Raw genomic sequence first — 57671 nt, 5'->3', positions numbered from 1 at the left:
GGAACCCGGCGACGTCGCGAGCAGGCTGGGAACCGGGGCCGGCGCGCCCGACCTGTGGATCCCCGAAGGGGGATGGTGGGCGCGACGGGCCCAGGACAACGCTGCCGGTTCGGTGCGAACGATCTCGTTTCCGCTCGCGACGTCGCCGCTGGTTCTCGCGGGTGCCCCGGACGCCGTGCCGGTAGCCCCCAACTGGCGGTCGGCACTCGGTCTCGCCGGCCTCGACCTCGGTAACCCCCTGCGCACGGGTACGGCAGCAGCCGTGATCCGGGCTGCCCTCGCCGAAACCGCCGACAACCCGGTCGCCGTGGGGACCGTGCGCTCGGCGCTCGCCGTGCACGCTCAGCGTGAGGGTGCACGCCGAGAGGAACCGCCGACCGGTCAGGCGGCACTCGAGCGCATCGAGGGCGAGGACGTCATCGTGACCACCGAGCAGCAGGTGCAGGTGCACCGCCGGACCCGTGAGCGGGACCTCGACGTGTGGATACCGGAGAACGGCACCGTGATGGTCGACTATCCGATCGTGGTGACCGCACCCGACCCGGACCGCAACGCACGTGCGGCGCGCACCGGCGCGGCGCTCGCCGACGCGCTGCACGCGGCGGATGCGCGCGCGATCCTGTCGCGCGAAGGCTTCCGTGACGGAGTAGGACACGCACTGCCCGATATCCGCGGACTGGGAACCGTCCCGGTGCTCGAGCTTCAGGACGACGCGATCATGAGCGAGGCGATGCGAACCTGGACTCTGCTCGCGCTGCCGGTGCGCACCCTGATCGTGGTGGACGTCTCGGAGTCGATGCGGCGGCCGGTGGACGGCACCACCCCGCTCGAACTCGTGGCGCAGGCCGCGCAGGCCGCCGACGACGTGTTCCCTGACAGCGTGTCTGCCGGACTGTGGATGTTCGCCAGCGACATCGGCGTCCCGGGACGCGACTACGTGGAGATCGCGCCCGTTCGCCGCTTCGACACGATGATCGGAAGCGAGACCCAGCGCGAGATCGTGACCTCGCTCGACAAGTGGGTTCCCGACTCCACCGGCACCGGTACGGCGCTCTACGACACCGTGCTCGAGGCCTTCCGTACGGCTCAGGCCGGATACGACCCGAGAGCCGTCAACAGCGTGATCGTGGTGACGGACGGAGGGAACGATGATCCGGGCGGGATCGGGAAGGACGAACTTCTCGCCGCTCTGGGCCGACTCCGCGACCCCGCCCGGCCCGTACCGGTGCTGACCGTCGGAGTGACCGACACCGCCGACGGAGACGTTCTCGCCGAGATCGCGACGGCAACCGGGGGCTCGAGCTACCTGGCGGGCGACCCCAGCGAACTGGCCCAGATCCTCGTCAGTGCCTTGGCAGACCGAAGTCGTCGCTGACCCGTGCGTCCTGCCTGCGATGCCACAGGAAACCGAGTGCGGTGATGAACAGGAACAGGACGAACGTCGACGCGAGCTGAACGCGAGCGTTGCTGTCGGACAGCATCAGGGCGATGAAGCCGATCAACATCGCCAGGGTGAACCAGCTCAGGTAGGGGAAGGCCCACATGCGGAGCCGCAGCGTTCCCTCTTCCTCGAACCGTCGCCGCAACCGCAGGTGCGCGACCACGATGAAGATCCAGATGGCCAGCAGCGCCGACCCGACCGCGTTGAGCAGGATCTCCAGCAGGGTGTCGGGCAGCAACCAGTTGAGCAGCACGCTCACGAAGCCGAAGAACACCGAAAGCAGAACAGCGTTGCGCGGAACACCACGGTGGGTGAGCTTGCCGAGGAATGCCGGTCCGTCGCCGCCACGGGCCAGCGAGTACGCCATCCGCGAGGTGCCGTACACGTTGGCGTTGAACGCCGAGAGCAGTGCGACCACCACGACGAGTTCCATGAGCCCGGATGCGTAGGGCAGGCCCGCGACGTCCAGCACCGCGATGAACGGAGACGTTTCGCCGCTCGCCGTGGTCCAGGGCAGGACCAGCACCATGATGGAGATCGCGCCGAGGTAGAACAGCGTGATCCGCCAGACCACCGTGCGCACGGCCACCGCGATGGACCGCTCGGGATCCTTGGACTCGGCCGCGGCGATGGTCACGATCTCGATGCCACCGAACGCGAAGGCGACCGCGAGCAGGCCGGCCGCGATTCCCGCCATGCCGTTGGGTGCGAATCCGTCGCCGTCGCCCAGCAGATGCTCGGTCCCCACCGGTTCGGTCCCCGGGAGCAGCCCGAACACCAGCAGGACGCCGATGATCAGGAAGCCGATGATGACAGCGACCTTGAGCGCGGCGAACCAGAATTCGAATTCACCGAAATTCGCGACCTGGGCGAGGTTGATGACCGCGAAGAAGCTCACGAACACCAGCGCGACCGTCCATTGCGGCACCCCCGGCAACCAGGACTGCACGATCGCCGACGCACCGGTGATCTCCACGCCGAGCACCATGATCAGCATGAACCAGTAGAGCCAGCCCATCGAGAAGCCGGCCCAGCGGCCGATACCGATGCGGGCGTAGTGGGAGAACGATCCGCTGACGGGCAGAGCAGCGCCCATCTCGCCGAGCATCCGCATCACGAAGATGACCATGATGCCGGCGAGAATGTAGGAGACGAGCACGGCCGGGCCGGCCGCCTGGATACCGACGCCGGACCCGAGGAACAGTCCGGCACCGATCGCTGAGCCGAGTCCCATCATCGTCAGATGCCGGACTTTCAGTCCGCTCCCGAGGTCCTCGGGATCGTCCGTTTGTGGAACTTGGCTCACTATCTTCCTCAGTCGTTGGCGTGCAGTGCGGCGTTCAGTTCGACGCCGGTGCCCTTGTTGGGCACGACCTCGACGGCACCGCTCACAGAGTTGCGGCGGAGCAGCAGGTTCGACGCTCCGCTCAGGTCCTTGGCCTTGACGACCGTGCCGTCCGGGCCCGTCACCTTGGTGCCGGCGGTGACGTACAGGCCGGCCTCGACGATGCAGTCGTCGCCGAGCGAGATGCCCACACCGGCATTCGCGCCGAGCAGGCAACGCTTGCCGACGGAGATGACTTCCTTGCCGCCACCGGACAGCGTGCCCATGATCGACGCGCCGCCACCGACATCGGAACCGTCGTCGACGACGACTCCCGCGGAGATCCGGCCCTCGACCATCGAGTTTCCGAGAGTGCCGGCGTTGAAGTTCACGAAGCCCTCGTGCATCACGGTGGTGCCGGAGGCGAGATGGGCGCCCAGTCGCACGCGGTCGGCGTCGGCGATGCGGACTCCCGTCGGCACGACGTAGTCGACCATGCGCGGGAACTTGTCGACACCGAAGACGGTGACGGGTCCGCGGATGCGCAGACGCGATCGGACGGTCTCGAAGTTCTCGACCGCGCACGGGCCGTAGTTGGTCCACACGACGTTGGCGAGCAACCCGAAGATGCCGTCCAGGCTCTGTCCGTGCGGCTTGACCAGGCGGTGGGAGAGCAGGTGCAGACGCAGGTACACGTCGTGCGTGTCGACCGGCGGCGCGGACAGATCTGCGATCGTGGTGGGGCCCCCCCCCAGGGTAACCGCCCCCGCCGCGGCGGCGCCCGGCCCCCGCGCCCAGGCGGACGGGATGTCGGTGCCCTCGAGCCGCACCGTTCCCGTTTCGGCGTATTCGCCCAGCGTGGGCGCCGGATACCAGGTGTCGAGAACGGTCCCGTCGGCCGCAATGTTCGCGATGCCTACTGCTGCTGCTCCGTGTGCACTCACGGTCGAGAATCGTACTTGAGCCCAGGATCGGGCCGATCAGGCCCTGGGAAACCCGACGCGGCCCGCGCGGGAGACACCGTGCTCCGTATCGTTCACGTATGGCCGTACCGCACCTGGACCTGCATGCCGATCCGATCGAACTGACCGCCGCCCTCGTCGATATTCCGAGCGTGTCGCAGGACGAGACGCTCATCGCCGATGCGGTCGAGAAGGCGCTGCGCGAGCAGACCGACGGGTTCGAGGTCGTGCGCAGCGGCAACTGCGTGCTCGCCCGTACCCACCGCGGGCTCGGGAGCCGGGTGATGCTGGCCGGGCACCTCGACACCGTGCCCATCGCCGACAACGTGCCCTCCCGCCTCGACGGTGGCGTGTTGTGGGGCTGCGGCACCTCGGACATGAAGGCCGGCGACGCGGTGTTCTTGCATCTGGCGGCCACGATCGCCGACCCGGCGCACGACCTGACCCTGGTCATGTACGACTGCGAGGAGATCGCGGCGACCTACAACGGTCTCGGACGGATCGAGCGTGACCTGCGCGACTGGCTGGACGCGGACGTCGCGATTCTCGGCGAACCGACGGGCGGCGAGATCGAAGCCGGGTGCCAGGGCACGTTGCGGGTGCGGATCACGGCCGACGGTGTCCGCGCGCATTCCGCGAGGTCGTGGCTGGGGGAGAACGCGATCCACAAGCTCGCTCCGGTGCTCGAGCGGCTTGCACGCTACGAGGCGCGCTCGGTCGATATCGACGGGTGCGTGTACCGCGAGGGACTGTCGGCCGTGCGTATCGGCGGTGGCGTTGCGGGCAACGTGGTTCCCGACGCGGCCGAACTCGATGTGAACTTCCGATTCGCGCCCGACCGCAGTCCCGACGATGCGCTCGCCCACGTCGAGGAGGTCTTCGCCGGCCTCCCGATCACGATGGAAACGACCGACATGTCGCCCGGCGCGCTTCCGGGCCTGTCCCACCCGGCTGCGGCGGCCCTCGTCGACGCTGCCGGTGGCAAGTTCCGGGCGAAGTACGGCTGGACGGATGTGGCGCGCTTCGCGGCGCTGGGGATACCGGCGGTCAACTACGGTCCGGGCGACCCGAATCTCGCCCACAAGCGCGACGAGCACGTCGAGGTTCAGCGCATCACCGACGTCACCACCGTTCTGCGCGACTACCTGACGCGATAGCGTTGCCGTCATGCCCGGAGACAACAATTCTTCCTCCGATCGGGCCGGCTCGCGCGACGATGTCGTGCAGCGTGGCCCCGTTCAGTTGCGCGGCGAGCGCGCCCGCGACACCACGACCCGCGATCAGCGGTTGCTGGACCGGCGGGGCCCGTCCGATTGGGTGCATACCGACCCGTGGCGGGTGCTGCGCATCCAGAGCGAGTTCATCGAAGGTTTCGGAGCACTGGCCGAGGTGCCGCGCGCGGTGGCGGTGTTCGGTTCGGCCCGCACTCCCGTCGACCATCCCGACTACGAGGTCGGGCGGCGGCTCGGTGAAGCGCTCGTCGAGGCGGGGTACGCCGTGGTCACCGGCGGTGGCCCCGGGGTCATGGAGGCCGCGAACCGCGGCGCATGCGAAGCCGGGGGCTTTTCGATCGGGCTCGGCATCGAGCTCCCCTTCGAGCAGCGTCTCAACGACTGGGTCGATCTCGGCCTGAACTTCCGGTACTTCTTCGCGCGGAAGACGATGTTCGTCAAGTACGCACAGGCTTTCGTGTGCCTGCCGGGCGGCTTCGGCACCATGGACGAGCTGTTCGAGGCGCTCACACTCGTCCAGACCGGCAAGATCACCCGTTTCCCGATCGTGCTGTTCGGCACCGAGTACTGGTCGGGGCTGGTCGACTGGCTGCGGGCGACGATGGTGCGGGAGGGGAAGGTCTTCGAGTCGGATCTCGATCTGCTGTCGGTGACCGACAGCGTCGACGAGGCGGTCCGGATCATCCGCGAGGCACATCGCGGCAACGAGGAGACCCTGCTGTTCGGAGAGGAGACGTCGTGGTGAGCGAACCGCGGCGGGTATCGGTGTGCGTGTACTGCGCGTCGGGACCGGTCGACCGCAAGTACCTCGAGCTCGCCTCGGCACTGGGAACGGAGATCGGCCGGCGCGGGTGGCAGCTGGTATCCGGCGGCGGCAACGTGTCGATGATGGGCGCTGTCGCCGAGGCGGCCCGTGAAGCGGGTGCTCACACGGTCGGCGTGATCCCCAAGGCGCTGGTGCACCGGGAAGTGGCGGACGTCGACGCCGACGAACTGATCGTCACGGAGACGATGCGGGAGCGCAAACGCATCATGGAGGATCGCGCCGACGCGTTCGTGACGCTGCCCGGCGGCATCGGCACGCTCGAGGAACTGTTCGAGACGTGGACCGCCGGGTACCTGGGTATGCACGACAAACCGGTCGTGATGCTCGACCCGCTCGGGCATTTCGACGGACTCCTCACGTGGCTCGAGTCGATGGTCGACACGGGCTTCGTGGCGCGACGCGCGCTCGACGGGCTTCACGTCACGTCCGATCTGGAGGACGCTCTGGACCGATGTGCGGAGTCGAGCGGGGAGCACTGAGGGACCGAATCGACCATTCGTTCCCTACTCTCCGGTAAGTTCGGGAGGCGTTGCCGCCGTAGTCCCGACAGACCCGACGTCGCAGTGAGGATCCGCCAGTGAAAACCGCCCCCGCCGAGAGCACATCGACCATCTCCCTTCCCGGTCTTGTGGCCGCGCTGCCCGGGATGCTCCCCGACCTGCCGAGTCTGTTGCGCGGCGCCGTTGGGATGACCCGGAAGCCGAGTGCGCGGGAGACCATCGGATCGGTGTTCCAGAAGCAGGCCGCCCGCCGGCCCGACAGCCCGTTCCTGCGGTTCGAGGGCGACACCCTGAGCTACGGCGAAGCCAACGCGCAGGTGAACCGCTACGCCAACGTCCTGACGGCGCAAGGTGTGCGCACCGGAGACGTCGTGGGCATTCTCATGGAGAACAAGCCCGAGGCGCTGCTGCTCGCGCTCGCCACCGTCAAACTCGGTGCCGCGGCAGGCATGCTCAACAACAACCAGCGCGGCGAGGTGCTCGAGCACAGCCTGTCGCTGCTCGACTCCCGCGTTCTCGTCGTCGACGAAGAATGCGCAGAGGCCCTCGAGACTCTCGACTCCGAACCGCAGGCCGGCTCGGTGATGCGTCTCGCCGAACTCGACGCACTCGCCGCGGACGCCGACTCGGCGAACCCGGCAGTGACGGAGACGCTCTCGGCGTCCGAGATCGCGTACTACATCTTCACCTCCGGAACCACCGGCTTGCCCAAGGCGAGCCGGATGTCCCATTTCCGCTGGCTCAAGTCCATGTCGGGACTGGGCAGTCTCGGGGTCCGGTTGCGCCGCAACGACACCCTCTACTGCTGCCTGCCGCTCTACCACAACAACGCGCTGACGGTCGCGCTGTCGTCGGTGCTCGGTGCGGGTGCGACCTTCGCTCTCGGCAAGAAGTTCTCGGCGTCGAAGTTCTGGGAGGACGCAGAGCGCAACGGGGCGACGGCCTTCATCTACATCGGTGAGTTCTGCCGTTACCTGCTCGGGCAGCCCGAGCGCCCCGGCGATCGCGACCACGGCATCCGGCTGATGGTCGGCAACGGCCTCCGAGCCGAGATCTGGGACGAATTCACCGAGCGCTTCGGCATCGACCGGGTCGCCGAGTTCTACGGCGCGAGCGAATGCAACATCGCCTTCATCAACGCGCTCAACCAGCCGCGCACCGCGGGCGTATGCCCCTTGCCGTACGCGGTCGTCGAGTACGACCCGGAGACCGGTTCGGCCCGGCGAGACGCGAACGGACGACTGGTTCGCGTGGGGCGCGGCGAGGTCGGGCTACTGCTCGCGAAGATCACCGACCGTGCACCGTTCGATGGGTACACCGACCCCGACGCCACCGAATCCAAGCTCGTCCGTGACGGGTTCGGGGACGGTGACGTGTGGTTCGACACCGGCGACCTCGTCCGGAGCCAGGGCTACATGCACGTCGCCTTCGTCGACCGGCTCGGTGACACGTTCCGCTGGAAGGGTGAGAACGTCGCGACCACGCAGGTGGAGGGTGCGATCTCGTCGCACGACTCGGTTTCGGGTGTCGTCGTCTACGGCGTCGAGGTGCCGGGCACGGACGGACGCGCGGGCATGGCAGCAGTGACATTGAAGGAAGGCGCGGAACTGGACGGTGCCGCGCTCGCGGAGTCCCTGCATCGTTCCCTGCCGGGATACGCGGTCCCGCTGTTCGTCCGGGTCGTCGAGGAACTCGAGTACACGTCGACGTTCAAGAGCCGCAAGGTGGACCTGCGCGAGCAGGGGTACACCGACATCGGGTCGGACGAGCTGTTCGTCCTCGCGAGCCGCAGCGAAGGCTTTGCGCCGATCTTCGAGGGGTACGTCGACGGGGTGGCACGAGGGGATCTGCCGAAGCCCTGAACGGGCCGGACACCGGGAGGGCCCGAATCGGTGCTCGTGTCAGGATGAAGGCATGAGCGGCTCCGCTGTCGATGTTCCCGAGCATCCGCCCGTCACACCCGGCGACGACGTCCCGACCCCTCCGGGACCTCTACCGCCGACGCTGTGCGGGCGTCCTGTCGCGACCGATCGCGCACTCGTCATGGCGATCGTCAACCGCACACCGGACTCGTTCTACGACCGCGGCGCCACCTTCAGCGACGACGCGGCGCTCGCGGCCGTCGACCGGGCAGTCTCCGAGGGTGCCGACCTGGTCGACATCGGCGGGGTCAAGGCCGGCCCCGGTGACGTGGTCGACACGGCGGAGGAAATCCGCCGCGTCGTCCCGTTCGTGGCTGCGATCCGCGAGCGGTACCCGGACGTGCTCATCAGCGTCGATACGTGGCGCAGCGAGGTGGCGCGTCGCGCGGTCGCCGAGGGCGCCGACCTCATCAACGACACATGGGCCGGGGCCGACCCGCAGCTCGTCGAGGTCGCGGCCGAACTCGGCGCCGGCATCGTGTGCTCGCACACCGGGGGCGCGATCCCGCGTACCCGGCCGCACCGGGTCCGGTACGAAGACATCGTCGCGCAGGTGACCGGCGAGGTCGTCGCGGCGGCCGAGAGCGCGGCGCGAGCGGGTGTCGCGACCGATTCGATCCTCATCGATCCCACCCATGATTTCGGGAAAAACACCTATCACGGGCTCGCTCTGTTGCGGGGCGTGGAAGTTCTTGTAAACAGCGGGTGGCCTGTGCTTATGGCGCTGAGCAATAAGGACTTCGTAGGCGAGACTCTGGGTGTCGAACTCGAAGACCGGTTGGAGGGCACCTTGGCAGCGACAGCATTGGCCGCAGCAGCAGGAGCGAGAATGTTCCGGGTACACGAGGTCGCGGCCACCCGCCGGGTGGTCGATATGGTGGCGGCCATCGCGGGCACTCGTCCGCCGGCCCGCACAGTGAGGGGGCTGGCATGAGCGCACCGACTCGCATCTGGACAGAGGCGAACAGCTGGGACCAGCCGACATGGACCGTCGCCGAACTCGAACGGGCCAAGGCGGGACGCACCGTGACCGTGGTGCTGCCCGCGCTCGACGAGCAGGAAACCGTCGCGGGGGTGATCGACACCATCCACCCGCTGCTCGGCGGACTCGTCGACGAGCTCGTGGTGCTCGATTCCGGATCGACCGACGAGACCGCGGCCCGCGCGCGTGCCGCGGGAGCGCGCGTCGTCTCCCGCGAGGAAGCAGTACCCGGACTCGCCCCGGCACCGGGCAAGGGAGAAGTGCTGTGGCGATCGCTCGCCGGCACATCCGGCGACCTCATCGCGTTCGTCGACTCCGACCTGATCAACCCCGATCCGGCGTTCGTACCGAAACTGCTCGGACCGCTCCTGCTCGGCGACGGCATCCATCTGGTGAAGGGCTACTACCGCCGTCCCCTCCGGGTCGCCGGGGGAGAGGACTCGAACGGGGGAGGACGCGTCACCGAACTCGTCGCCCGGCCGCTCCTCGCGGCGCTGCGACCCGAGCTGACCTGCGTGCTCCAGCCACTCGGGGGTGAATACGCCGGCACTCGGGAACTGCTCGAGGCGGTGCCGTTCGCGCCCGGGTACGGCGTGGAGATCGGGCTGCTGCTCGACACCTACGACCGCCTCGGACTGAACGCGATCGCGCAGGTCAACCTCGGTGTGCGTAAGCACCGCAACCGGCCGCTGTCCGAGCTGGGCGCAATGAGCCGGCAGATCGTCGGCACGATGCTCGGCCGGTGCGGAATCCCCGACTCGGGGGCACCGCTGACCCAGTTCCTCGTCGAGGGTGAGTCGTTCGTGTCGTTCGACACCGATGTGAACCTCGAGGACCGTCCGCCGATGAAGACCATCACCGGCTGATCTTCTTCGCACGGCCCGCCGACCTCGAAGCCGCCGGCGGGTCGTGCCAAGATCGGTACATGGTGACGGTTCTGGTGTACGTGGTCGTCATGGTGGTTGTCGGCGCCGTGCTGTTCTTCATCGCTTCCGCTGTGTTCGGCCGAAGCGAGGTTCTCGCGCCGATCCCGCCCGGCACGACGACGACGGTGCTCCCGGCAGCCGACGTCACCGGCACGGACGTGCGCGACCTGCGTTTCCAGCAGACGTGGCGGGGCTACAAGATGAGCGAGGTCGACTGGGCCCTCGACCGGCTCGCCCGCGAAATCGACGATCTGCGTGCCGAACTCGCACGGACCGCCGGAGAGCCGCTGCCCGGGGAAGACTCCGCGCCCGAGCTGCACGCGGCGCCCGAGAACGCCGCCGACATCGAGGACACCGCCGACACCGAGGACGACGGCGCCGGGGACGCGTCCGGCGACGAAGCGGTCACGGAGGAAGTCCGCGTCGTCGACCACCCGGAGAAGCCGTGAACGACGACGGACTCGTGCGGTGCCCGTGGGCTGTCGACCGCCCGGGGAGCACGATTTACCGCGACTATCACGACGAGGAGTGGGGGCGCGAACTCCACGGCCGCGACGCGCTGTTCGAGCGACTCGCCCTCGAGGCATTCCAGTCGGGCCTGTCGTGGCTGACGATCCTGCGGAAGCGAGCGGCGTTCCGTGAAGCTTTTGCCGGCTTCGACGTCGATGTCGTCGCCCGCTTCACCGAAACGGATGTCGACCGGTTGCTCGCGAACGCGGACATCATCCGCAATCGCCGCAAGATCGAAGCGACGATCGCGAACGCACGAGCGATCCTCGAACTGCCCACCGATCTCGACACTCTGCTGTGGTCGTTCGCGCCCGCACCCGCGCGGCGCGCGCGACGTCCGAAAAGTGTCGAATCGATTCCGGCGGTCACGGAGGAGTCCACCGCAATGGCCCGTGAACTGAAGCGACTCGGACTACGTTTTGTGGGCCCCACCACTGCATATGCGTTGATGCAGGCCACCGGAATGGTCGATGATCACCTCGCCGGGTGCTGGGTGTCGCAGGCCCGAGAAGGGGCACGACCGGCCCTTACGGCGGAGTCAGCTACCCGACGCACACCGCAATAGGGAAGAATGGGATAGCGCGCATCATCGAGGTCGGTGGTGCAACCACACGGTAACCCACGCGCCCGGCGGTCGGGTGCAGATTTGGAGGGAGCAGAGGATGGCGGCCATGAAGCCCCGGACCGGGGACGGTCCCCTCGAAGCAACCAAAGAGGGACGAGGAATCGTCATGAGGGTTCCACTCGAGGGCGGCGGACGTCTGGTCGTCGAGCTCACGCCGGAAGAGGCTGCGGCCCTCGGCGACGAACTCAAGAGTGTCACCAGCTGATCGGCCCCTCTTCGGGCAACCCGGGCCCCCCCCCCGGCCCGGGCGCGGGGGGGCGGCGGGGGCCCGGAGCTGTCCGTACCGGGAACGGGTGAGGAGTCCGCGTGCTCGATGCCGTCATAGACCTTCTCGCGTGCCCGCACTGCGACGGTTCGATGGATCTCGACGATGCCGCGGTGCTGTGCGAACGCGGCCACAGCTTCGACGTGGCGCGCCAGGGTTACGTCTCTCTGCTCACCGGATCCGCCACGCCGTTCACCGGCGACACCGCCGACATGATCGCGGCGCGCGGCGACTTTCTCGACACGGGGTATTACGACCCCGTCCGCACTGCCGTGGCGTCCGCGTGCACGAGTGCCGCCGGCGACGACTCCCGCATTCTCGAGGTCGGCGCCGGAACGGGCCAGTACCTCGCAACCGTCCTCGACGCCCTGCCCGCCGCGCGGGGCATCGGACTGGACGTATCCAAACCCGCCGTCCGGCGTATCGCGCGCGCTCACCCACGCGCGGGTTCGGTGCTCGCGGACGTGTGGCGGCAGCTACCCGTGCGGTCGGGGTCGCTCACCCACGTGCTGTCGATTTTCGCGCCGCGGAACGCTGCCGAGAGTCATCGGGTACTCGCGCCCGGCGGTGTCCTCGTCGTGGCGACGCCCACGACGGAACACCTGCGCGAACTCGTGTCGCTGCCGGGGATGGTCAGCGTCGACGAGCACAAGACCGAACGGTTGTCGGCGGCGCTGTCGGGGTTGTTCGAGCGCACCGCGCGGATTCCCGTGCAGTTCTCCGCGGCGTTGCCGCGTCGAGCACTCGCGGACCTGGCGGGAATGGGCCCCTCGGCCCATCACCTGTCCGCCCCGGAGCGCACGGACCTGCTGGCAGCGCTCCCGGACCCGTTCGAGGTCACCGTGTCCGTCACGGTGTCGACATGGACCCGGCGGGACGACGTGACGGTGCCCGGCGGGCACGGCGAAACGGCTGTCAGGGGCGGTTGATCACACCCTGGTAGACCGTGAGGGTCTGCCGGGCGATCTGCGCCCACGAGAACTCGGAGATGGCGCGGTCGCGACCTGCCCGGCCGTACTCGGCGGCACGGGCCGCGTCGCCGGCAACCTCGTTGAGGGCTGCGGCGAGCGCCCGCTCGTACGCCTGCGGCTCGTACGAGTCGTAGTGCACCAGGACGCCCGTGACGCCGTCCTGCACGACCTCCGGGATACCGCCCACGTCCGACGCCACCACGGCGGTCTCACATGCCATCGCCTCGAGGTTGACGATGCCGAGCGGTTCGTAGACGGACGGACACACGAACACGCGCGCGGCGGAGAGGATTTCCCGCACCGACTCGACGGGAAGCATTTCCTGTACCCAGAAGACGTTCCCGCGTGCCGCCTGGAGTTCGGCGACGGCACGTGCGGTCTCGGCGGCGATCTCGGGAGTGTCGGGGGCGCCCGCACACAGCACCAACTGGATGTCGGGGTCGAGGTGATGCGCCGCGGCGATCAGGTGCCCGACGCCCTTCTGCCGCGTGATACGCCCGACGAAGGCGACGATCGGACGATCGGGATCGACCCCGATGCGCTCCAGCGCCGACTCGGTCCCCGGTTCGGCCGGGCCGGGATGCCACGTCGTCGTGTCGATCCCGTTGCGCACGACGTGCACGCGAGCGGGGTCGACGAACGGATAGGCGTCGAGGACGTCGAGCCTCATGCCTTCGCTCACCGCGATGATCGCGTCGGCGTACTGCACGGCGTTGCGTTCCGACCACGAGGAGATCCGGTAACCGCCGCCGAGTTGCTCGGCCTTCCACGGCCGGCGCGGTTCGAGCGAGTGCGCGGTCAGTACGTGCGGCACGTCGTAGAGTTCGGCTGCCAGATGCCCGGCGAGACCGGTGTACCAGGTGTGCGAGTGAACGACGTCGACGCCCGCGGCCGCGTGAACCATTCGCAGCTCTGCCGACAGCGTCGTCAGAGCGGGATTCGCCCCTGCCAACGCGGGGTCGGGCGCGTGCACGGTCGCGGTGTCGCGGGGTGCGCCCATGCAATGCACGTCCACAGTGCACAGTCTCCGGAGCTGCGCGACGAGCTCGGTGACGTGAACACCCGCACCGCCGTACACTTCCGGCGGATATTCCCGCGTCATCATCGCCACCTGCATCGCCTCAAACTATCGGGCCGTTCGAGTTACAGCCAATCGATCCCCGGCGCAGGCGCGAATGCGGTTCAGGACTTCACGAGGCGCGCGATCGCGGCCGATGCTTCCGCCAGTTTCGCCTCGCCTTCCTCGCCTCCGAGTTTCGCGGCGTCCACGACGCAATGCCGCAGGTGATCGTCGATCAGGTTGAGTGCGAGGCCTTCCAGGGCGCTGGTCAACGCAGCGATCTGGGTGAGGATGTCGATGCAGTACTGCTCCTCGTCCACCATGCGGTGGATGCCCCGGGCCTGCCCTTCGATCCGCTTGACGCGCGCGAGATATTTCTTCTTGTCGCCGATGTAGCCGTGGGTGTGGCAGGAGCCGCCGTCCTCGGTGGTCTCGGTCACCGGGATAAGTGAGTCGTTCATAACACCCATTCTATACCCCAGAGGGGTATATACCCTGGCTGGACGTTGTGCGCTCGTGTCCGGAACCTCTCGCCGGGCGGGACGGAGATCACGCTTCGCTGGCGGCAGTGTTGGGCGACCGATAGGTTGGGCGTGTGAGGAGCCAGCCACATGTGCTTGGAATCGTGCTTGCCGGCGGCGAGGGTAAGCGTCTTTACCCTCTGACCGCAGACCGTGCGAAGCCGGCAGTGCCCTTCGGGGGCGCATATCGCCTGATCGACTTCGTGCTCAGCAACTTGGTGAACGCCGGTTACCTGCGCATCTGCGTACTCACGCAGTACAAGTCGCATTCCCTCGACCGCCACATCTCTCAGACGTGGCGTCTGTCGGGCTTCACCGGGGAGTACATCACCCCGGTGCCGGCCCAGCAGCGACTCGGACCGCGCTGGTACACCGGTAGCGCCGACGCGATCCTGCAGTCGCTCAACCTGGTCTACGACGAGGACCCCGAGTACATCGTGGTGTTCGGCGCCGACCACGTGTACCGGATGGATCCCGAGCAAATGGTGCGTCAGCACATCGAGTCCGGAGCCGGTGTCACGGTGGCGGGTATCCGGGTGCCGCGCAACGAAGCCTTCGCGTTCGGATGCATCGACAGCGACGAGCAGGGCCGCATCACCCAGTTCCTCGAGAAGCCTGCGCACCCACCGGGGACGCCCGACGACCCCAATGTCACCTTCGCCTCCATGGGCAACTACGTGTTCTCGACGAAGGTTCTGGTCGAAGCGCTGCGTGCCGACTCCGAGAACCCCGATTCCGATCACGACATGGGCGGCGACATCATTCCGGCACTCGTCGCCGACGGCGTCGCACACGTCTACGACTTCAACGACAACGTCGTTCCCGGCGCGACCGAACGCGACCGGGCCTACTGGCGCGATGTCGGGACGCTCGATGCCTTCTATGACGCGCACATGGACCTGGTGTCGGTCCACCCGATCTTCAACCTCTACAACCGGCGCTGGCCAATCCGCGGCGCCGCGGAGAACCTGCCGCCCGCGAAGTTCGTCCAGGGCGGTCTCGCCCAGGAATCGATCGTGGGTGCTGGGAGCATCCTGTCCGCCGCCACTGTCCGCAATTCGGTGCTCAGCTCCAACGTCATGGTCGAGGACGGCGCCACCGTCGAGGGCAGCGTGCTGATGCCGGGTGTCCGGATCGGCAAGGGCGCGGTGGTGCGACGCGCGATCCTCGACAAGAACGTGGTGGTGGGCGACGGCGAGATCATCGGCGTCGACCTCGAGCGCGACCGTAAACGATTCGCTGTCAGCGGCGGCGGCGTGGTCGCCGTCGGCAAGGGCGTGTGGATCTGACCGGAGCTGTGCGACTCCGCGGGCCGGTGCGACCCGACGGGCCGGGAGTCGTGCGGCCCGTCGGGCTCAGCTGAGCCGCACAGCGCACAGGAGCCCGTCTCCGAGCGGCAGGACCACCGGAGCGAGCCGTTCGTCGTCCGAGACGGCCCGTGCTGCCTCTCGGACGGCCAGCACGGTCGAATCGCGTGCGGACGGATCGGCGACCCGGCCGCCGAGCAGCGCGTTGTGCAGCACGATGACGCCGCCCGGCCGCAGCAGACGCACGCCCTCGCGAACGTAGTGCGGGTGGTCCGACGGGGTGGCGTCGACGAACACCAGGTCGTAGCCGGAGTCGGCCAGTCGCGGCAGTACGTCGAGCGCACGGCCGTTGATGAGCCGCGTGCGGGAAGCGACGACACCGGCATCGCGGAATGCGAGCTTGGCAGCCCGCTGATGTTCGGGTTCACTGTCGATCGTGGTGAGGACGCCGTCCTCGCGCAGGCCGTGCAGCAACCACAGCCCGCTCACTCCCGCACCTGTACCGATTTCCACCACGGTCTTCGCGTCCAGCATGCGGGCGAACATCGCGAGAGCAGCCCCCACCGACGGGGACACCGGATCCGCGCCGAGGTCCTCGGCGCGTTCCCGCGCGACGGCGAGCTGTTCGTCCTCGACGACGATGTTCTCCGCGTGGGTCAAAATGCGGTCTGCATTGGTCTGCACGAGACCGAGGCTATCCGCGCCGGGATGTTTGTGCGGGCAGGCTCGCAGATGTGGGCAAGGATGTGGCGATGTTTTCTCAGCTTCGTTTCAGGTAACTCACACGACCAGCACATCCCCATAGGAAAGACTCGGGTCACGAAGTCGAAGGCCGGCAGGACACGGAGCTTCGGTGGAGTAGGCCTCATGGGACCCTAGTGGTGAGGAACAAACCTCAGGGCCCGGATGTTGAACTTTCCACCACTGTTCCGCGTAGCGGTCCCGAAGAGGAGGATCCAGCGATCCACATGCCCGAATCCCGCACCGTTCTCCCGCCCGATGCCGTCCCGTTCGACGAAGCCTCCCTGGAAGACCTGAGCGGAACCGCGGTGTTCGACGCGACGGGAGATCGTGCGTCCATGCCCTCGTGGGACGAACTCGTCCGCGAGCACGGCGACCGCGTCTATCGGCTGGCCTACCGGCTCTCGGGTAACGCACAGGACGCCGAAGACCTCACCCAGGACACGTTCATCCGTGTCTTCCGTTCACTGCAGGACTACCAGCCCGGCACGTTCGAGGGCTGGCTCCACCGCATCACGACCAACCTTTTCCTCGACATGGTGCGTCGCCGGAACCGCATCCGGATGGAAGCGCTGCCGGAGGACTACGATCGGGTCCCGGCCAAAGGGCCGAACCCCGAGGAGATCTACCACGACGCGCGACTCGGCGCCGACCTGCAATCCGCCCTGGATTCGCTCGGTCCGGAGTACCGCGCAGCGGTGGTGCTCTGTGACATCGAAGGTCTGTCCTACGAAGAAATCGGTGCCACACTGGGGGTGAAACTCGGGACGGTGCGCAGTCGCATCCACCGAGGTCGCCAGGCACTCCGCGAGTACCTGCGCGAGAATGGGAAGGCCGAAGTCGTTCGCGTCGATGCGGGGTAGCCGCCGGGAGGTTTTGATGACGATGGTGCAGCCACCTCGCAGGTTCGGTTCCACGGAGCACTTGGCTAGCGAGGCGGTTGCCGCGTACGTCGACGGCGAACTCCGGATGGCGCCGTACCTTCGGGCTGCACAGCATCTGGCGGAATGCCCCGAGTGCGCGGCCGAGGTCGAGGCGCAGCAGCAGGCCCGTCGCGCCCTGCGTGCCGCCGCCGAGGACGCACCCGAGATGTCGAGTTCCCTCCGGGGCGCACTCTGCAGCATCCCCAGCCACCTCTTCGACGTCCCCGGAGCGGATCGGACCCGGAACGGCGCAAAGGCCCCCGAGGTCGACGCAGCGCAGTCCGAGGCGTGGTTCGCAGCGCGGCGATGGGCGATCCGTCGCAGGCGGTGATCGGCAGGAAGGTCACCACAGCCCGGCCGGTCGGAGACCGGTCGATCACAGGGCACCCGAGGCCATCGGTGATACTGGGCTCTGTGACGGACCTACACGGGGGAGACGGGTACGCGTGACCGCGGATTCTGTGGAGCACAACGGCCGACGCGCGAGCGACGACACCGACCTTCCGGACGCCTCGTCCGGAAGGCAGGAACAGGCGAACGGCGCCATCGAGCGCCCCGCCGACGCGCCGCGTCTCGACCCGCGACCGGTGTACCGGCCCAGGGTGGACCCCGCCGCCGAGCGCGTCTTCGGGCGACCGGCCGGTACCGAGGGCCCCTTCGGGACGACACCCGGCGCGCGGGCGTCCGAACCCGAAATCCGGCACGCCCCGCCGACCGACGCCATCCTCGCCGAGGCATACGGAAAGCCGGACGCGGCGGACGAGACGCTGCAGCGGCCGCCCTCCACACCCGACGACGGCTCCGGGGACGAGCCGGTCCCGTCCGACCCGTGGCGCGACCCCGACTCCGCCGTCCGGCTCGGTGCGCCGCTCGAAGCGGAGGACGAAGAGGATCTGCCGCCGGCCCCCAAGCTGACTCTGCGTGAGGTCCTGTTCGACCGTCGCGTCGAGCCCCGCGCCCTGGTCTCCCTCGCAGCGCTCGCACTCGCGATCGCGGTCGTCGGCGGGCTGGCCGTGGCGGTGGTGACGTCCGACAACGGCTCACTCACCAGCCGAGGCGTGTCGCTGTCTCAGGTCGCGTCGGACGGGGAAGTGCCCGCCGGGACCGTCGCGCAGGTTGCCGACGCCGTTCTGCCGTCGGTCGTGTCCATTCAGGTCACCATGGGTGAAGAGGCAGGAACAGGCTCCGGCGTCGTCATCGACGGGGCCGGATACATCGTCACCAACAACCACGTCATCTCCATGGCGGCGACCAATCCCGACGCGAAGGTTCAGGTCACTTTCGACGACGGCACCAAGGTCCCCGCGACGGTCGTGGGACGCGACATCAAGACGGATCTGGCGGTACTTGCGGTCAAGGACGTCGACAACCTGGTCGTGGCCGAACTCGGGCGATCCGAGGACGTGCAGGTCGGTGAGGACGTCGTCGCCGTGGGTTCCCCGCTCGGCCTGAGCAAGACCGTCACCCGCGGCATCGTCAGCGCGCTGCACCGGCCCATGCGGCTGAGCGGCCAGGGCACCGACACCGACGCCGTGATCGACGCGGTCCAGACCGATGCCTCTATCAATCCGGGTAACTCCGGTGGGCCGCTCGTCGACATCGAAGGTCGCGTCATCGGCATCAACTCCGCGATCAAGTCCGAAACCGGCGGGTCCGTCGGTCTCGGCTTCGCAATCCCCATCGACGACGTGACCGAAGTGGCGGGGGAACTCATCCGCAACGGTGAGATGCGCCATCCGGAGATCGGTGTCAATGCCCGCTCGGTGGTCAACGAGGTCGCCAGCGGGGCAGAGGTCGCGAACGTCCAGAGCAACAGCCCGGCACAGCGTGCGGGAATCGTCGAGGGCGACGTGATCGTGCGGGTCGGCGACCGCGAGGTCACCACCGCCGACGAGCTCGTGGTCGCGGTGCACGCTCAGGAGATCGACCAGCCCGTGACCGTCCAGATCGTCCGGAGCGGACGCCTCGTGGACATCGAGGTCACCCCGGAATCGGACTGACGTACCGGTTCCGGAGGTGCTTCCGGTGTGAGTTGAGCCCGCTCGCGCTGAATTCCGGCGGGAAACACGTAGTCTTGACCCGTGTTCGGCAACATCGGTTGGGGTGAATTCGTAGTCCTCCTCGTGGCGGCCCTCGTGGTGCTCGGTCCCGAGAGGCTGCCAGGTGCTGTCTCGTGGGTGACCAAGTCACTGCGACAGGTGCGCGATTACGCCTCGGGCGCACGGGATCAGCTGAAGGAAGAGCTGGGTCCGGAGTTCGACGATTTCCGTCAGCCGCTCGCCGAACTCAACCAACTCCGCGGCATGACCCCCAAGGCCGTCATCACCAAGCACCTGCTCGACGGTGACGGTTCTCTGTTCAACGACATGGGCAAGACACCGGGTGCGCCGGCAAACGGATCGTCGCCCTCGACGCCCAACCTGACGAAGCCCCTCGCACGCGACGAGAGGCCCCCGATCGATCCGGACGCGACGTGAGTCGTCACTCCGCCTGAGTTCCCCGGCCCGGTTCTTCCCCGGCGGGCCGAACCGCGGGGGGGGCGACCGTGTGCGTTTACAGGTGCCGGGTGGTGTCGATTCCCAGCGACATGCCGGCCAGTCCACGCTTGCGCACCGCGAGCTTGTCGGCGATCTCCGACATCGCGATCGCAGGCGCCGACTCCGGAGCCGACAGCACGATCGGCGTTCCGGCGTCACCGGACTCACGGACGGCGGGGTCGAGCGGGATCTGGCCCAGCAGGGGCACTGTGGCCCCGACGGCGCGGGTGAGACGCTCCGCGACGGCCTGGCCGCCACCGGTGCCGAACACGTCCATGCGCGTCCCGTCCGGCAGTTCGAGCCACGACATGTTCTCCACGACGCCCGCGATGCGCTGGCGCGTCTGCAAGGCGATCGAGCCTGCACGCTCGGCCACCTCGGCCGCGGCCTGCTGCGGGGTCGTCACGACCAGGATCTCGGCACCCGGGATCAGCTGGGCCACCGAGATCGCCACGTCACCGGTGCCCGGGGGCAGGTCGAGAAGGAGCACGTCGAGGTCGCCCCAGAACACGTCCGCGAGGAACTGCTGGAGCGCGCGGTGCAGCATCGGGCCGCGCCACACGACCGGGGTGTTGCCCTCGGTGAACTGCGCGATCGAGATCATCTTCACGTCGTGCGCGACCGGCGGCATGATCATCCGCTCGACCTGTGTCGGCTTCGCGGAGGTGCCCAGCATGCGGGGGATCGAGTGGCCGTAGATGTCGGCGTCGAGGACACCGACCGACAGGCCGCGTGCGGCCAGTGCCGCCGCGAGGTTCACGGTGACCGACGACTTGCCGACGCCTCCCTTACCGGACGCGACCGCATACACGCGGGTCAGCGATCCGGGCTGGGCGAACGGGATGACGGGCTCGGCGGAGTCACCGCGGAGGGACTTGCGTAGTTCGGTGCGCTGCTCGTCGTTCATCACGTCGAGGGTGACGCGGACCGGGCCGACTCCCGCCACGTCGGCGACCGCCTTGGTGACGCGATCGGTGATCTCGGTGCGCATCGGGCATCCCGAGGTGGTCAGGTACACCTCGATATCGACGCTGCTGTCGTCGCGGATCTCGATGCTCTTGACCATGCCGAGATCGGTGATGGGTTTCCGGATCTCGGGATCCTGTACCCGGGCGAGTGCACTGCGGACGTCGGACTCACTGACTGCCATGACGCCCATGGTAGGTGGGTGCCTGTCAGTGGATGCGCGGCAGGTCGGCCGGACTCGGCGTCACACCGGTCGAGTAGGCCGCCGACCACGCAAGCACGTTGGCGACGTAGGCCATCGAGTTGTTGTACCGGTGGATCGCCTTCGTCGCATGGCCGAGGTTGTGCATGTCGAGGCCACCGTCGCACAGGTACCGCGCGGTCGTGAGCGTCGAGTCGTAGAGGTTCTGCGGGTCGGCAACGCCGTCGCCGTCGCCGTCGCCCGCGTACTGATTCCAGGTCGTGGGGATGAACTGCATGGGCCCCACGGCGCGGTCGTACACGGCGTCGCCGTCCAGAACGCCGCCGTCGGTGTCCGCGATGGTGGCCTGGCCCGGGAGGCTGCCGTCGAGGGGCAGGCCGATCACCGGTTCGAAGAGGTTGCCCTTCTCGTCTGCCTTGCCGCCGTTGGCATGACCGGATTCGACCTTGCCGATACCGGCGAGCAGTGTCCAGTACATCCCGCAGCCCGGGTTCTCCTCGGACAGGATGCGCTCGGCATTGCGGTATGCGTCGAAGTTGATGCCGGGGATACCGAGAGGCCCCTCGGTAAGCACCTTCGTTTCGGGTGCGGGCGCCGGCTGGGATGCGGACTTCGGTGCCAGCGCCGGTGCCGGGGCGGGCTCGAGCATGATGGACTGCGCCACGGATACGGCTTCGGGGACCTGGGGGAGCGTCTCGGGGACTGCGTTCCCCATCGTGGTCGCCTGGGCGTCCTGGTGGACTCCGAGCAGCGCACGCGGTGACGCACCCGCAGTTGTCGCGGCGGCGGCGACGAGGCCTACCGGTACCAAACCTGTCATCGCGATCACTGAATTGCGGCGGATCTTGGAATCCGTCGGTCTGGCGTGCCGGCCCACTCGTACCTCCCTCGGGCGAATCTCGAACCCGAGATGCCTCCGTTATTTACGGGGCTGACAGTACACGGTTCGTAGCCGTTCCGTTATTTAAACGTGATGTAACGCCTGGTTTAGGGGTATGCCAGAGGGGTTTGTGCCGTTGAGGTGGCTCCGCGGTGATCCAAGTGTGTCCCGCGTCATAATATGGGCGGCGTGTCGCCTCGGGCCGCGCTGGGTACCTGCACGCCCCCGGCAGCAGGTCCGCCGGGCAGTGTCTTGCTACGGGCAGTGTCTCGGTACGGGCAGTGCGTCGCTACGGGCAGTGTCTCGGTACAGGCAGTGCGTCGCTACGGGCAGTGTCTCGGTACAGGCAGTGCCCCGTTACGGGGTCATTCGCAGAAGGCGGGTACGAGGCAGGGAACCGGCGGAAGCTCGGGCAACTGCGGCAAGGGCGGAAGGGCCGGCGCCGGAGCGTCGCCTCCGGGCTCGCCGGTCTCGTCTGCTGCGGCCGGGTCGCCGGGAGCGCTCTGCGGGGCCGGAACGGGTGCCGGAGCGGCGATGTCGGAGGCGGCCGGAAGGGGCCGCGCCGGAGCCGGCGCCAAGGCGGACTCGGCGACTTCGGCGCCCTTGGCATACGTAGCCGACCACTCGCGCACGTTCGCGAGAAACTCGGGCGATCCGTTGAACAGTGCGACCGCGCGCGCCTCCCCGTCCGGTTCGCGAAGCCGGGCGCCGTCCGCGCACATCCAGGCGCTCGCGGCCAGTGTGGCGTCGAACACGTTCTGGGCGTCGGCGTTTCCGTCTGCGTTCCCGTCCGCGCGATGCTGCTCCCAGGCAGCGGCGGGGAGCAGCATCGGGCCGAGGGCTCCGGTGGGTGCGACGACGGGCGTGGTCAGCGTGCCGAGGATGTCTGTGCGTCCACCGTCGGCGTGCTGGGACGCGAGGCGCCCGAGCGCGGCGAGCAGGTGCCACGGCATTCCGCATTCCGGACTGTCCACGGCCATCTGCATTTCCGCGGCCCGGTACGCGTAGTAGACGAGTTCGGGAATTGCGGCCGGACCCTCACCGAATACGGAGGGGACTGCCCCGGCGGGTGCCGCTGGTGGGCGCTGGAGCACCGGATCGGACGGTTCGCCCGGGGTGCGGAACGTGATCGGCGACGCGGGTTCGGCAGGTACGAGGCCGACGGCGGTAGCGGGAGCCGTCAGCGCGGCCGCAGCAGGCTCCGGTACGTTCTCGGCGACGCTCGGTGCTGCCGACGATGCGGTCGCAGCCAGTCCGGCCGCCACGATCACCGGAATCGCCAATGTCGCCGTCCAACGCACCCGACCGCCCCCTTCTGTATCCGTCTGCCACATCGGTTGGTGTTGTGACGAACGTTACATAACCGGGTCGGCTTATGTGTAATTCCGGGTGTCAGCGCCTGGGCGTGCGTCCCTTTCCGGAACCGGATGCCGCGTCGTCCTCGTCCTCGTCGACGAGCAGCGACCGGAGATCGTCGAGTTCTCGCCGCAGGTAGTCGCGGGTCGCCACCTCGCCCACCGCGAGGCGCAGAGCAGCGAGTTCCCGTGCGAGGAACTCCGTGTCGGCCTTCGTCTGCTCGGCCCGGGCCCGGTCCTCCTCGAGAGACACCCGGTCGCGGTTCTCCTGCCGGTTCTGAGCCAGAAGGATCAGCGGTGCGGCATACGCAGCCTGGGTCGAGAACGCGAGATTGAGCAGGATGAACGGGTAGGGGTCCCATCGCCCGACGACCGCGGTCATGTTGAGGGCGATCCACACCACCACGAAAATGGTCTGGATCGCCAGATACCGCCCGGTGCCGAGGAAACGCGCGACGCGTTCGCTGACCCGTCCTACTGCCTCCACATCGAAGTTCCAGCGGAACCGGGACGACTGCGGTGTCTCGAGACGCGATCGGCCCTGCGAGAGTCGGTCACTCATCCTTCGGTCTCCTCGTCACGCCAGTCCTCGGGCAACAGATGGTCGAGCACGTCGTCCACGCTCACCGCCCCGAGCAGGTGCTGCTCGTCGTCGACCACCGGACCGCACACGAGGTTGTAGGTCGCGAAGTAGCGGGTGACGGTCGTCAGCGCGTCCCCGGGATCCAGGCGCGGCAGATCGTTGTCGATGATGCCGCCGATCAGAGTCGCCGGGGGCTCGCGCAGTAATCGTTGCAGATGGACGCAGCCCAGATACTTGCCGGTGGGTGTCGCGGTCGGTGGCCGCACCACGAAGATCATCGAGGCGAGCGCCGGAGTGAGGTCCGGGTGCCGTGCCCGCGCCAGTGCTTCCGCGACGGTCGTCGCGGGACTGAGTGTGACCGGCTCGGGGGTCATCAGACCACCGGCGGTGTCGGGGGAGTGTTCGAGCAGGCGCCGCACCGGCTCGGAGTCCTCCGGGTCCATCCGCTGCAGGAACGACTCCGCATCCGTTTCGGGCAACTCGCCGAGAAGGTCGGCGGCGTCGTCGGGATCCATCGCTTCGAGCACCGACACCGCACGGTCGACACCCAGTTCGGTGAGCAACTCCGTCTGGTCGTCGGACGGGAGTTCCTGCACGATGTCGGCGAGCCTCTCGTCGTCGAGGGCCACTGCGACTTCCGTGCGCCGTTTGGCGGGCAGATCGCGCAACGAATTGGCGACATCGGCGGGCCGCATGTCCTCGAACTGCATGAGCAGTTGCGCGACACCCTGGCCGGGCAGGGACAGCGCCTGCTGCGTCAGACCGTGGACGTGCGGCCATTCCACGATGTGGATGGGGGCACGCCGCGCGAGCCGGCCGCGATGCCGGCGCACCGCAACCCGCGCGACCACCCAGTCCCGGGTGCGCGTGAGCTCGATGCCGAGGTCCACGACCACGGTGTCCACACCGATCAGGTCGGGCAGTTCCGGGTCGTCGACGCGCACTTTCGAGTCGAGCACCTGTGCCAGTGCCAGCACCTCGGAGGGGCGCTGCGTGAACCGGCGCAGACTGACGTTGCCGGTCACGAGCGTGACCGATCCCGGTTCGATGGCCGTGACTCGCAGCATCGGGACGAAGATGCGTTTTCGCGTGGGCAACTCCACGACGAGTCCCAGGACGCGTGGTGCTTGACGACCGACGCGGATCGTGAGGACCACGTCGCGCACGCGGCCCACGGATTCCCCGTCGGGCCCGAGAACTACCAGACCCGTGAGCCTTGCGACGAAGACCTTGCTCACTGCTGCCAAGAGGTCACTCCCAACCGTATCGGTGCCGCGCGGAGCTCAGCATAAAAGCGGCCCCGGGCGGTGCGGACACACCGTCCAGGGCCTCTCGGCCACTGCGGACGGACGTTCGCGGTGGGCCGCATGAACCGTAGTCATCGTACGCATCGTCGCCCCGGCTTCCCGTGCGTCGGCATCGATCGGGAAAACCGATGCACGTCGCCGGTTTCATGCAGCGGACGAGGGGTAGCCCGTGCACGTCTCATTCCTTCGTGATGGAGAAAGGACGGCCATGGCCGAACGTGTAATGCGAGCGAATCGAACGCCGGTCCAGCTTGCCGCAATGGTTTTCGGCGTGGTGTTTCTGCTGGTGGGGATCCTCGGGTTCATCCCGGGAGTCACCACCGACTACGACACCATGACCTTCGCAGGCCACCATTCCGGAGCAATGCTGCTCGGAATCTTCGAAGTGTCGATTCTCCACAACATCGTGCATCTGCTCTTCGGTGTCGCCGGACTGGCCTTGGGCCGGACGATCTCCGGCGCCAAGGCGTATCTCATCGGTGGCGGTGTCATCTACGCAGTCCTGTGGATCTACGGCCTCCTGATCGACAAGGACAGCGCAGCGAACTTCGTGCCGCTCAACACGGCGGACGATTGGCTGCACTTCGTGCTCGCGGTCGCGATGATCGCACTCGGGGTGCTGCTGCCGCCGCGCCGCCGCGCCGCCGTCTAGACGCGGGAAGGTTTGTTTGTCAGCGGGCCGCGGTACGGGGCCGGCCCGCCGACGGACGTGCTTCCCGGGAGTTCGGGATCGATCCGGAGAACGTCATGAGCAGCACTCTGAGTGAAACGCACTCTGTCCCAGGCGGAATCCCGCTCCTCTCGAGCTTGCGGGAGGTCGCCGACTTCGTCGCGGGAAACCTGGATATCCATGTCCGGTACTCCAAAGGTCCCGCCGCCGACGAGGCTGCGGGCCCGAGCCGGGACTACGAAGCCGGTGTCACGTTGCCCGGCTTGTCCGTGACCACCCTCGCCCCGGAACCGTGGTGGCCGGGACCGCTGGAGGATTGGCTGGCGCGCCGAATCTGCAAGTACGGCGAACTCGGTGAAGAGGACGGCAGATTCGCGTGGTTGCTGGAAGGAACGGTCGTGGGCCGGGGACCCGATCACGAGCCGCTGCTGACCGACATCCGTCCACTCGCACGACTGGGTCGTGCCGTCCTGGAAGAGGCGTCGCGCCGGTACCACGAGCGATTCGCAGTAGGGAACGATTCCCGCCGCGACACGTGAGGGCGCATTCGCGGTCCCCGAACGCCGATCTCTGTGGTCCCGAACGCCGGTCTCCGCAGCGGTAGCATGAGCACCGCCATCGGGCCGGGGGCCCGTGGCTCGTGTCGTTTCCGAACGTGGAGGTCTGTGCGGTCATGTCGTTCTCTTTCAGGCCCCGGCGGTCGGTACTCGCGGTTCCGGGTAGCAGCCGCAAGATGATCGACAAAGCCAAGGGTCTGCCCGCCGACGAGATCTTCCTCGATCTGGAAGACGCGGTGTCGCCGCTCGCCAAGGCCGAGGCCCGCACGACGATCGTCGAAGCGCTCAACGAGGACGGGTGGGGAGACCAGCTCAAGGTTGTCCGGGTCAACGACTGGACCACCGATTCGACGTACCTCGACGTCGCCGAAGTGGTCGGGGGCGCCGGTGCACATCTGGACGCGATTCTGCTGCCGAAAGTGCCTGACGCGAGCCATGTCCACGCGCTCGATCTCCTGCTCACGCAGGTGGAGAAGGCGCACGGACTCGAGGTCGGGCGCATCGGCATCGAACCCCAGATCGAGAACGCTCTCGGCTTGACCAACATCGACGCGATCGCCACTGCGAGTCCGCGCGTACAGACACTCGTGTTCGGGCCCGCGGATTTCATGGCGAGCATCAACATGCGCACGCTTGTGGTGGGGGAGCAGCCCGACGGGTACGACCGTGGCGACGCGTACCACCACATCCTCATGACGATCCTGATGGCGGCGCGCGCTCACGGCCTGCAGGCCATCGACGGCCCGTACCTCCAGATCCGTGACGTCGACGCGTTCCGTCGTTCCGCACAACGGACCGCCGCGCTCGGTTTCGACGGAAAATGGGTACTGCACCCGAGTCAGATCGATGCCGCGAACGAGGTTTTCAGCCCGCGGCAGCAGGACTACGACAAGGCCGAGATGATCCTCGACGCGTACGAATGGCACACCTCGGCGGAAGGCGGAGCGCGCGGTGCCGCGATGCTCGGCGACGAGATGATCGACGAAGCCAGCCGCAAGATGGCACTCGTCATCTCGGCCAAGGGGCGAGCGGCAGGGATGTCTCGCACCGAAACGTTCGAGCCTCCCCGCGGCGAGTAATCGTGTTCTCGCCCGCGGTCCGGGCAGAATGGACAGCGGGCGTGCCGGTGAAGACGGCACGCGGCCATCGAGAAGGAGCCGAATACTCATGACCAACCCCATCGGACCTGGCGGCCGTCAGGTGCCGGGCCTTCCGGAACCCCCGACCGGCTGGCCGGTCGGGTCGTACACGACCTACGCCGAGGCGCAGCGCGCCGTCGACCACCTGTCCGATCAGAACTTCTCCGTCGAGGACGTCACGATCGTCGGGGTGGATCTCATGCAGGTCGAACGGGTCACCGGACGGCTGACGTGGCCGAAGGTCATCGGGGGCGGAATCGTCTCCGGCGCCTGGCTCGGTGTGTTCTTCGGTTTGCTGCTGGGCATCTTCTCCACCGACTTCCTCGGCCCGCTGCTGGTCGGTCTCGTGGGCGGCATCATCTTCGGCCTGATCTCGGCCTCCATCCCGTACGCCGCGACCCGTGGGCAGCGCGATTTCTCGTCGACGATGCAACTCGTCGCGGGGCGGTACGACGTGCTGTGCAAGCCGAGGACGGCCGAGCAGGCCCGCGACCTGCTCGCCAAGCTCGCGCTGTAACCCTCGGTGCGGGCCGGGGGGCGAGGTGGGCGGCACGGGCCCGGCCCGCGCCACTAGTGTCGGTCGTATGCCCGATCTCGATTCGGTGGCCGACAGGCTCTACGGTCTCGATCCCGGTGACTTCGTCTCCGCCCGCGACGAATGTGCGGCGGAAGCCCGCCGGGCGGGCGACCGTGAACTCACCGCCGCTATCGGCAGGCTCCGGAAGCCGACGGTGGCGGCGTGGATGGTCAATCTGCTCGCACGCGAACGCGGGGACGAACTCGCAGCACTTTTCGATCTCGGTGACGCACTGCGCACCGCGCAACGGCGGCTGTCCGGCAGCGACATGCGTGCACTGTCGGCGCAGCGGCGCAAGGTGGTGGCAGCGCTCGAGAAGGCGGCGGCCGACCTCGCGGACGACCACGGACGCCGCGCCACCGAGGGCGCCCTCAGGGAAGTGAGCCAGACGCTCAACGCCGCGCTCGCCGATCCCGAGGTGGCCGACGAGGTCCGCGCGGGAAGACTCTCGTCGATAGTCGAGCACAGCGGGTTCGGTGACCTGTCCGCTGTGCCGTTGACGCTCGTGCCCGAGACCTCCGACGACGACACGCCGGAGGCGCCCGCGCCCGAGCGGCCCAGGACCTCCGGGAAACGGACCGCCGCATCGAAACGCGGCCGGAGCGCCGGCGTGCGCGAGACGGCCGAGAAAGCCGCACGCGACAAGGCGGAACGTGAGGCACGACAGGCGGAAGTCGACGCGGTCGCAGCAGAGGTGGAGTCGGCGCGTGCGTCGGCCGAGCAGGCGCGATCTGCGGCCGGGGACGCCGATGCCGAGCTCGAACGATCCGAACGAGAGGTCGCCGACCTGCGCCGGAAACTCGACCATGCCGAGCAGCAACGGCAGTTCGCACGACGAGCCGTGGCCCGCGCAAAGAAGGAAGTGACGTCTGCGGAGCGGGTGGCGTCCGCCGCCGAGACGAAACTCGTTCGCTTGCAGAACGCGACACGGTGATGAGACACCGCTGCGGTGCCGACGCGTCCGTGCCGCAGGCCGAATACCCGGTCGCGGGGAGGAGCCGGCGCGGGCTAGGGTCCCGGGATGGGTGAAAACGCAGAGCCGCAGGTGCGGGTCCTCGAGTCGGAGGCCGAACTGGTGCAGGCGATGGCATTGTTCCGGACAGCGATGGTGGGACTGCCGGCACCGACCTATCCCGACGGGACGATCCACGACTATCTCGAACCCGGCCGTACCTTCGGAGCGTTCGTGGACGGTGTCCTCGCCGGCACGGTCGATGCGTTCTCGGGGGAGATCGTCCTTCCCGGCGGCGCGCGGGTAGCCCACGCCGCCGTCACCCACATCGGCGTGCTGCCCACCCACACACGCCGGGGAGTCGTCACTGCGCTCGTCCGGCAGCAACTGCGCGACGCGCGTACCCGCGGCGACGTGGTGGCGACACTTCGGGCCTCCGAGGCGACGATCTACGGCAGGTTCGGGTACGGGATCGCCTCGTGGTCGGTGGAGTCCGAGGTGGACCTGCGCCGGGCGGCCTTCCGGCCCGGTGCGCCGGAAGGCGGCCCCGTTCGGCTGCTGACCGGATCGGAGGCATGGGATCTGTTGCCGCACATTCACTCCCGCCACCTTCCCCTTCGTCCGGGCACTCTCGAACGGTGGTCGCAGTGGTGGAACTCCCAGAGAATGCGTGCGCAGTCGACCTCGGGGGCCCGTTACGTTGCTGTTCACGGGCAACCCGGACACGAGGACGGGTTCGTGCGCTACCGCCCCAGCACCGCCGACCCGCACGACTGGTTCACCAGCGAGACCCCCACGATCGTCGTCGACGATTTCTTCGCACCGTCCGTGGAAGCGCACGCCGGCCTCGTGCGCTTCTTGCTCGGCCTCGACCTCGTCGCCCGCGTGAGATTCGCCGAACTGCCCACGGACGATCCGATGCCCTGGCTTCTGCGCGACCACCGTGCGGTACGCACCCGGTCGATCGAGGACGAGACGTGGCTGCGGGTGCTCGACGTGGAGCGGGCACTGGCGTCCCGCGTCTATACGGGAGACGGGACGGTGACGCTCGGCGTCGTCGACCCGATGTTCCCGGAGAACGAGGGTACGTACACGATCTCCGCCGACGGCGCGGCGCGTAGCGACGGGCAGGCCGATCTGCGGATCGGTGTGGCCGAGCTGGGGTCGCTCCTGCTGGGCGGCGTCGCCTGTCGCACGTTGGCCGCGGCGGGCCGGATCGAGGTTCGGCACGCGGACGCGGTGCCGGTCGCGGACCGGCTCTTCGGATGGGTCCCGGCACCGTTCGCCGGTACTTCTTTCTGAGCCTCCCGCACCTCCCTCCCGGCGGCATGCGCCCAAAGCCCGTTTTGCTCCGCTTGTGCGACCCCAAGCGATATTGTCGATTTCGGTGACACAAGTCACTGTCTCGGCAGTGCGGGCGGAGGCGGTATGCGACGGAAGTGGGCAAGGCACGTCACGGCCGGCGCCGTTGCTGTGCTTGTCGGAGCCGGTCTGACGGCCTGCGGAAACAGCAGCAGCGGTACCGTCCTGAGTTTCTACACGGCAGCGGACGGTGCCGAGCAGTACGCGCAGGCAGCGGCCGTGTGCACCGAGCAGGCACAGGGGCGCTACACGGTCGAGCAGCGGACGCTGCCGAAGAATGCAGACGACCAGCGCCTGCAGCTGGCGAGACGGCTCACCGGCGGCGATGCGAGTCTGGACCTGATGACGCTCGACGTGGTCTGGACGGCCGAGTTCGCCGAAGCGGGATGGGCTCTACCGCTTCCTCCCGACATTGCGGCCGACGTGACCGAAGGGACCCTCCGAGGGCCTCTGGAATCGGCCACCTGGCAGGACGTCCTCTACGCCGCACCGCTCAACACCAACACCCAACTGCTCTGGTACCGCCAGGATCTGATGCCGGACGGGCAGCCGCCGCAGACATGGGACGAAATGATCGAGATCGCGAGCGGCCTCGCCGAGGAGGGGCTACCGAGCTGGATCGGGGTCACGGGACGCCAGTACGAAGGTCTCATGGTGTGGTTCAACACCCTTCTTGCCAGCGCCGGGGGGTCCGTCGTCGCTGACGACGGCACCACCGTCACACTCGAGGACGGCGATGCGGCGGAGACCGCACTCGACATCATGAAAAGGGTGGCGACCGCGCCGGGAGTCGACCCCTCCCTGAACCAGGCCGACGAAGCGGCAGTGCGCCTGGGGATGGAGAGCGGCCGCACGGCGTTCGAAGTGAACTGGCCGTTCGTGCTTCCCGGGATCCTCGAGAATGCCGCCGACCTGCCGTTCATCGACGAGAACGGCAATGTCACCACCGAGAACACCGGCAACACGGTCCTCACCGTCGACGGGGAGCAGAACTTCCTTCCGGCGCCGTACCCGTCCGTGATTCCGGGTGAGCCGGCAAAGGTCACGATCGGTGGATTCAACATCGCCGTGGCGCGGACGAGCACTCATCCCGACCTCGCCTTCGAGGCGATGACGTGCCTGCGCAACGAAGAGAATCAGCGCAACAACGCCATCGGCGGTGGCGTACCGCCGACTCTGGAAGTGCTGTACGACGACCCGGTTTTCCAGGAGGCGTATCCGGCGTGGCGGGAGGTGCGGGCCAGTCTCGAGAACGCGGCCGTACGCCCCGCTTCGCCTGCATACCAGAGTATTTCGACGCTGGTGACCTCCATCCTCAACCCGGTGGACCGGATCGACCCGCCGAAGACCGTCGGCGAACTCGCCGAACAGGTCCGCAAGGCGGTCAACTCGGAAGGGCTGGTTCCGTGACGGCAGTCGAATCGCAGAAACAGAGCGACGAGCAGGACGACAGCGCTCGCCCGGCGAAAGTTGCTCTGTCCGAAGGGAAGAAGGCAGAGCGGCGCCTCGGTCTCTGGCTCGTCGCGCCGGCCGCTCTGGTGATGGTCGCGGTGACGGCCTACCCGGTCGCCTACGCCGTGTGGCTGAGCTTGCAGCGTTACGACCTTCGCTTCCCCGACGACCGGACGTTCGTCGGCCTGTCGAACTATGTCGACGTGCTCACCGACGGGTTCTGGTGGCAGGCGTTCTTCGTCACGCTGGGGATCACCGTGGTCTCGGTGGCGATCGAGTTCGTCCTCGGCCTGGCAATCGCTCTCGTCATGCAGCGCACGATCCTCGGCAAGGGACTGGTACGCACCGTCGTGCTCATCCCGTACGGCATCGTCACCGTCGCGGCCGCCTACAGCTGGTACTACGCGTGGACGCCGGGAACCGGGTACCTTGCGAACCTGTTGCCGGACGGCAGTGCGCCGCTCACCGACCAACTCCCGTCGCTGGCGATCATCGTGCTCGCGGAGGTCTGGAAGACCACACCGTTCATGGCGTTGCTACTGCTCGCAGGGCTCGCCCTGGTTCCCGACGACCTGCTCAAGGCCGCGCAGGTGGACGGCGCGGGAGCGTGGACCAGGCTGATCCGCATCATCGTGCCGCTGATGAAACCGGCGATTCTCGTCGCGTTGCTGTTCCGCACACTCGACGCGTTCCGGATCTTCGACAACATCTACGTGCTCACGCGCGGCTCCAACGGCACCGGCTCCTTGTCGATCCTCGGCTACGACAACCTGTTCAGGGCGTTCAACCTGGGTATCGGATCTGCGATCAGCGTGCTGATCTTCGTGTGTGTGGCCATCATCGCGTTCGTGTTCATCAAGTTGTTCGGTGCGTCGGCGCCCGGGTCGGACGAAGGGAAGCGGTGACGATGGCGGATACCCGCAACAAGACCGTGTCGTGGTCCGCGGTCAACGTGCTCGTGCTCCTCTACGCGCTCGTGCCGGTGCTGTGGATCGCCAGCCTGTCGTTCAAGCCGCCCGGCACCATCCAGGACGGCAACTTCATCCCGCAGCAGTGGACCCTCGACAACTATCGGGGCATCTTCAAGACCAACGCGTTCACGAGCGCGTTGATCAACTCCATCGGGATCGGGCTGATCGCGACGTTCATCGCCGTGATCCTCGGGACGATGGCGGCGTACGCCGTCGCCCGCCTGGACTTCCCGGGCAAGAAGGTGCTGGTCGGGGTCGCCCTGCTCATCGCGATGTTCCCGCAGATCTCCCTGGTCAGCCCGCTGTTCGAGATCATGCGCAGCATCGGGTTGTTCGACACCTGGGCCGCGCTGATCATCCCGTACATCACCTTCTCGCTCCCACTCGCGATCTATACGCTCTCGGCCTTCTTCCGGGAGATCCCCTGGGAACTCGAGAAGGCAGCGAAGATGGACGGCGCCACCCCGGCGCAGGCGTTCCGGAAGGTGATCGCGCCACTGGCTGCACCGGGAATCATCACCGCCGCGATTCTGGTGTTCATCTTCTGCTGGAACGACCTGCTGTTCGCGATTTCGCTGACATCGACGGAGCGGTCGATCACGGCACCTGCGGCGATCGCGAACTTCACCGGTGCTTCGCAGTTCGAGGAACCGACCGGTTCCATCGCCGCTGCCGCGATGGTCATCACCATCCCGATCATCGTGTTCGTACTGATCTTCCAACGTCGTATCGTCGCCGGACTGACGTCCGGCGCGGTGAAGGGGTGAGCGTCATGGCCGAGATCGTGCTCGACAAGGTGACGAAGGAATACCCTGACGGCGCCAAAGCCGTCCGCGACGTGGATCTGACGATCGCGGACGGCGAATTCATCATCCTCGTGGGCCCGTCCGGTTGCGGAAAGTCGACGACGCTGAACATGATCGCCGGCCTCGAGGACATTTCGAGCGGTGAACTGCGGATCGCGGGTGAACGCGTCAACGAGAAGGCTCCGAAGGACCGCGACATCGCGATGGTGTTCCAGTCGTACGCCCTGTATCCCCACATGACGGTGCGCGAGAACATCGAGTTCCCATTGACTTTGGCGAAGCTTCCGAAGAGCGAGATCGCGGAGAAGGTCGACGAGGCCGCCCGCATCCTCGATCTCACCCAGCATCTCGACCGCAAGCCCGCCAATCTCTCCGGTGGTCAACGGCAGCGAGTCGCCATGGGACGAGCCATCGTTCGCAACCCCAAGGCGTTCCTCATGGACGAACCGCTGTCCAACCTGGATGCGAAACTCCGGGTCCAGATGCGGACGGAGATCGCCCGGTTGCAGAAGAGGCTGGGCACGACCACCGTGTACGTCACGCACGACCAGACCGAGGCGATGACACTCGGTGACCGAGTGGTGGTCATGCGCAGCGGACTCGTGCAACAGGTGGGTGCACCGCAGGACCTGTACGACCATCCCCGGAACCTGTTCGTGGCCGGGTTCATCGGCTCACCCGCGATGAACTTCACCTCGGGGCAACTGGAGTCGGGCAAGATACGCTCCGCCTTCGGGGATTTCGCGCTCCCGGACGACCGGTGGGAGATGGTCCGGCAGCACAATCCTTCCCGCGACGTGGTGCTCGGTATCCGTCCCGAGCATTTCGAGGACGCGGCGCTCCTCGAACCCGCGCAACGGGAACAGGGCGTGACCTTCACGGCCGATGTGGACGTCCTCGAATCGATGGGGTCGGACAAGTTCGCGTACTTCACCGTGGAAGGCCCCGAGGTGCGGTCGAAGGAACTCGACGAACTCGCCGCCGCGACGGCCTCGGTCGATCTCGCGGGCGGCACGCTGGTGGCACGACTCCCGGTCGAATCCGGGGTCGCCAAGGACAAGCCGGTGGATTTGTGGTTCGACCCGGCCAAAGTCGCACTGTTCGACCAGGAAACGGGAACGAACGTCACGCTGCAGAAGTGACGCAACCCCGGGGGCCGCCCCCCCCCCCCCCCCCCCCGCGTGGCGCGCCCGCCCCAGCACCCGGGGGCCGGCCCGCCCGCCCCCTCACCGCGGATTGCGTCGCCGCAACGTCTCCACGATGTCGTCGTTCCACACGTGGCGGCGGACGAGGCGATAGCGTTCGCGCGCGATCCAGAGGTATGCCTCGGCGTCCGTCCGGTTCGGCAACATGCCGGCGGCGCGGACCAGCGCGACCACGGGCACGAACTCGTCCTCGTACCAGCGCCGCGCGACATCTTCGCGGGTCAGAAACTCACCGAGGTCCTGCATGAGACGGAACCCCCACGCCTCCACCGCTTCGGACAGTTCGGCGTAGTCCCACGGGTCCGTGACCCGCACGGCGTCAACGGCGTCGGCGGGCAGGGGCACACGCGTGCAGAACATCCGGTAATGGTCCTTGCGCACGAGGTCCGACTGCCCGGTGATCCCGTCGGCGGAGATCCGGGTGATGATCTCGGTGACGTACGCGTCGATGGTGCGGTCGTGCTGGGCGTAGGCGATCGACACGCGGTGGTGCCCGTCCTGCACGAAATGCAACGAGCCGACCCGGTACACGGAGATGGGCGGCATCGCCTCGCCTCGCCGCCGTGCGACAGCGATCCTCTCCCAGCGTTCGCGCAGACGCGCCGACGTGGGACGGAAACGCCGGTCGAAGTCGTCGGTGCGGTCCACGCTGCCGACGATCGACGACACCTCGATGATCTGCAGGCCGAGTCGGCGCTCGTCGACCCTGCCGAGCGCACGAACGACTTCGTCGAACGGCAACACGGTGTTGACATCGTCGGGTTCGCGCCGCAGCCATGCGATCAGCCGGGCGTACTCGGCGCGGCGACGTTGCCGCGCGAAATCGTCACCGGCATCGGAAACCGGAAAACCGGTGTCGCGCGCCATTCCTCGACGGTACCGGGTGCTGGGCCGCAGCGGGGGCGTCCTGCGTGTCGGAGACCTGTGCGACAGTCGACCCCGTGACGAACCGGACCCTCACCGTTCGCGAACTCGGTCGCGCCACCCTTGCCCGCCAGCACCTGCTCGGGCGGAGCGACCTTTCCACCGCGGCGATGCTCGAGCACCTGATCGGGTTGCAGGCGCAGGCGCCCGAGCCACCGTATTTCGCGTTGTGGACACGGATACGCGGATTCACACCCGACCGATTGTCGGATCTGATCGCCTCCCGCGAGGTGGTGCGCATCGCGCTGATGCGCGGCACCGTCTTCGCGGTGACAGCGCCCGACGCCCTCGCGCTGCGGTCCTGGATGCAGCCTCTGCTGACGCGCGCGCTGCGCACCGATACGCAACACGCCGCGGGCCTCGCGGGCATCGACCACACGGCACTGTCCGAGTTCGCCGCAGAGCTGGTCCGCCACGAACCGCGCACCGGCCAGGAACTGGGCCGTCTGCTTGCAGAACGTTTCCCCGGTTACGAGCCCGGTGCCCTCGCCTACGCGGTACGCGGATTGCTACCGCTGGTGCAGGTGCCTCCGCGCGGACTGTGGGGGCGATCGGGTCTACCGCGACTCGCGCTTCTCGACCATTGGGTCGGGCGCGGCGGCGAATCCCTTCCTCCGCTCGCACCGGAACCTGTCGCGCTCGTACGCCGGTACCTCGCGGCGTTCGGCCCCGCGAGCGCACGCGACGCGCAGGCATGGTCGGGGCTCACGGGTCTCGGCGAGATCTTCGACGCGCTTCGGCCCGATCTCACCGTCTTCCGCGACGAGAACGGGGTCGAACTGTTCGACCTGCCGGACGCTCCCCGTCCCGATCCCGCGACGCCGGCACCGGTTCGCATCCTCGCGCAGTACGACAACGTGCTGCTCTCCCACGCCGACCGCACCCGGCTGGTGTCCGACGCCGACCGCCGCCGGCTCGTCACGAAGAACGGGATCGTCCACGCGGCCGTTCTCGTCGGCGGCACGGTCGCCGGGTCGGTCCGCCGCACCACGACACGTCGTTCGGCGGTCCTCGAGGTCACGCCGTGGCGCCGTCTCACCAACGCGAACCGGTCGGCGATCGAGGCCGAAGGGATGCGCCTGCTGAAGTTCTCGGCGCCGGGCGCAGACGACCGCGAGGTCCGGATCCTGCCCGAGGCGCACTAGTGGCACGGACCGACACCCGGTCGCGGGCGCAGACTAGATTGCAGGGGTGACCGACGCAGTGCTCGACGCAGTCCGCGCCCATCTCACCGCCCACCTCTCCGGCCCCGGCGGTGGGGAACCGGAGTCCGCGTCGGTGACGTTCCTGGGACTCGAACCCATCGATGTGCTGCGGTTCCGCAGTCCCGAGACCAGACTTCTGCGGTTCGCCACGTTGGGATGCTCCCGGCATCCCATGGGCGACCCGACGGAGATGGTCGCGGACCCCAATCGTGGGCCGCGTGCCGAACTGGTTCTGAGTCTGCGTAATGCGGAGGGCCTGACGACCGGGGTGCACCGCACGCTCGCGTTGCTCGCCGCGCTTCCGGCGGTGGAGGGAGTCGTGCTGACCGACGACGCCCTGCTCGATCTGGGTGAGCCGCTCTGGGAGGGTGCACCGTTCACGGCGGTGCTGCTCGGCAGCGGCGACGTGCCGGATCTGGTGTTGCCCGAGCCGGCCGATCCGGTGCGGTTCTTCGATGCGATTCCGCTGACCGGCACCGAAGCGGCGTGGAAGCGGTTACGCGGCGCGGACGCACTGCGCGAGGCGTGGACGGAGGCGGGCATCGACCTCCGCGACCCCAAGCGAGCGCAAGCCCGCTTCTGAATGCGGGTGCGTCAACGCGGTACGACCACTCCCACCGGCCCCGCACCGACGCACACGCTCATACCGGGGGTAGCGGTGCGAACCTGTAGACCGTCGCCGCCGCCGGGCACCCGCACGTACACCGTGCCCGGACCCTCGGTGACCTCGACGCGAGCCGGTTCCCGCGACGGGAAACCCACCTCGATCTCGCCGTCGGCCGACGCCAGATAGTTCAGCTGGACGGTCCACGTCGCTTCCAGCATCGGCCCGGTCGGCAGCATCGTGGTGGTGCCGGGCACCACGTGACGACCGCATCCCGGTTCGGGGCCCGGATCGACCCAGCGCACCGCCATCAGATCGGCGGGCACGAGTGCCCCCGCCTCGTCGAGGACGCGTAGTTCCGTCGTGCTGTCGCCGATGTCGGACCGGTCGGGGAGCGCGGCGAACACCGATCCCATCAGGTTGTGCGGAAACGTCACGGGAAGGAGGACCCACACCGAGACCGGATGGTCGAGTACGGCCACGTCCGGGCGGGAGACCAGACCGGAGCGAGCGTTGTCCAGGTACTCGCCGGTCGGATTATCGGTCCAGCTTCGGGTGAAGGTCACTGTGGACCACAGGGAACCGACGGCGAACGTTGCTGCGGCCACGGCCGCGACCGCCCGCACCACAGTCGTGGGGATCGCCGGCGCATCCGGCCGGGGTGGCGCCCGCAGGATCAGTGCGGCCGCGACAGCGACGACGACAGCGGAGTCGGCGAAGTACCGCAGCGTCTGGGCGAGTTCGTATGTGGTGCCGGGCCCGAATCGGGTACTGATCATCGCGACCATCGATGCCGCGACGTATGCGCCGGTCGCGGCCCAGACGAATCCGGTGCGCTGCCGTGTCCGCAGGCTCCATGCGAGCGCGACGGCGAGCGCGGCCCAGGCCACGACGACGAGCACTACCGGTGGGTCCGCCCACGGCGGTCCGGGGTTCCACCGGTCCCACTGCCACGGGCCACCGACCAGGGAGGGGAGCAATCCGTACGACAGGCCGTGGTGGCTCAATCCGAGCGCCATGTCGGCGGTCGGTACGCCGAACCGTGATTCGACCGTGGAGACGTAGAGACCGCTCCACACCGCGAGCACGACCGCCGAGGCGAGCCACAGCGGTGCCGCCTGCCGCAACGCGGTCCGCACCGGCCGGCGCTGCCCGTCGACGCGGTAGGTGAGGGCGAGCACGGTGAACGCGACGAACGGAACGAGGATCGCCTTCTCGAAGAACATCAACGCGAGGGCCGTGACGAGTACGCCGCTCACGAGATACCGGCGCCGGCCGGAGCGGGCGTACCGAAGGGCGTCGCCCGCGACCCAGGCGAGAGCCGCCTGCATCGGTAGCGAATTGAGTGCCGCCGCCCACCATGCGAACGCAGGCAGGGTCAGCGGGGTGAACAGGTAGAACAGGAGAGGCGCCCAGAGTGCGCGCCGTGCACCGAGCAACAGCCACAGCACGCGGAGCACCGCGAGCGAGGCGAGTGCCTGCGCCAGCACGAGAGTCACCGCGGCAGGCCACCACTGCAGCGGGGCGATCATGGTGGCGAGCCCTGCGACGAGAAACGCGCCGGGCATGAGATGGCCGTCGTGGTCGTACCGCAGGAAGGACTCCGACAGCAGCGACTCGGTGCCGGCCCGCCCGATGAGGATCAGGTCGTCCCAGTAGAACTCGCTCGTGACCGCGATCGCGGTCCGGAGTGCCACCTGCGCAGCGATCAGCGCGAGGGCGACGACCAGGACGATCCGGCCCCGGTCGTGCTGCGCCGCAGGACTTCCCGGCCCGCGTTCGAAAAGTGCGGTCGTCACAGCCACTTGTTGCGTCGGAACGTGACGAACAGTCCCACAGTGATGACGACGATGACACCCCACACGAGGAAATAGCCGTAATCCCAGTGCAACTCGGGCATCTTGTCGAAGTTCATTCCGTAGATACCGGCGATCATCGTAGGCACCGCGGCGATCGCGACCCACGCCGAGATACGTCGCATATCTGTGTTCTGTTGCACGGTGACCTTCGCGATGGCCGCGTCGAGCAGCGTGCCGAGAGTCTCGTCGAACGCGGCGATGCGGTCGGAGACGGTGGTGTGGTGGTCGGCGACGTCACGGAAGTAGCGGCGCACGTCCTTCGGCACAGGGTTGCCCGGCGACCGGATGAGTAGCTGCAACGGTTCGGCGAGCGGGACGACCGCGCGTCGCAACTGCACGATTTCGCGCTTGAGGAGGTAGATCTGTTCGACCGCGATATGTGTGTCGGGGGTGAAGACGAGTTCTTCGAGATCGTCGACGTCGGGTTGCACGGCGGTGGTGACCGCGAGATAGGAATCGACGACGTGGTCGGCGATCGCGTGCAGCACCGCGGCGGGACCGAGCATCAGCCGCGCCGGATTCTTCTCGAGCCGGCTGCGCACCCGGGAGAGTTCGGAATGGTCGCCGTGTCGCACGCTGATGATGAAGTCCGGCCCGGTGAACAGCATGATCTCGCCGGTTTCGACGATGTCCTTGGTCGTGGTCACGCTTTCGTGCTCGATATAGCTCACGGTCCGCAGAACCAGGAACAACAGGTCGTCGTAACGCTCGAGTTTGGGGCGCTGGTGCGCGTGGACCGCGTCCTCCGCCATCAGTTCGTGCAGGCCGAACGTCCGGGCCACGCTCGTCATCTGCTGTTCGTCCGGTTCGTGCAGGCCGAGCCACACGAATCCGTTTCCGCGGCGACGCACTTCGGCGAGCGCCTCGGAGTGTGTGTACTTGCCCGGTTCGCGCCGGCCGTCGATATAGACCGCGCAGTCCACCACGGCCTGTTCGGTGGGCACCGGTGGGGGCGGCCCGGCCGCCTCGGGTGGTGCCACCGAGATGTGCCGATCCGATCGGGAGGGCAGGTTCGCCATGGTCTCCCTCCCTCCGTTGTGGTCGAGCGGCACGAGATGTCGCGCCGTCATGTTAGTCGCCACACCTGACAGACTGGTGACGTGCGCATAGATCTGCATTCCCACTCCACCGCGTCCGACGGCACGGACAGTCCGTCCGCGCTGGTTCGCGCGGCTGCCGAGGCAGGACTGGACGTGGTGGCACTGACCGACCACGACACCACCACCGGATGGGACGAGGCGGCCGCGGCGACGCCGTCCGGACTGCGACTCGTGCGCGGGATGGAGATGTCGTGCACGGGGCGCGGTGAGGATGGCGCGCCCGTCGCGGTGCACCTGCTGGCGTATCTGTTCGACCCGGACGACCCGGACTTCGTGGTCGAACTCGGGCGGTTGCGCGGGGAGCGCGTGTCGCGGATCAGGACGATGGCCGAGCGCATGGCCGACGACGGGCTCCCGATCGATGTCGACGCGGTCCTCGCACAGGCGGGGCCGGCGGCGGGCCGGCCGCATCTCGCCCGTGCGCTCGTCGACGCCGGGGTGGTGGCGACGGTGGGAGACGCATTCACCGAACTGTTGTCGCCGCGAGGCCGCTATTACGTGTCGAAAGCGGACACGCCGCTCGCGGACGCGGTGCGGATGGTGACGGCCGCGGGCGGTGTCACCGTGATCGCGCACGCTCGTGCGCGCGCACGCGGGCGCCTGCTGGCCCTCGACCACATCGAGGAACTCGCGGAGATCGGCCTGGGCGGACTCGAAGCGGATCACCCGGACCACAGCGACGCGGATGCCCGGTTGATGCGCGACATGGCTGAACGCCTGGGGTTGTTCGTCACCGGATCGTCGGACTATCACGGACGGAACAAGGACATCGCGCTCGGACGGTTCACGACCGACCCCGGCGCGTACGAAGCTCTGCTCGACAGGGCGAAGGGAGTCGAGGTGGTCGTGGGATGAGGACGTCGGGGACGGGGCATCAGGGCGCCGGACGGGACGACGAATTCGCCGCGGCGCCGGAGCATTACGACAGCCGGGCGTACGACAGGCGGCAGTACGACAGGAGGCAGTACGACAGGCGGCAGTACGACAGCAGGCAGTACGACAGCAGGGAGTACGACAACCGGAAGTACGGCAGGGCCGGGCACTCCGGGCAGCCGCGTAGGGCATCGTTGCCGGTTCGTGCGGGGCGGGTCGTGTCCGGCGTGGTCGCCGGGGCAGTGCTCGTGCTGGCCGCGGTGGTGGTCGGCGCGCAGTATCTCGGCGGCCAACGGGGCTTTCCCGGACCGGGCTCGGCTTCGGTGGCGGCCCACGTCGTCGCGGCACTCGTGGCCGTCGGCGCCCAGATCGTCGCCGACCGCGCACGGGGCTTCGCCGCGTTCGCCGCACCCGTTGTGGTCATCGTCACTGCATCGATTCTGTTGATCACGCAGTGGTGGGGCTGAATCGGCGGCGCTCCGGTGCTACCGACCGGTAGCACCGGAGAATCCCCAGGAACCGGGTTGCGCCGTACCCGGGGTTACCGCAAACTCACAGGTGAGACCACAAAAAGGTGAAACCTTTGCAATCGATGCCGATTTGATTGTTGGTCTGTAAAGGTGGCAAACTCGCCACCACGACCGAGGCCGGAGTCACCCTTCCGGTATCGGAAGAAAGATGGCAGAGCCGCTCGAGGGCTTGTCGCCGAGGCCACCCGCCCCGGCGCCATCGCGCTCCGGAAGACGTACAGCGTTCCACAGCCGTAACCATGATCGCGCGCCGGATGCTTCATCGAATATGTCCTTGGCGGAGCACCGTATCTCCATGTGAAACGCATGAGAGTGCAGTTTCTTCGCAGTAACCGAGGCCAGGACTGGTCTCGGAACACGCAGGAGTGTCATCGTGTCAATTGTGTCTGCTGCACATACCCCCGAGAAGCTCGAGCTGACCGACGAAGAGATCTTCGCAAGCCATGTGGGCGGGAAGCTTTCGGTCGAGCTCGCCGCGCCCCTCGAGACCCAGCGCGACCTCTCCATCGCCTACACCCCGGGCGTCGCCCAGGTCAGCCGTGCGATCGCGGCCGACGAGACGCTCGCCGCGCGGTACACCTGGACGAGCCGGCTCGTCGTGGTCGTGTCCGACGGCACGGCCGTGCTCGGACTCGGCGACATCGGCCCCCGCGCGTCGCTGCCCGTGATGGAGGGTAAGTCCGCGCTGTTCAAGAAGTTCGCCGGGCTCGACTCGATTCCCTTGGTGCTCGACACGAAGGATCCCGACGCGATCGTCGAGACACTGATCCGGTTGCGTCCCAGCTTCGGTGCCGTGAACCTCGAGGACATTTCGGCGCCGCGCTGCTTCGAGATCGAGAAGCGCGTCATCGAGGCACTCGACTGCCCCGTCATGCACGACGACCAGCACGGCACCGCGATTGTCGCACTGGCTGCGCTCAAGGGCGCCGTGAAGGTGCAGGACCGTGACATCAAGACGCTGCGCGTGGTCATCTCCGGCGCAGGTGCCGCGGGTGTCGCGTGCGCGAACATCCTTCTCGCCGCGGGCATCGAGGACGTCGTGGTGCTCGATTCGAAGGGCATCGTCTCGTCGGATCGCGCCGACCTGCACCCGATCAAGGCCGACCTGGCTTCTCGTACCAACCCGGCGGATCGTCGCGGCGGTCTCATCGAGGCTCTCGACGGGGCCGATGTGTTCCTGGGCGTGTCCGCGGGCACCGTCCCCGAGGAGATCATCGCGACGATGGCCGACAACGCCATCATCTTCGCGATGTCCAACCCCGACCCGGAGATCCACCCCGACATCGCGCGCAAGTACGCCGCCATCGTCGCCACCGGTCGCAGCGACTTCCCGAACCAGATCAACAACGTGCTCGCGTTCCCGGGTGTGTTCCGGGGCGCGCTGGACGCCGGTGCCCGGCGCATCACCGAGGGCATGAAGCTCGCGGCCGCCGACGCGATCCTCTCGGTCGTCGCCGACGAACTGTCCGTCGACAAGATCGTGCCGAGCCCGCTGGATCCGCGGGTCGAGCCGGCCGTCGCGGAAGCTGTTGCGGCAGCGGCCAAGGCCGAGGGCGTCGCCTGATCCGAGCTGTTCTGTTCGCCGAACGCCCGTCCGGGACTCCGGGCGGGCGTTCGGCGTCGGTGAGAGGAAGCGGTGCTGCGGTGCCTCCCGCCGATGCTGCCGCAACCGGATGGGACGATAGGAGGCGGTCTAGCAACGGGCGAGTTCGAGGAGTGTGACGATCGGTGAAGACACGGATGCTCGGCGTCGCGGCGATGATGGCGACGGCCGCGACACTCGTCGGATGCTCGACCGGCCAGGTCCTGTCGGCGGATTCGGATCCCGGTGTGCTCACCGTCGGCTCGGGGCAGTCGCCCGACAGCCGGGTCCTCGCCGAGATCTACGCAGCGGTGCTGCGCGGAACCGGGTCGCCCGTGGATACCCGGCTCGGGCTCTCCGAAGGCGAGGATCTGGCGGCGCTGGATTCCGGCGCGGTCGACGTGCTGCCGGAATACATGGGAGGGCTGCTGCTGCGGTTGCAGCCCGGCGCCACTGCGGTCGAACCGGACGACGTGTTCGAGGAATTGAACAGATCGCTGCCGCAGGGGCTCTCGGTCTCCGATTATGCGGTCGCCGAGCAGCCCGGGTCGGGAGATGCAGGGGACGCCGGAAGCTCCGCGGCGGCCGCGAATGTCGTCCCGCTGATACGCAGCGGTGCACTGACACCGGAGCAGGTGAAGGCGCTGAACGTGGTGGCAGGGGAGCTCACCACGGACGAACTCGCCGAGATGGGGGACGCGGTGCGACGCGGGGAGCTCGAACCCGGCCGCGCAGCGGACGATTGGCTCGCCGCGCGCTGAGACTCAGGCCGAGGGCGGGCCTCACTTCTCTCGTTTGCTGTCGCCGCTCTCGAGCTGCCGGATCCGTTCCGCCGCTTCCCGCAGGCGCGCTTTGCGCTCATCGGCGCTCGATTCCTTGAGCTCCTCGTAGAGCTCTTCGTCCTCGTCGCTGAAACCCAGGATCATGCGGGGCACACTCAGCGTGACGATCAGCGACGGCCATACCACCCAGGCGTACTCCCAATCGACGATCATCTGCAGCACGAGAAACGTCATCAGGGTGATGCCGATGATGATCCAGTCGAGAGACTCGACGACGCTTCCCCGTTGGCGCAGCGAGACGAGTTCGGTTTCCGGATCGGTGGGTGCGGGCGCATCGTTCGGGCGCACCGCCGGAACGGATGCGGACCCGTCGACCACCCGGACATGCCCGTCGGCGATTTCCAGCGGTACACCACCCGGAAGGCCGTCGAAGGCCGGCCGGGCGGCGGACAGGCTGCGTGCCTGCGCGACCCAGCCGGATCGGTCGTAGAACTCCGACGAGTCGAGCCGGCCTGCGGCGTAGTGCTCACTCAGGACGTTGAGCGCGTGCAGACGCTCGCTATCGCTGAGCAGGATGTCCGGGGTGTTCGGGTCGTCCGTCATGAGATCCGCCGTCCGGGTCGAATTGTCGGATCTCAACTATAGAATTAATCGGCTCTTCCGGTCGACCGTCAGTCGTGTGTGCCTGCCGGTGCCGCACCGGACATGTGCCGTCGCAGGAACGTTCCGACATCGTCCACCGCCTCGGCCGCCTCGCGTACGAGTCCGGCCTGCAGGTGCGCGACGTGCCACAACTCGGGCTGTTCGGTGTACTCCAGATCGATGCCCGCCGCACGCAGCTTCTCCGCGAACTCGGAGATCTGCGGGTACAGCACTTCCCTCACGCCCACCTGGATCAGCGTCGGGGGGAGTCCCGTGAGGTCTCCGTGCAGCGGCGCGTAACCGGGATCGGCCGGGTCGCCTGTGCCGAGGTAGGCCTCGGCGGACGAGAACGCCCAAGCGGTGTTGACGACGACGTCCCGGTCGAACGGCACGGTGCGGGAGCCCGGATCGACCCACGGCGACAGCAGGCCCAGCGCTGCCGGTGTGACGCCGTGCCGGTCGATGAGCCGGCGCGCGGTGGCGACCGACAGGCCGCCGCCCGCGGAATCACCGGCGAGCGGGGTGGTCGCCGCATCTGCGCCGTGCTCGGTGATCAGATCGATGTACGCGGCCACCGCGTCGTCGAGAGCGGCCGGGTACGGGTGTTCCGGAGCGAGACGGTAGTCGAGTGCGTACACCACCGATCCGGTCGCGGCCGCGAGATGCGCGACCAGCGATCGGTGGGTGGCGGGGGAGGCGCAGGTGTATGCGCCGCCGTGCAGATACAGCACCGCTGTTGGTCGCTCCGTCGCCCCTACCGTGACCCGTTCGGCGGGTCGTCCGCCGAGCGTGACCTTCCGGACGACGGTGCCCTCCGGCAACGGCTGGATCGGTGCGGCGGCTTCGAGCAATCGCCGCTGCACCGAGTACGGCAGCCGCGCGTTGAGAGTGAGCCGGTAGAGGGGACGCAGGGTCGTCCGCACGAGGCGCAAAGGAAGCTGTGGCATCGGCGCAGCCTAGTTCTTGGGCATGATGCGACCCGCAACCGTCGCTACGACACGCTGGTAGGACGGACCGACGATCCGGACCCAGCCGTCGAGCAACTTGGCGTCGGCGCCGATGAGCACGCGGGGGCGGTTCTTCCGGACGCCCCGGAGGATCGTCTTCGCGGCGGCCTCCGGGGTGGTACGGGCGAGTTTGCTGTCGAAGAACTGCGCGAAGCTCTGCTGGTCGTCGCCGTCGGGCACTGCCGCGTTCCGTGCGATGGCGGTCTTGATGCCGCCCGGGTGCACACAGGTCACGCGGACAGGATGCTTGGCGATCAGCATTTCCTGGCGCAAGGATTCGGTGAATCCGCGAACCGCGAACTTGGCGGCGTTGTATGCCGTCTGGCCGGGGATGCCCAGGAGGCCGAACAGGCTCGAGACATTGATCAGGTGCCCGTCTCCGGATGCGATCAGGTGCGGCAGAAAGGCTTTGGTGCCGTTGACGACGCCCCAGAAATCCACATCGACGATCCGTTCGATGTCCTTGAACTCGGACCGTTCGAACTCACCGTGATAGGCGATCCCCGCGTTGTTGTACAACTGGTTGACCTTGCCGAAGCGGGCGACGACGGCGTCGGCGTACGCGTACACAGCTTCCCGCTGCGTGACGTCGAGGTGATCGGACTTCACCTCGGCACCGAGACTGCTTGCCAGGCGCGCGGTTTCCGCGAGACCCACCGTATCGACGTCGGACAGTGCGAGTGTGGCGCCCCGACCGGCGAGGTCGACGGCGAGCGCCCGCCCGATTCCGGATGCGGCTCCCGTGATGACGACGACCCGGCCCTCGAATTCGCTCACTGGAGTGCAGCCTTCCTGGATGCGGGCGCGGTGCGCTCGGTGGTGGTGCCGGCGGATTCGACGGCTTCGGCAGGTGCCGGAAGATCGGACTCGGCCACGCTACGGTACGCGTCGAGGTCGAAATGCTTGGTGATGCGGCGGAATTCGAAAGTGAAACCGGGCCAGAGCGTCGTGTTGTTGCCGTGCTTGTCGAGGTACCAGCTCGCGCAGCCGCCGTTGTTCCACACGCTGTTCTTCAGTGCGTCCTGGATTCCCCGGTTGTACTCGTCCTGGGCGTCCTGGCGCACTTCGACGGTGCCGAGACGATGCCGATCGAGCGTGTCGATCGCGTCGACGAGATAGTTGAGCTGCGACTCGATCATGTACACCATGGACGTGTGTCCGAGGCCGGTGTTGGGGCCGACGAGGAAGAACAGGTTCGGGAACCCCGCGACTGTGGACCCCTTGTATCCCTGCATGCCGGTTTCGTCGAATACGTCTGCGAGAGAGCGACCGTCCTTGCCGAAGATCCCCGCGAACATCGGGGAATCGGTGACGTGGAATCCGGTGGCGACGACGATCGCGTCGACCTCGCGGGTGGTGCCGTCCTTCGTCACGATGCCGTCGGTGGTGACCTCGGCGATGCCGTCGGTGACCAGGTCGACGTTCGGGCGGTCGAGTGCCGGGTAGTAGTTGTTGGAGATCAGCATGCGCTTGCAGCCGATTCCGAAATTCGGGGTGACCTTGCGCCGCAGGGCGCGATCGGAGATGCCCCGGCGGATCTGCGCCCTCGCGGCGAGTTCGAGCGGCTTCATGAAGACGGGTGCCTTGGCGAGCCCGACCACTTGTGTTTCCCGCATGAGGTACTGCAGGGTGCGTGAGAGTCGCTGGAAGCCGGGAATGTACCGGAAGGCGAACTTTTCGGCCTTCGTGTATTCGCGGTCGGCGCGGGGGAGCACCCACGGCGCGGTGCGCTGGTACACGTCGAGGTGCGCGACCGTGCCGGCGATGGCGGGCACGATCTGGATGGCAGAGGCGCCGGTCCCGATGACGGCAACCCGCTTACCGGTGAGGTCGGCGTCGTGGTTCCACCGGGCGGAGTGGAAGATCTCGCCGCCGAAGCGGTCGATTCCCGCGATGTCGGGAAGCGAGGGTTCGCACAGGGCGCCGACCGCGGAGACGAGGTTCTTGGCGCTGAAATCGCCACGGGTGGTGCGCACGTCCCAGCGGTGCGTGTCTCCGTTCCAGCGTGCGTCCTGGACGTCGCAGCCGAACACGGTGCGCCGGCGGACCTCGTACTTGTCGGCCACGGAGGTGATGTACGCCTGGATCTCGGGCTGGGGCGAGAACGAGCGTGTCCATCCGGGATTGAGTGCGAACGAGTAGGAGTAGAGGTTCGACGGCACGTCGCACGCGGCACCGGGATAGGTGTTGTCGCGCCAGGTGCCACCCACCTCGGCCGCGCGTTCGAGGACCAGGAATTCCTTGCCGGCCTGCGAGAGCTTGATGGCGGCGCCGAGTCCGGCGAACCCACTGCCGATGATCAGCGTATCGATCCGGCGGGTGCTCTCACCGGCGGAGGTGTCTGTAACCGGAAGACTCATGTATCTGAGATTAAGGGGTCGGCGTGACGTGGTCAATAGGTTGTTGACCATTATTCAATAAGAATGCTTGCATGGAACGGTGAAAGGCAACAGTTCCGTGAAAGGAGGGCGGCGAACCCGCCTGAGTCCACAGCAACGCCGTGCTCAACTGATCGAGCTCGGCGTGGAGCTACTCGCCAGTCGCTCCCTCGACCAGATCTCCGTCGAGGACATCGCCGACCGCGCCGGGGTGTCGCGCGGACTGCTGTTCCACTACTTCGGGTCCAAGCACGACTTCCAGGTGGCGGTCGTGCAGCACATCAGCCGCGACATGCTCGAACGGACCGCTCCCGACGAGAGCCTGGATCCGATGGAGATGCTGCGCGGCACCGTCGTCGCGTACGTCGACTACGTCACCGAACGCCCCGCCACCTACGTTTCGATGCTCCGGGGTTCGGTCAGCGGCGACCCCGACATGCGGGCGGTCTTCGAGGAGACCCGGCGCGCCATGGTCGAACGCACCGTCACGCACCTTCCGAGCATCGGTATCGATGTCGACGCAATGGTCCGCCTCGCGGTCCGCGGCTGGGTGGCGTTCGTCGAGGACATCACGATCGCGTGGCTGCAGGAGCAGGGCATCTCGCCGTCTCCGGCGCACGACCCGGACACCGCGCCGAACCACGACTCCGCACTCACCCGCGAGCAGTTCGTCGATCTGGCGGTCGCCGCGCTTCCTGCGGTGGTGGCGTCGGCTCAGCCGGACTCGATCGGCGGGCTGCCGTCGGAGCCGATCGCCGTCGAAACCTCGCGAGCCGGGCCGGTCGCCCCGTAGGACGAACCGACCCGGCTCGCATGAGAACCGTCAGGCCCCCGTGAGGGACCGCAACGGGGCTTCTTACCGCGTGAAGGCCTTCTCGAGGATCTCCTGCTGTTCGACAGCGTGGACCTTGCTCGATCCCGAGGACGGCGCGGACATCGCGCGACGCGAGATCCGCTTGATCCCGGCCAGCTTCTCCGGGAGCATCTCGGGCAGCGCCAGACCGAAGAACGGCCATGCACCCTGGTTCGCCGGCTCTTCCTGGACCCAGAAGAACTCGGACGCGTTCGGGTACTGCTCGAGCGTCTCCGCGATACGGCGACGCGGCACCGGGTACAGCTGCTCGACACGGACGATCGCGATGTCGTCGCGGCCTTCCTTCTGCTTCTTCGCGAGCAGTTCCCAGTAGATCTTGCCGGAGGTCAGCAGGACACGTTCGACCTTCGAGCGGTCGGCAGATCCGTCCTCGAACGGGACCTCTTCGAGGATGGAACGGAACTTGCCCTCGGTGAAGTCCTCGATGTTGCTGACCGCAGCCTTGTTGCGCAGCATCGACTTCGGCGTGAACACCACGAGCGGGCGGCGGATGCCGTCCAGGTGGTGACGGCGCAGCAAGTGGAAGTAGCTCGCCGGGGTCGACGGCATCGCCACGGTCATCGAGCCCTCGGCGCACAGCTGGAGCCAGCGCTCGATACGGCCCGAGGTGTGGTCGGGGCCCTGACCCTCGTGGCCGTGCGGCAGCAGCAGCACGACGTCCGAAAGCTGGCCCCACTTGGCCTCACCCGACGAGATGAACTCGTCGATGATCGACTGCGCGCCGTTGACGAAGTCGCCGAACTGCGCCTCCCACAGCACGAGTGCATCGGGGTTGCCCACCGAGTAGCCGTACTCGAAGCCCAGGCCTGCGAACTCGGTCAGAGCCGAGTCGTACACCATGAAGCGTCCGCCGTTACCGGCCTCGGCGGCGACTGCCGCGAGCGGGCTGTAATCCTCGCCCGTCTTGCGGTCGATCAGCACCGAGTGACGCTGCGTGAAGGTGCCGCGACGCGAGTCCTGGCCGGCCAGGCGCACGAGTGCGCCCTGCTCGACGAGCGAACCGAATGCGAGGAGCTCGGCGTAGGCCCAGTCGATGTGACCCTCGCGCGACATCGTGCGGCGCTTCTCGATCACGGGCTTGACGCGCGGGTGCACGCTGAAGCCGTCGGGCACATCGGCGAACGCGTCGCCGATCCGCTCGAGCACGTCCTTGTCGACAGCAGTCTTCAGACGCGCGGGCGGAGTCTGGTCGAGCTCGACCGATTCGGACGGTTCCGGCTGGTACTTCTCCAGCTCGCGCACCTCGTTGAAGACACGCTCGAGCTGACCCTGGTAGTCGCGCAGGGCGTCTTCGGCTTCCTTGAGCGAGATGTCCCCGCGGCCGATCAGGGCCTCGGTGTAGCTCTTGCGGACGCTGCGCTTGGTGTCGATGACGTCGTACATCGCCGGCTGCGTCATCGAGGGATCGTCGCCCTCGTTGTGGCCGCGGCGGCGGTAGCAGATCATGTCGATCACGACGTCCTTGTGGAACTTCTCGCGGAAGTCCACGGCGAGCTGCGCAACCCACACACACGCCTCGGGGTCGTCACCGTTGACGTGGAAGATCGGCGCACCGATCATCTTCGCCACATCGGTGCAGTACTCCGACGAACGCGAGTGCTCCGGGGCGGTGGTGAAGCCGACCTGGTTGTTGACCACGATGTGCACGGTGCCGCCGGTGCGGTAGCCGCGCAGCAATGCGAGGTTGAGCGTCTCCGCCACGACACCCTGACCTGCGAACGCGGCGTCGCCGTGCAGCAGCAGCGGCAGAACGGTGAAGCCGCTCTCGCCCTTGTCGAGGATGTCCTGCTTGGCGCGAACCAGGCCCTCGAGCACCGGGTTGACGGCTTCGAGGTGCGACGGGTTGGCGGTGAGCGACACCTTGATGTCGTTCTCGCCGAACATCTGGATGTAGGTGCCCTCGGCGCCCAGGTGGTACTTCACGTCGCCGGAGCCGTGTGCGGCGGCCGGGTTCAGGTTGCCCTCGAACTCCGTGAAGATCTGGGAGTACGGCTTGCCCACGATGTTGGCGAGCACGTTGAGGCGTCCACGGTGCGGCATCGCGATGGCGACTTCGTCGAGCTGGTGCTCGGCGGCCTGATCGATGATGGCGTCCATCATCGGGATGACCGACTCGGACCCCTCGAGCGAGAAACGCTTCTGGCCGACGTACTTGGTCTGCAGGAACGTCTCGAACGCCTCGGCGGCGTTGAGGCGGCTGAGGATGTACTTCTGCTGGGCGACCGTCGGCTTGACGTGGTGCGCCTCGACGCGTTCCTGGATCCACTGCTGCTGCTCGGGCTCGAGGATGTGCGTGTACTCGATACCGACGTGGCGGCAGTACGCGTCGCGCAGCACCGACAGGACGTCGCGCAGCTTCATCTTCTGCTTGCCGTGGAAGCCGCCGACATTGAACTCGCGATCGAGATCCCACAGCGTCAGATCGTGGGTGATCACGTCGAGATCCGGATGCGACCGGAACTTGTCGCGGACGAACTGCAGCGGATCGGTGTCGGCCATGAGGTGGCCGCGGCTGCGGTAGGCGGCGATGAGCTCGAGCACGCGGGTGCTCTTGTCGACCAGGCCCTCGGGCACGTCCTTGCGCCAGCGGACCGGCTCGTAAGGAATGTGCAGCGTGTGGAAGATCTCGTCGTAGAACTCGTCGGAGATCAGCAGCTGGTGGATGGTCTTGAGGAACTCACCCGACTCGGCGCCCTGGATGACCCGGTGGTCGTAGGTCGAGGTCAGCGTCAGCAGCTTGCCGATGCCCATCTCGGCGATACGCGCATCGGATGCGCCCTGGAACTCGGCGGGGTACTCCATCGCACCGGCACCGATGATCGCTCCCTGGCCGCCCATCAGACGCGGCACCGAATGCACGGTGCCGATGCCGCCCGGGTTGGTCAGCGAGATGGTGACGCCGGAGAAGTCTTCGCCGGTGAGCTTGCCGTCGCGCGCGCGGCGGACGATGTCCTCGTACGCCGAGTAGAACTGCGCGAAGTTCATCGTCTCGCAGTTGCGGATTGCGGCGACGACGAGCGAACGGGAGCCGTTCTTGCCCGGCAGGTCGATCGCGAGACCGAGGTTGGTGTGCGCGGGGGTGACGAGGTTGGGCTTCCCGTCGATCTCGGCGTAGTGGTTGTTCATGTTCGGGTACGCCTTGACCGCCTGGACGATCGCGTAGCCGAGAAGATGAGTGAACGAGACCTTGCCGCCCCGGGTGCGGGCGAGGTGGTTGTTGATGACGATGCGGTTGTCGAACATCAACTTCGCGGGGACCGCGCGAACGCTGGTGGCCGTCGGGATCGACAGCGAGGCGTTCATGTTCTTCGCGACGGCAGCAGCCGCGCCCCGGAGAACCTTGGTCTCCTCGGACTTCTTGTCGGAAGAGGTGCTCGCCGGCTTCGGAGCAGGCTTGGACGCGGTCGCAGGCTTGGACGCGGTCGCAGGCTTGGCCGGTGCGGCCTTCGCCGGCGCGGCAGCCGGCTTCGCAGCAGAGTTACCGGCGTTGTCGGAGGACTTCGCGGGAGCCTTGGTAGACGAGGCGGACGCCTTCGGCGCTGCGGGTGCAGCAGCCGGGGCAGTCTTGGTGGCGGAGGGCTGAGTGGACTTCTCGGGGGTCTTCACCTCGGCGCCGTTGGAGCCTCCGGCCACGTGTGCCTCGGGAGAATAGTCGGTGAGAAACTCGTGCCAGCTCTCGTCCACGGACGACGGATCGTCCTGAAACCGCTGGTACATCTCGTCAACCAACCACTGGTTCTGTCCGAACTGTGATGTAGAGCTGCTGCTCACGGCAGTTGTTCGCCTCGTTTCTTTCTTCGGTACCCGATCGGAGCGCCTATGCATATGAGGCTAGCTGGTGGGTGTGTGACGATCCGAACTGATCATCCATGCCCGAGAGCCACCTCACAATCTGAGTCGACGGGGTCACCATCGACGACGGTTCTCGACCGCCGATTATTCCCTCAATCGTGCATCGCCGCAGAACGGACCCCGTTACAAATGCGAGGACTCACGTGTGATCTGTGACGAAGACGGTTGTACGACGCCGTCGCCCACCGTCTCCGGCACGAGCGCTCCGCTGGCGAGTTGCCACAACGTGGTGTACAGACCGCCCGCACGACGCAGCGTCTCGTGGGGTCCGGCTTCGACGATCCGTCCGCCGTCGACCACCACGACGAGATCGGCGCGCGCTGCCGTTGCGAGGCGATGCGCGACGACGACCGCGGTGCGCGAACGCGTGACGGTCGCCCCTGCCTCGAGCACCGCGCGTTCCGTGGCGGGATCGAGGGTCGCGGTCGCCTCGTCGAGCAGCAACAGGTCGGGGTCGACCAGTTCCGCGCGGGCGAGCGCGATGAGCTGGCGCTGCCCCGCGGACAGTCCTTGCCCGCGCTCACCGACGGGATGGTGCATACCGCCGCTCAGCCCGGCGATCATGTCCAGAGCACCGACGGCCCGGGCCGCACTCTCGATGCGTTCGCGACTCGACTCGGGCCGGCCGTAGGCGATGTTGCTTGCGATGGACCCGGTGAACAGGTGCGCCTCCTGCGGCACCACGCCGAGCCTTGCGCGGTAGTCCGGCAGGCGGTAACGCCTCACATCGGTTCCGTCGACGCGCACCGCACCGGAGGTGGGGTCGTAGAACCGCGCCAGCAGTTTGACGACCGTCGACTTTCCGGCGCCGGTGCGGCCGACCAGTGCGACGGTCGCGCCCGCGGGAATGTCGAGATCCACGTCGGTGAGCGCATCGCTGTCGGCGCCGCTGTACCGGAACCCGACGCCGCGAAGGCTCACGTCGCCGTGCAGGTGACCGGAAATGGGAACGTCCCCGGTCGGCCCGGTTTCGAGGGAACTCTCGGTGCGCAGAAGGTCGCCGATGCGGCGGAGCCCGACGCGGGCCTGCTGGTAACCGTCGAACACCTGCGACAACTGCTGGATGGGAGCGAAGAGCAGGTTCAGATAGAGCACGAAGGCGATGAGCACACCGGGAGTGGCAGCACCCGACGCGACCTCGCGCGCGCCGACGAACACGACCGCCGCCAGGGCGAGGTCCGAGAGCAGCGAGATGAAGGGGAAGTACAGCGAGATCGCTCGCTGCGACCGCATGCGGCTGCGACGGTACGAGTCGGCACGTTCGGCGAACAGCCGGGCCGCGTTCTCCTCACGGCGATAGGCCTGCGCGGCCCGCAGACCCGTCACGTTCTCCTGGAACATCGCGTTGACCTGCGATATGCGCTCGCGGGACTGCGCATATGCATCGCGCGAGACAGACCTGAACCAGAACGTCACCGCGATGAGGACGGGGATCGCCGCCAGGACGACGAGGGCCAGCGATCCGTCGGTCACGATCAGCGCGACGGAGATGCCGGTCAGCGTCAGCACGCTGACCACCGCGGTCGACAGACCCGTCTGGATGAACTGGGACAGCGCATCCACGTCCGTCGTCATGCGCGTCATGATCCGGCCCGACAGTTCCCGTTCGTAGTAGTCGAGCCCGAGTCTCTGCAGGTGCGCATAACTGCGGACGCGCAGTCCGAACAGGACCCGCTCGCCGGCCCGGGCGGTCAGGATCGTCAGGATCGCCACCGCCGCCCAGCCGAGCAGCGCGAGGACTGTGCCCGCGAACGCCGCTTCCCACAGCGCCTGCGGGTTGCCGGGCGTCACGCCGCGGTCGACGGCGAATCGCACGATCGTCGGAAACGCGATTCCGATGAGCGACTCGACCGCCAGGCACACTGCCACGGCGGCGAGCAACAGCCGCACCGGCCGCAGGGTGGTCCACAAGCGGAACTCGGGATCCGGTCGGCGCAGCGCATCCGAACGCAATGCCGGGGCGTCACCCGGGGTCTCGGTAGCCGGTGGCAGTGCGGCCACCGCTGCGCGCAACTCCGGTGTCGGAGCGACGGCGCCGAGTGCGCCGCTGCCCGGTCCACCGCCTCCGGGGCCGCGTGGAGCGGGCGGTGCCCCGGTGGCCGCCGGTGTGGTGGCCTCGGGCTCGAATTCCGTGGGCCAGAGGACATGGGCGTCGAGGGGCTCCGGCTCGCCGGGCAGGTCCTCGTCGAGAACCTCACTGCTCGACAGAAGCCGCCGGAACACGGGACTGCGTGCGTCGAGTTCGTCGGCGGTGCCCACGTCGACGATCCGGCCACCGTCGAGCACCGCGACGCGGTCGGCGAGAGCCAGCGTGGAGCGGCGGTGGGCGAGCACCAGGGTGGTGCGCTGGGGCTGTGCCCGGAGCGCGGCGTAGATCGCGGCTTCGGTTTCCGCGTCCACCGCGGACGTCGCATCGTCGAGAATCAGGACACGCGGGTCGACGAGCAGAGCCCGGGCGAGTGCGACGCGCTGTCGCTGTCCGCCCGACAGCGTCAGGCCCCGTTCGCCGACGACGGTGTCGTACCCGTCGGGCAGCGCCTCGATGAACTCGTCCGCCCGTGCCGCCGTGGCGGCGGCGCGGATCTCCTCGTCGGTCGCATCGGGACGACCGAGCGCGATGTTGGAGGCGACGGTGTCGGAGAACAGGAACGGTTCGTCGAAGACCAGGCTCACCGCCGAACGCACGTCGGCGGCGCGCAGCGATGCGACGTCGACGTCCTCGCCGTTCGAGGTCACGCACACCGATCCGGCGTGGGGCGCGTAGAACCGCGGGACGAGCAGCGACATGGCAGTTTTGCCGGAACCGGCGGGGCCGACGACCGCTACGGTCTCGCCGGGGGACAGTTCGAGGTCGACGCCGCGCAGGACATCGCGGCCGGGTTCGAAACCGAAGGTGACGTTGCGGAAGGCCAGTCCGAGCGGACCCTCGGGGAGGGTCGCAGGATGCGGGGGATCGGCGACATCGGGCTCGGTGTCGATCACTTCGTACACACGCTCGACGGCCGCGCGGGAGAGTTGCGCCATGATCACGACCTGGGCGAGGGTCCGGGTCGTCGCGGTGGTCGTTGCGACATAGGCAGTGAACGCGACGAACGTACCGACGGTGATCGTGCCTTCGAGGGCGAGCCAGCCGCCGATCGCAATGGTGGCTACCAGTCCCAGCTGGGGGATGGCGCCCATCGGTGCGGCGAACCGGGAGTTCACCCGGGCCGCGCGCAATCGTTCGGCGTAGAGCCGGCGCCCGTGATCCTCGAGTTGATCGACCGCCCGGCTTTCCTGTCCGAAACCTTTGACCACCCGCACGCCGGTGACCGTTTCCTCGACGTGCTGTGCGAGATCCGCCGCGCGCTGCTGCGCCGACCACGTGGCCGCGAACAGGGTGGGACGGACGACGCGGACCACCGTCACGATGATCGGCACCGCCACCACCGCGACGAGGGTGAGCAGCGGGGACAGCGCGAGCATGATCACGACGGAGAGAACGAACTGCAACAGCGCACCCGCGGACATCGGTACGAGTGCGAGCAGTCCCTGGACGAGTTGCAGGTCCGTGATCGACCGGGACACCACCTGGCCGGTCCGGATCCGGTCCTGCCCGTGACCGTCGAGCCGTTGCAGCGATCCGAGCAGCCGGAGCCGAAGGTCGTGCTGGACGTTCAGAGACAAACGTCCGGCGAGCATGCGCCGGCCGTACTGGCATCCGAACCGGACGACCGCACCGGCAGCGATCGCACCCGCGGCCAGCCCGATCAGTCGCGTGTCGTCCGGGGCGACGTCGCCCTGTCCGGTCGCACTGTCGAGGGCGACCTTCGTCAGCAGCGGGAACGCGATATCGATCAGTGCAGCGACGATCGTGACCGCGAGAGCCCCAAGCGCCTGAGTGCGGTGCCGCAGGGCTTCGCCTCCGAGCCGGCGTATCCAGCCGGTCGGAGGCGACTCCGGTGCGGTGAGGTGTGCCATCCGATCGACACTATCGCCGCCCGGCGACACCGGTGAGCGCGCGGGGTCAGACGAAGTCGCGGTTGCGGGTCCGCCACCAGCCGAGGCCACAGAACAGCACCGTCCAGAGAATCAGGACGAGGGGTGCGACCGGCCACCGCACCGCCATCTCGACGTCGTCCGGCATTTCGACCACCGAGAACAGCGTGTACCAGGTGACCTGTCCGGGCAGGTACTGCGCGATCGCGCCCAGCCCGATCCCGTGCAGGACCAGCGAGACGATCAGTTCACCGAACGGGATCCACGCGCAGATCGCGAGAACGGAACCCGTCATCGAGCCGGTGAGCAGTCCGAGTCCCGCGCCGATCAGCGCCCACAGCACGGCGCAGAGCAGACCGGTGCCGAGGACCGCGCCGACCGTTCCGAAATCGGCACCGCTGAACCCGCCGCCGAACAACAAGATGGTCAAGGCGGAGATTGCTTCGGCGACGAGGCAGTACGCCAGACCGAAGATCGCGACGACCGCCAGCTTTGTTGCGAGAACCCGGTCGCGGCCCCGCGTGGTGAGGAACGTCGTGACCACCGTGCGGTGCTGGAATTCGCTGCCGGTGTTGACCACCCCGAACAATGCCGCGAAGAGGAACACCAGTGCCAGGGCCAGTGAGATGCCCACTGCCGCTGCGGCGGCCTCCGCGAAGTCCTCACCGACCACGTCTTCGAGTTGACGCATCACCGGCAGCGTCAGCGCCCCGCAGAACAGTCCGACGAGGAGCGGAGCGATGCCGAGAATCCACCAGTAGCGCAGGCTCAGTACCTTGCGGAACTCGGCGGTCAGGAGCGCGGTCATGCGGAGGGTCCTTCTGATCCGGTCGGCTGTTGCTGCGGTGGGCCGTAGTACTGCTGTGGCGGGTTCGGCTGGGCGGGATACGGCTGCGGGGGGTACGGCTGCGGGGGGTACGGC

Annotated in this window: 53 protein-coding genes (1 of these 53 running past the window's edge); 33 read left to right on the top strand and 20 right to left on the bottom strand. The window is 67.7% G+C overall.

Features of this window, described 5'->3' with window-relative positions; all coding sequences use genetic code 11:
• Window positions 1–1375, top strand: partial view of a substrate-binding domain-containing protein gene (locus TVH25_RS01690; protein ID WP_422423215.1) — the 3' portion only. 191 nt of this gene lie to the left of the window's left edge; 1375 of the gene's 1566 nt are visible here — the last part of the coding sequence; its start codon lies beyond the left edge, outside the window; it ends in the stop codon at window positions 1373–1375.
• Here the strand turns inward: TVH25_RS01690 and TVH25_RS01685 are convergent.
• Together TVH25_RS01685 and dapD are read right to left on the bottom strand one after the other, a co-directional pair.
• Window positions 1344–2678, bottom strand: a complete 1335-nt coding sequence (locus TVH25_RS01685) for an amino acid permease (RefSeq protein WP_169652689.1) — start codon at window positions 2676–2678, stop codon at window positions 1344–1346. The two genes, TVH25_RS01690 and TVH25_RS01685, sit on opposite strands and share 32 nt — an antisense overlap.
• Window positions 2679–2755: 77 nt before the next feature.
• Window positions 2756–3709 carry a 2,3,4,5-tetrahydropyridine-2,6-dicarboxylate N-succinyltransferase gene (dapD, locus tag TVH25_RS01680; protein WP_422423214.1) on the bottom strand — a complete coding sequence of 318 codons (954 nt, stop codon included), beginning with the start codon at window positions 3707–3709 and terminating at the stop codon, window positions 2756–2758.
• 98 nt (window positions 3710–3807) lie between these two features.
• Between dapD and dapE the strand changes: the two genes are divergently transcribed.
• The 10 genes from dapE (at window position 3808) to TVH25_RS01630 (ending at window position 12444) form a co-directional block, all read left to right on the top strand.
• Window positions 3808–4884, top strand: coding sequence for a succinyl-diaminopimelate desuccinylase (gene dapE / locus TVH25_RS01675; protein WP_169652602.1), 1077 nt, complete (start codon window positions 3808–3810; stop codon window positions 4882–4884).
• A gap of 10 nt (window positions 4885–4894) precedes the next feature.
• Window positions 4895–5704: a TIGR00730 family Rossman fold protein gene (locus TVH25_RS01670; protein ID WP_422423213.1), complete on the top strand. Its 810-nt coding sequence runs from the start codon at window positions 4895–4897 to the stop codon at window positions 5702–5704.
• Window positions 5698–6264 carry a TIGR00730 family Rossman fold protein gene (locus TVH25_RS01665; RefSeq protein ID WP_169621634.1) on the top strand — a complete coding sequence of 189 codons (567 nt, stop codon included), beginning with the start codon at window positions 5698–5700 and terminating at the stop codon, window positions 6262–6264. Before TVH25_RS01670 ends, TVH25_RS01665 begins: the two co-directional genes overlap by 7 nt.
• A 98-nt stretch (window positions 6265–6362) precedes the next feature.
• Complete coding sequence (locus TVH25_RS01660) at window positions 6363–8147, top strand: long-chain-acyl-CoA synthetase (protein ID WP_422423212.1); 1785 nt, start codon at window positions 6363–6365, stop codon at window positions 8145–8147.
• 52 nt (window positions 8148–8199) lie between these two features.
• Window positions 8200–9141, top strand: a complete 942-nt coding sequence (gene folP, locus TVH25_RS01655; protein WP_296551724.1) for a dihydropteroate synthase — start codon at window positions 8200–8202, stop codon at window positions 9139–9141.
• Window positions 9138–10055 (top strand): glucosyl-3-phosphoglycerate synthase, encoded by a 918-nt coding sequence (locus TVH25_RS01650; RefSeq protein WP_169621636.1) that lies wholly within the window; start codon window positions 9138–9140, stop codon window positions 10053–10055. The genes folP and TVH25_RS01650 overlap by 4 nt, the downstream gene beginning before the upstream one ends.
• 59 nt (window positions 10056–10114) lie before the next feature.
• Window positions 10115–10564 (top strand): DivIVA domain-containing protein, encoded by a 450-nt coding sequence (locus TVH25_RS01645; RefSeq protein WP_169621637.1) that lies wholly within the window; start codon window positions 10115–10117, stop codon window positions 10562–10564.
• Window positions 10561–11190: a DNA-3-methyladenine glycosylase I gene (locus TVH25_RS01640; RefSeq protein WP_169621638.1), complete on the top strand. Its 630-nt coding sequence runs from the start codon at window positions 10561–10563 to the stop codon at window positions 11188–11190. The genes TVH25_RS01645 and TVH25_RS01640 overlap by 4 nt, the downstream gene beginning before the upstream one ends.
• 97 nt (window positions 11191–11287) lie before the next feature.
• Complete coding sequence (locus tag TVH25_RS01635; protein WP_006554284.1) at window positions 11288–11455, top strand: DUF3117 domain-containing protein; 168 nt, start codon at window positions 11288–11290, stop codon at window positions 11453–11455.
• 101 nt (window positions 11456–11556) lie between these two features.
• Window positions 11557–12444: a putative RNA methyltransferase gene (locus tag TVH25_RS01630; RefSeq protein WP_422423211.1), complete on the top strand. Its 888-nt coding sequence runs from the start codon at window positions 11557–11559 to the stop codon at window positions 12442–12444.
• On the opposite strand, the gene glgA is transcribed toward TVH25_RS01630, so the two are convergent.
• Together glgA and TVH25_RS01620 are read right to left on the bottom strand one after the other, a co-directional pair.
• Window positions 12431–13603 carry a glycogen synthase gene (gene glgA, locus TVH25_RS01625; RefSeq protein WP_169652605.1) on the bottom strand — a complete coding sequence of 391 codons (1173 nt, stop codon included), beginning with the start codon at window positions 13601–13603 and terminating at the stop codon, window positions 12431–12433. The genes TVH25_RS01630 and glgA overlap by 14 nt on opposite strands.
• A gap of 65 nt (window positions 13604–13668) precedes the next feature.
• Window positions 13669–14007, bottom strand: coding sequence for a metal-sensitive transcriptional regulator (locus TVH25_RS01620; protein ID WP_296551716.1), 339 nt, complete (start codon window positions 14005–14007; stop codon window positions 13669–13671).
• 134 nt (window positions 14008–14141) lie between these two features.
• Between TVH25_RS01620 and glgC the strand changes: the two genes are divergently transcribed.
• Window positions 14142–15356 (top strand): glucose-1-phosphate adenylyltransferase, encoded by a 1215-nt coding sequence (glgC, locus tag TVH25_RS01615; RefSeq protein ID WP_169621642.1) that lies wholly within the window; start codon window positions 14142–14144, stop codon window positions 15354–15356.
• 66 nt (window positions 15357–15422) lie between these two features.
• On the opposite strand, the gene TVH25_RS01610 is transcribed toward glgC, so the two are convergent.
• On the bottom strand, window positions 15423–16058 hold the full coding sequence (locus tag TVH25_RS01610) for an O-methyltransferase (protein WP_169652606.1): 636 nt from the start codon (window positions 16056–16058) through the stop codon (window positions 15423–15425).
• A 284-nt stretch (window positions 16059–16342) separates the two neighbouring features.
• Between TVH25_RS01610 and sigE the strand changes: the two genes are divergently transcribed.
• The 4 genes from sigE to tatB all read left to right on the top strand — a co-directional run bounded on the left by sigE (window position 16343) and on the right by tatB (window position 19515).
• Window positions 16343–16978 carry an RNA polymerase sigma factor SigE gene (gene sigE / locus TVH25_RS01605; protein WP_296551714.1) on the top strand — a complete coding sequence of 212 codons (636 nt, stop codon included), beginning with the start codon at window positions 16343–16345 and terminating at the stop codon, window positions 16976–16978.
• 16 nt (window positions 16979–16994) lie between these two features.
• Complete coding sequence (locus TVH25_RS01600) at window positions 16995–17369, top strand: zf-HC2 domain-containing protein (RefSeq protein ID WP_169621644.1); 375 nt, start codon at window positions 16995–16997, stop codon at window positions 17367–17369.
• A gap of 115 nt (window positions 17370–17484) precedes the next feature.
• Window positions 17485–19038: a trypsin-like peptidase domain-containing protein gene (locus tag TVH25_RS01595; protein WP_422423210.1), complete on the top strand. Its 1554-nt coding sequence runs from the start codon at window positions 17485–17487 to the stop codon at window positions 19036–19038.
• Between the two features lie 81 nt (window positions 19039–19119).
• The gene (gene tatB / locus TVH25_RS01590; protein WP_169621646.1) at window positions 19120–19515 is read left to right on the top strand and encodes a Sec-independent protein translocase protein TatB; all 396 of its coding nucleotides are present in this window, start codon (window positions 19120–19122) and stop codon (window positions 19513–19515) included.
• A 76-nt stretch (window positions 19516–19591) separates the two neighbouring features.
• On the opposite strand, the gene TVH25_RS01585 is transcribed toward tatB, so the two are convergent.
• From TVH25_RS01585 to TVH25_RS01565, 5 genes are all read right to left on the bottom strand, one after another.
• Window positions 19592–20725 (bottom strand): Mrp/NBP35 family ATP-binding protein, encoded by a 1134-nt coding sequence (locus tag TVH25_RS01585; protein WP_206037053.1) that lies wholly within the window; start codon window positions 20723–20725, stop codon window positions 19592–19594.
• Between the two features lie 25 nt (window positions 20726–20750).
• Window positions 20751–21620, bottom strand: coding sequence for a lytic murein transglycosylase (locus tag TVH25_RS01580; RefSeq protein ID WP_296551712.1), 870 nt, complete (start codon window positions 21618–21620; stop codon window positions 20751–20753).
• Between the two features lie 368 nt (window positions 21621–21988).
• Complete coding sequence (locus tag TVH25_RS01575) at window positions 21989–22924, bottom strand: hypothetical protein (RefSeq protein WP_169652609.1); 936 nt, start codon at window positions 22922–22924, stop codon at window positions 21989–21991.
• A 91-nt stretch (window positions 22925–23015) separates the two neighbouring features.
• Window positions 23016–23540, bottom strand: coding sequence for a DUF1003 domain-containing protein (locus TVH25_RS01570; protein WP_169621650.1), 525 nt, complete (start codon window positions 23538–23540; stop codon window positions 23016–23018).
• A complete protein-coding gene (locus tag TVH25_RS01565; protein ID WP_169621651.1) occupies window positions 23537–24808 on the bottom strand; it encodes a magnesium transporter MgtE N-terminal domain-containing protein in 1272 nt (423 codons plus the stop codon). The genes TVH25_RS01570 and TVH25_RS01565 overlap by 4 nt, the downstream gene beginning before the upstream one ends.
• A 268-nt stretch (window positions 24809–25076) precedes the next feature.
• Between TVH25_RS01565 and TVH25_RS01560 the strand changes: the two genes are divergently transcribed.
• The 10 genes from TVH25_RS01560 to TVH25_RS01515 all read left to right on the top strand — a co-directional run bounded on the left by TVH25_RS01560 (window position 25077) and on the right by TVH25_RS01515 (window position 34496).
• The gene (locus tag TVH25_RS01560; protein WP_169621652.1) at window positions 25077–25520 is read left to right on the top strand and encodes a DUF4383 domain-containing protein; all 444 of its coding nucleotides are present in this window, start codon (window positions 25077–25079) and stop codon (window positions 25518–25520) included.
• A 95-nt stretch (window positions 25521–25615) separates the two neighbouring features.
• On the top strand, window positions 25616–26077 hold the full coding sequence (locus tag TVH25_RS01555; RefSeq protein ID WP_422423209.1) for a DUF6098 family protein: 462 nt from the start codon (window positions 25616–25618) through the stop codon (window positions 26075–26077).
• Window positions 26078–26211: 134 nt separating this feature from the next.
• Window positions 26212–27174: an HpcH/HpaI aldolase/citrate lyase family protein gene (locus TVH25_RS01550; RefSeq protein ID WP_169621654.1), complete on the top strand. Its 963-nt coding sequence runs from the start codon at window positions 26212–26214 to the stop codon at window positions 27172–27174.
• Window positions 27175–27262: 88 nt separating this feature from the next.
• Window positions 27263–27751, top strand: coding sequence for a general stress protein (locus TVH25_RS01545; protein WP_169621655.1), 489 nt, complete (start codon window positions 27263–27265; stop codon window positions 27749–27751).
• Between the two features lie 67 nt (window positions 27752–27818).
• A complete protein-coding gene (locus tag TVH25_RS01540) occupies window positions 27819–28745 on the top strand; it encodes a hypothetical protein (RefSeq protein WP_422423208.1) in 927 nt (308 codons plus the stop codon).
• 87 nt (window positions 28746–28832) lie between these two features.
• Entirely contained in the window at window positions 28833–30065 is a 1233-nt protein-coding gene (locus tag TVH25_RS01535) for a GNAT family N-acetyltransferase (protein WP_169621657.1), read from the top strand.
• Between the two features lie 126 nt (window positions 30066–30191).
• On the top strand, window positions 30192–31535 hold the full coding sequence (locus tag TVH25_RS01530) for an ABC transporter substrate-binding protein (RefSeq protein WP_169652612.1): 1344 nt from the start codon (window positions 30192–30194) through the stop codon (window positions 31533–31535).
• A 65-nt stretch (window positions 31536–31600) separates the two neighbouring features.
• The gene (locus tag TVH25_RS01525; RefSeq protein ID WP_169621727.1) at window positions 31601–32482 is read left to right on the top strand and encodes a carbohydrate ABC transporter permease; all 882 of its coding nucleotides are present in this window, start codon (window positions 31601–31603) and stop codon (window positions 32480–32482) included.
• 2 nt (window positions 32483–32484) lie between these two features.
• Window positions 32485–33315 carry a carbohydrate ABC transporter permease gene (locus TVH25_RS01520; RefSeq protein ID WP_169621659.1) on the top strand — a complete coding sequence of 277 codons (831 nt, stop codon included), beginning with the start codon at window positions 32485–32487 and terminating at the stop codon, window positions 33313–33315.
• 5 nt (window positions 33316–33320) lie between these two features.
• Entirely contained in the window at window positions 33321–34496 is a 1176-nt protein-coding gene (locus tag TVH25_RS01515) for an ABC transporter ATP-binding protein (protein ID WP_169621660.1), read from the top strand.
• An 84-nt stretch (window positions 34497–34580) separates the two neighbouring features.
• Here the strand turns inward: TVH25_RS01515 and TVH25_RS01510 are convergent, their stop codons facing one another.
• Window positions 34581–35426 carry a chromosome partitioning protein ParB gene (locus TVH25_RS01510; RefSeq protein ID WP_169621661.1) on the bottom strand — a complete coding sequence of 282 codons (846 nt, stop codon included), beginning with the start codon at window positions 35424–35426 and terminating at the stop codon, window positions 34581–34583.
• A 74-nt stretch (window positions 35427–35500) separates the two neighbouring features.
• Between TVH25_RS01510 and TVH25_RS01505 the strand changes: the two genes are divergently transcribed.
• Both TVH25_RS01505 and TVH25_RS01500 read left to right on the top strand, forming a co-directional pair.
• Complete coding sequence (locus tag TVH25_RS01505) at window positions 35501–36628, top strand: winged helix DNA-binding domain-containing protein (RefSeq protein WP_296551703.1); 1128 nt, start codon at window positions 35501–35503, stop codon at window positions 36626–36628.
• 46 nt (window positions 36629–36674) lie between these two features.
• Complete coding sequence (locus TVH25_RS01500) at window positions 36675–37271, top strand: suppressor of fused domain protein (RefSeq protein ID WP_422423207.1); 597 nt, start codon at window positions 36675–36677, stop codon at window positions 37269–37271.
• An 11-nt stretch (window positions 37272–37282) separates the two neighbouring features.
• Here the strand turns inward: TVH25_RS01500 and TVH25_RS01495 are convergent, their stop codons facing one another.
• Both TVH25_RS01495 and TVH25_RS01490 read right to left on the bottom strand, forming a co-directional pair.
• Window positions 37283–39091: a hypothetical protein gene (locus TVH25_RS01495; protein WP_422423206.1), complete on the bottom strand. Its 1809-nt coding sequence runs from the start codon at window positions 39089–39091 to the stop codon at window positions 37283–37285.
• Window positions 39088–40170, bottom strand: coding sequence for a magnesium and cobalt transport protein CorA (locus tag TVH25_RS01490; RefSeq protein WP_169621728.1), 1083 nt, complete (start codon window positions 40168–40170; stop codon window positions 39088–39090). Before TVH25_RS01490 ends, TVH25_RS01495 begins: the two co-directional genes overlap by 4 nt.
• An 81-nt stretch (window positions 40171–40251) precedes the next feature.
• Here TVH25_RS01490 and TVH25_RS01485 point away from each other — a divergent pair, with 81 nt between their 5' ends.
• The 4 genes from TVH25_RS01485 (at window position 40252) to TVH25_RS01470 (ending at window position 43997) form a co-directional block, all read left to right on the top strand.
• Window positions 40252–41106 (top strand): PHP domain-containing protein, encoded by an 855-nt coding sequence (locus tag TVH25_RS01485; protein ID WP_169652615.1) that lies wholly within the window; start codon window positions 40252–40254, stop codon window positions 41104–41106.
• Window positions 41103–41591: a hypothetical protein gene (locus TVH25_RS01480; RefSeq protein ID WP_422423205.1), complete on the top strand. Its 489-nt coding sequence runs from the start codon at window positions 41103–41105 to the stop codon at window positions 41589–41591. Before TVH25_RS01485 ends, TVH25_RS01480 begins: the two co-directional genes overlap by 4 nt.
• Before the next feature lie 436 nt (window positions 41592–42027).
• On the top strand, window positions 42028–43218 hold the full coding sequence (locus TVH25_RS01475; RefSeq protein ID WP_422423204.1) for an NAD(P)-dependent malic enzyme: 1191 nt from the start codon (window positions 42028–42030) through the stop codon (window positions 43216–43218).
• Between the two features lie 164 nt (window positions 43219–43382).
• Window positions 43383–43997, top strand: a complete 615-nt coding sequence (locus tag TVH25_RS01470; protein WP_169621669.1) for a glycine betaine ABC transporter substrate-binding protein — start codon at window positions 43383–43385, stop codon at window positions 43995–43997.
• A gap of 21 nt (window positions 43998–44018) precedes the next feature.
• Here TVH25_RS01470 and TVH25_RS01465 read toward each other — a convergent pair whose 3' ends face one another.
• From TVH25_RS01465 to TVH25_RS01450, 4 genes are all read right to left on the bottom strand, one after another.
• Window positions 44019–44621, bottom strand: a complete 603-nt coding sequence (locus TVH25_RS01465; RefSeq protein ID WP_169621670.1) for a DUF1707 SHOCT-like domain-containing protein — start codon at window positions 44619–44621, stop codon at window positions 44019–44021.
• Between the two features lie 68 nt (window positions 44622–44689).
• Window positions 44690–45607, bottom strand: a complete 918-nt coding sequence (locus TVH25_RS01460; RefSeq protein WP_422423203.1) for an alpha/beta hydrolase — start codon at window positions 45605–45607, stop codon at window positions 44690–44692.
• 9 nt (window positions 45608–45616) lie between these two features.
• Window positions 45617–46444 (bottom strand): SDR family NAD(P)-dependent oxidoreductase, encoded by an 828-nt coding sequence (locus TVH25_RS01455; RefSeq protein ID WP_422423202.1) that lies wholly within the window; start codon window positions 46442–46444, stop codon window positions 45617–45619.
• A complete protein-coding gene (locus tag TVH25_RS01450; protein WP_422423201.1) occupies window positions 46441–48027 on the bottom strand; it encodes a flavin-containing monooxygenase in 1587 nt (528 codons plus the stop codon). Before TVH25_RS01450 ends, TVH25_RS01455 begins: the two co-directional genes overlap by 4 nt.
• Window positions 48028–48124: 97 nt before the next feature.
• Between TVH25_RS01450 and TVH25_RS01445 the strand changes: the two genes are divergently transcribed.
• Window positions 48125–48838 carry a TetR/AcrR family transcriptional regulator gene (locus tag TVH25_RS01445; protein WP_422423200.1) on the top strand — a complete coding sequence of 238 codons (714 nt, stop codon included), beginning with the start codon at window positions 48125–48127 and terminating at the stop codon, window positions 48836–48838.
• Window positions 48839–48901: 63 nt separating this feature from the next.
• On the opposite strand, the gene TVH25_RS01440 is transcribed toward TVH25_RS01445, so the two are convergent.
• The 3 genes from TVH25_RS01440 to TVH25_RS01430 form a co-directional block, all read right to left on the bottom strand.
• Window positions 48902–52690 (bottom strand): multifunctional oxoglutarate decarboxylase/oxoglutarate dehydrogenase thiamine pyrophosphate-binding subunit/dihydrolipoyllysine-residue succinyltransferase subunit, encoded by a 3789-nt coding sequence (locus TVH25_RS01440; protein WP_296550993.1) that lies wholly within the window; start codon window positions 52688–52690, stop codon window positions 48902–48904.
• Between the two features lie 204 nt (window positions 52691–52894).
• Entirely contained in the window at window positions 52895–56731 is a 3837-nt protein-coding gene (locus TVH25_RS01435) for an ABC transporter ATP-binding protein (RefSeq protein ID WP_422423199.1), read from the bottom strand.
• Window positions 56732–56777: 46 nt separating this feature from the next.
• Window positions 56778–57557, bottom strand: a complete 780-nt coding sequence (locus TVH25_RS01430) for an ABC transporter permease (protein WP_422423198.1) — start codon at window positions 57555–57557, stop codon at window positions 56778–56780.
• Between the last annotated feature and the right edge of the window lie 114 nt (window positions 57558–57671).

It is taken from the genome of Rhodococcus sp. 7Tela_A2 (assembly GCF_049311045.1).
GTDB lineage: Bacteria > Actinomycetota > Actinomycetes > Mycobacteriales > Mycobacteriaceae > Rhodococcus.
This window is presented reverse-complemented; position numbering and strand designations above follow the sequence as displayed.

Excerpts from the sequence above, each read along its gene's own strand:
- TVH25_RS01540 (WP_422423208.1), top strand. The coding sequence starts at position 27,819 with ATGCCCGATCTCGATTCGGTGGCCGACAGGCTCTACGGTCTCGATCCC.
- TVH25_RS01510 (WP_169621661.1), bottom strand. The coding sequence starts at position 35,426 with ATGGCGCGCGACACCGGTTTTCCGGTTTCCGATGCCGGTGACGATTTC.
- TVH25_RS01530 (WP_169652612.1), top strand. The coding sequence starts at position 30,192 with ATGCGACGGAAGTGGGCAAGGCACGTCACGGCCGGCGCCGTTGCTGTG.
- TVH25_RS01545 (WP_169621655.1), top strand. The coding sequence starts at position 27,263 with ATGACCAACCCCATCGGACCTGGCGGCCGTCAGGTGCCGGGCCTTCCG.
- TVH25_RS01515 (WP_169621660.1), top strand. The coding sequence starts at position 33,321 with ATGGCCGAGATCGTGCTCGACAAGGTGACGAAGGAATACCCTGACGGC.
- TVH25_RS01635 (WP_006554284.1), top strand. The coding sequence starts at position 11,288 with ATGGCGGCCATGAAGCCCCGGACCGGGGACGGTCCCCTCGAAGCAACC.
- dapE (WP_169652602.1), top strand. The coding sequence starts at position 3,808 with ATGGCCGTACCGCACCTGGACCTGCATGCCGATCCGATCGAACTGACC.
- sigE (WP_296551714.1), top strand. The coding sequence starts at position 16,343 with ATGCCCGAATCCCGCACCGTTCTCCCGCCCGATGCCGTCCCGTTCGAC.
- TVH25_RS01490 (WP_169621728.1), bottom strand. The coding sequence starts at position 40,170 with ATGGCGAACCTGCCCTCCCGATCGGATCGGCACATCTCGGTGGCACCA.
- TVH25_RS01570 (WP_169621650.1), bottom strand. The coding sequence starts at position 23,540 with ATGAGTGACCGACTCTCGCAGGGCCGATCGCGTCTCGAGACACCGCAG.
- TVH25_RS01600 (WP_169621644.1), top strand. The coding sequence starts at position 16,995 with ATGACGATGGTGCAGCCACCTCGCAGGTTCGGTTCCACGGAGCACTTG.
- TVH25_RS01685 (WP_169652689.1), bottom strand. The coding sequence starts at position 2,678 with ATGATGGGACTCGGCTCAGCGATCGGTGCCGGACTGTTCCTCGGGTCC.
- folP (WP_296551724.1), top strand. The coding sequence starts at position 8,200 with ATGAGCGGCTCCGCTGTCGATGTTCCCGAGCATCCGCCCGTCACACCC.
- TVH25_RS01560 (WP_169621652.1), top strand. The coding sequence starts at position 25,077 with ATGGCCGAACGTGTAATGCGAGCGAATCGAACGCCGGTCCAGCTTGCC.
- TVH25_RS01430 (WP_422423198.1), bottom strand. The coding sequence starts at position 57,557 with ATGACCGCGCTCCTGACCGCCGAGTTCCGCAAGGTACTGAGCCTGCGC.
- TVH25_RS01650 (WP_169621636.1), top strand. The coding sequence starts at position 9,138 with ATGAGCGCACCGACTCGCATCTGGACAGAGGCGAACAGCTGGGACCAG.
- TVH25_RS01450 (WP_422423201.1), bottom strand. The coding sequence starts at position 48,027 with ATGAGTCTTCCGGTTACAGACACCTCCGCCGGTGAGAGCACCCGCCGG.
- TVH25_RS01555 (WP_422423209.1), top strand. The coding sequence starts at position 25,616 with ATGAGCAGCACTCTGAGTGAAACGCACTCTGTCCCAGGCGGAATCCCG.
- TVH25_RS01620 (WP_296551716.1), bottom strand. The coding sequence starts at position 14,007 with ATGAACGACTCACTTATCCCGGTGACCGAGACCACCGAGGACGGCGGC.
- TVH25_RS01535 (WP_169621657.1), top strand. The coding sequence starts at position 28,833 with ATGGGTGAAAACGCAGAGCCGCAGGTGCGGGTCCTCGAGTCGGAGGCC.
- TVH25_RS01480 (WP_422423205.1), top strand. The coding sequence starts at position 41,103 with ATGAGGACGTCGGGGACGGGGCATCAGGGCGCCGGACGGGACGACGAA.
- TVH25_RS01465 (WP_169621670.1), bottom strand. The coding sequence starts at position 44,621 with ATGACGGACGACCCGAACACCCCGGACATCCTGCTCAGCGATAGCGAG.
- TVH25_RS01670 (WP_422423213.1), top strand. The coding sequence starts at position 4,895 with ATGCCCGGAGACAACAATTCTTCCTCCGATCGGGCCGGCTCGCGCGAC.
- TVH25_RS01460 (WP_422423203.1), bottom strand. The coding sequence starts at position 45,607 with ATGCCACAGCTTCCTTTGCGCCTCGTGCGGACGACCCTGCGTCCCCTC.
- TVH25_RS01550 (WP_169621654.1), top strand. The coding sequence starts at position 26,212 with ATGTCGTTCTCTTTCAGGCCCCGGCGGTCGGTACTCGCGGTTCCGGGT.
- TVH25_RS01645 (WP_169621637.1), top strand. The coding sequence starts at position 10,115 with ATGGTGACGGTTCTGGTGTACGTGGTCGTCATGGTGGTTGTCGGCGCC.
- TVH25_RS01585 (WP_206037053.1), bottom strand. The coding sequence starts at position 20,725 with ATGGCAGTCAGTGAGTCCGACGTCCGCAGTGCACTCGCCCGGGTACAG.
- TVH25_RS01520 (WP_169621659.1), top strand. The coding sequence starts at position 32,485 with ATGGCGGATACCCGCAACAAGACCGTGTCGTGGTCCGCGGTCAACGTG.
- glgA (WP_169652605.1), bottom strand. The coding sequence starts at position 13,603 with ATGCAGGTGGCGATGATGACGCGGGAATATCCGCCGGAAGTGTACGGC.
- TVH25_RS01435 (WP_422423199.1), bottom strand. The coding sequence starts at position 56,731 with ATGGCACACCTCACCGCACCGGAGTCGCCTCCGACCGGCTGGATACGC.